53 protein-coding genes and 1 tRNA gene (2 of these 54 cut by a window edge) are annotated in these 56,852 nt (G+C 63.2%); 20 read left to right on the top strand and 34 right to left on the bottom strand.

Features of this window, described 5'->3' with window-relative positions; translation table 11 throughout:
* From ACOJCM_RS11375 to lptF, 6 genes are all read right to left on the bottom strand, one after another.
* A protein-coding gene (locus tag ACOJCM_RS11375) for an ABC transporter substrate-binding protein (RefSeq protein ID WP_445212159.1) crosses the window boundary here: on the bottom strand, positions 1-255 show its 5' portion. 792 nt of this gene lie to the left of the window's left edge; only the first 255 of its 1,047 coding nucleotides appear in the window; its start codon is at positions 253-255; its stop codon lies beyond the left edge, outside the window.
* A gap of 296 nt (positions 256-551) precedes the next feature.
* Positions 552-1,034: a bacterioferritin gene (bfr, locus tag ACOJCM_RS11370; RefSeq protein WP_111413416.1), complete on the bottom strand. Its 483-nt coding sequence runs from the start codon at positions 1,032-1,034 to the stop codon at positions 552-554.
* Between the two features lie 157 nt (positions 1,035-1,191).
* A complete protein-coding gene (locus ACOJCM_RS11365) occupies positions 1,192-1,398 on the bottom strand; it encodes a (2Fe-2S)-binding protein (protein ID WP_445212158.1) in 207 nt (68 codons plus the stop codon).
* A gap of 93 nt (positions 1,399-1,491) precedes the next feature.
* Positions 1,492-1,971 (bottom strand): RDD family protein, encoded by a 480-nt coding sequence (locus ACOJCM_RS11360; RefSeq protein WP_445212157.1) that lies wholly within the window; start codon positions 1,969-1,971, stop codon positions 1,492-1,494.
* A 62-nt stretch (positions 1,972-2,033) separates the two neighbouring features.
* Positions 2,034-3,098, bottom strand: coding sequence for an LPS export ABC transporter permease LptG (gene lptG, locus ACOJCM_RS11355; RefSeq protein ID WP_445212156.1), 1,065 nt, complete (start codon positions 3,096-3,098; stop codon positions 2,034-2,036).
* Entirely contained in the window at positions 3,098-4,177 is a 1,080-nt protein-coding gene (gene lptF, locus ACOJCM_RS11350; RefSeq protein WP_445212155.1) for an LPS export ABC transporter permease LptF, read from the bottom strand. The genes lptG and lptF overlap by 1 nt, the downstream gene beginning before the upstream one ends.
* 117 nt (positions 4,178-4,294) lie before the next feature.
* Between lptF and ACOJCM_RS11345 the strand changes: the two genes are divergently transcribed.
* The 5 genes from ACOJCM_RS11345 (at position 4,295) to ACOJCM_RS11325 (ending at position 11,834) form a co-directional block, all read left to right on the top strand.
* Positions 4,295-5,815: a leucyl aminopeptidase gene (locus tag ACOJCM_RS11345; RefSeq protein WP_445212154.1), complete on the top strand. Its 1,521-nt coding sequence runs from the start codon at positions 4,295-4,297 to the stop codon at positions 5,813-5,815.
* Between the two features lie 153 nt (positions 5,816-5,968).
* Positions 5,969-7,045, top strand: a complete 1,077-nt coding sequence (locus ACOJCM_RS11340) for a branched-chain amino acid aminotransferase (RefSeq protein ID WP_445212459.1) — start codon at positions 5,969-5,971, stop codon at positions 7,043-7,045.
* Positions 7,046-7,286: 241 nt separating this feature from the next.
* Positions 7,287-7,727 (top strand): DNA polymerase III subunit chi, encoded by a 441-nt coding sequence (locus ACOJCM_RS11335; protein WP_445212153.1) that lies wholly within the window; start codon positions 7,287-7,289, stop codon positions 7,725-7,727.
* Between the two features lie 284 nt (positions 7,728-8,011).
* A complete protein-coding gene (locus tag ACOJCM_RS11330; protein ID WP_445212152.1) occupies positions 8,012-10,861 on the top strand; it encodes a valine--tRNA ligase in 2,850 nt (949 codons plus the stop codon).
* Positions 10,862-11,099: 238 nt separating this feature from the next.
* Positions 11,100-11,834, top strand: coding sequence for a phosphatase PAP2 family protein (locus tag ACOJCM_RS11325; RefSeq protein ID WP_445212151.1), 735 nt, complete (start codon positions 11,100-11,102; stop codon positions 11,832-11,834).
* 53 nt (positions 11,835-11,887) lie between these two features.
* Here ACOJCM_RS11325 and ACOJCM_RS11320 read toward each other — a convergent pair whose 3' ends face one another.
* Genes ACOJCM_RS11320 through ACOJCM_RS11310 form a run of 3 tightly spaced genes read right to left on the bottom strand, consistent with a single transcriptional unit; the run spans position 11,888 to position 13,363 of the window.
* Positions 11,888-12,346: an META domain-containing protein gene (locus ACOJCM_RS11320; RefSeq protein WP_445212150.1), complete on the bottom strand. Its 459-nt coding sequence runs from the start codon at positions 12,344-12,346 to the stop codon at positions 11,888-11,890.
* Positions 12,347-12,394: 48 nt separating this feature from the next.
* Positions 12,395-12,835 (bottom strand): lactoylglutathione lyase, encoded by a 441-nt coding sequence (gene gloA / locus ACOJCM_RS11315; protein WP_445212149.1) that lies wholly within the window; start codon positions 12,833-12,835, stop codon positions 12,395-12,397.
* Between the two features lie 33 nt (positions 12,836-12,868).
* The gene (locus tag ACOJCM_RS11310; RefSeq protein WP_445212148.1) at positions 12,869-13,363 is read right to left on the bottom strand and encodes a DUF411 domain-containing protein; all 495 of its coding nucleotides are present in this window, start codon (positions 13,361-13,363) and stop codon (positions 12,869-12,871) included.
* A gap of 86 nt (positions 13,364-13,449) precedes the next feature.
* Between ACOJCM_RS11310 and ACOJCM_RS11305 the strand changes: the two genes are divergently transcribed.
* Positions 13,450-13,986 (top strand): DNA-3-methyladenine glycosylase I, encoded by a 537-nt coding sequence (locus tag ACOJCM_RS11305; protein WP_445212147.1) that lies wholly within the window; start codon positions 13,450-13,452, stop codon positions 13,984-13,986.
* Positions 13,987-14,015: 29 nt separating this feature from the next.
* Positions 14,016-15,083, top strand: a complete 1,068-nt coding sequence (locus tag ACOJCM_RS11300) for a metal-dependent hydrolase (protein WP_445212146.1) — start codon at positions 14,016-14,018, stop codon at positions 15,081-15,083.
* Positions 15,084-15,099: 16 nt separating this feature from the next.
* Here the strand turns inward: ACOJCM_RS11300 and ACOJCM_RS11295 are convergent, their stop codons facing one another.
* Complete coding sequence (locus ACOJCM_RS11295) at positions 15,100-15,708, bottom strand: FMN-dependent NADH-azoreductase (RefSeq protein ID WP_445212145.1); 609 nt, start codon at positions 15,706-15,708, stop codon at positions 15,100-15,102.
* A gap of 154 nt (positions 15,709-15,862) precedes the next feature.
* On the bottom strand, positions 15,863-16,441 hold the full coding sequence (locus tag ACOJCM_RS11290) for a superoxide dismutase (protein WP_445212144.1): 579 nt from the start codon (positions 16,439-16,441) through the stop codon (positions 15,863-15,865).
* A 132-nt stretch (positions 16,442-16,573) separates the two neighbouring features.
* Here ACOJCM_RS11290 and ACOJCM_RS11285 point away from each other — a divergent pair, with 132 nt between their 5' ends.
* Positions 16,574-17,233 (top strand): helix-turn-helix transcriptional regulator, encoded by a 660-nt coding sequence (locus ACOJCM_RS11285; RefSeq protein WP_445212143.1) that lies wholly within the window; start codon positions 16,574-16,576, stop codon positions 17,231-17,233.
* Here ACOJCM_RS11285 and ACOJCM_RS11280 read toward each other — a convergent pair.
* Positions 17,230-17,955 carry an MliC family protein gene (locus ACOJCM_RS11280; protein WP_445212142.1) on the bottom strand — a complete coding sequence of 242 codons (726 nt, stop codon included), beginning with the start codon at positions 17,953-17,955 and terminating at the stop codon, positions 17,230-17,232. The genes ACOJCM_RS11285 and ACOJCM_RS11280 overlap by 4 nt on opposite strands.
* 98 nt (positions 17,956-18,053) lie before the next feature.
* The gene (gene metE, locus ACOJCM_RS11275) at positions 18,054-20,351 is read right to left on the bottom strand and encodes a 5-methyltetrahydropteroyltriglutamate--homocysteine S-methyltransferase (protein ID WP_445212141.1); all 2,298 of its coding nucleotides are present in this window, start codon (positions 20,349-20,351) and stop codon (positions 18,054-18,056) included.
* A 97-nt stretch (positions 20,352-20,448) separates the two neighbouring features.
* On the opposite strand from metE, the gene ACOJCM_RS11270 reads away from it, so the two are divergent.
* On the top strand, positions 20,449-21,363 hold the full coding sequence (locus ACOJCM_RS11270; protein ID WP_445212140.1) for a LysR family transcriptional regulator: 915 nt from the start codon (positions 20,449-20,451) through the stop codon (positions 21,361-21,363).
* Here the strand turns inward: ACOJCM_RS11270 and ACOJCM_RS11265 are convergent.
* Positions 21,350-22,990 carry an ATP-binding protein gene (locus tag ACOJCM_RS11265; RefSeq protein WP_445212139.1) on the bottom strand — a complete coding sequence of 547 codons (1,641 nt, stop codon included), beginning with the start codon at positions 22,988-22,990 and terminating at the stop codon, positions 21,350-21,352. The genes ACOJCM_RS11270 and ACOJCM_RS11265 overlap by 14 nt on opposite strands.
* Before the next feature lie 3 nt (positions 22,991-22,993).
* A complete protein-coding gene (locus ACOJCM_RS11260; protein WP_445212138.1) occupies positions 22,994-23,707 on the bottom strand; it encodes a response regulator in 714 nt (237 codons plus the stop codon).
* A gap of 345 nt (positions 23,708-24,052) precedes the next feature.
* On the opposite strand from ACOJCM_RS11260, the gene ACOJCM_RS11255 reads away from it, so the two are divergent.
* From ACOJCM_RS11255 to ACOJCM_RS11240, 4 genes are all read left to right on the top strand, one after another.
* Entirely contained in the window at positions 24,053-26,953 is a 2,901-nt protein-coding gene (locus ACOJCM_RS11255; protein WP_445212137.1) for a ribonucleoside-diphosphate reductase subunit alpha, read from the top strand.
* Between the two features lie 94 nt (positions 26,954-27,047).
* A complete protein-coding gene (locus ACOJCM_RS11250; protein ID WP_445212136.1) occupies positions 27,048-28,295 on the top strand; it encodes a ribonucleotide-diphosphate reductase subunit beta in 1,248 nt (415 codons plus the stop codon).
* Between the two features lie 166 nt (positions 28,296-28,461).
* Entirely contained in the window at positions 28,462-28,791 is a 330-nt protein-coding gene (locus ACOJCM_RS11245) for a hypothetical protein (RefSeq protein ID WP_445212135.1), read from the top strand.
* A gap of 113 nt (positions 28,792-28,904) precedes the next feature.
* On the top strand, positions 28,905-30,011 hold the full coding sequence (locus ACOJCM_RS11240; protein WP_445212134.1) for a phospholipase D-like domain-containing protein: 1,107 nt from the start codon (positions 28,905-28,907) through the stop codon (positions 30,009-30,011).
* Positions 30,012-30,060: 49 nt separating this feature from the next.
* Here ACOJCM_RS11240 and ACOJCM_RS11235 read toward each other — a convergent pair whose 3' ends face one another.
* On the bottom strand, positions 30,061-31,311 hold the full coding sequence (locus tag ACOJCM_RS11235; RefSeq protein ID WP_445212133.1) for a cation:proton antiporter domain-containing protein: 1,251 nt from the start codon (positions 31,309-31,311) through the stop codon (positions 30,061-30,063).
* Positions 31,312-31,458: 147 nt separating this feature from the next.
* Here ACOJCM_RS11235 and ACOJCM_RS11230 point away from each other — a divergent pair, with 147 nt between their 5' ends.
* Complete coding sequence (locus ACOJCM_RS11230; RefSeq protein ID WP_445212132.1) at positions 31,459-31,584, top strand: hypothetical protein; 126 nt, start codon at positions 31,459-31,461, stop codon at positions 31,582-31,584.
* Positions 31,585-31,798: 214 nt separating this feature from the next.
* On the opposite strand, the gene ACOJCM_RS11225 is transcribed toward ACOJCM_RS11230, so the two are convergent.
* From ACOJCM_RS11225 to rplU, 16 genes are all read right to left on the bottom strand, one after another.
* Positions 31,799-33,001, bottom strand: a complete 1,203-nt coding sequence (locus tag ACOJCM_RS11225) for a pilus assembly PilX family protein (RefSeq protein ID WP_445212131.1) — start codon at positions 32,999-33,001, stop codon at positions 31,799-31,801.
* 15 nt (positions 33,002-33,016) lie between these two features.
* Positions 33,017-33,598, bottom strand: a complete 582-nt coding sequence (locus ACOJCM_RS11220) for a PilW family protein (protein WP_445212130.1) — start codon at positions 33,596-33,598, stop codon at positions 33,017-33,019.
* Positions 33,595-33,957 (bottom strand): type IV pilus modification PilV family protein, encoded by a 363-nt coding sequence (locus ACOJCM_RS11215; RefSeq protein WP_445212458.1) that lies wholly within the window; start codon positions 33,955-33,957, stop codon positions 33,595-33,597. Before ACOJCM_RS11215 ends, ACOJCM_RS11220 begins: the two co-directional genes overlap by 4 nt.
* 40 nt (positions 33,958-33,997) lie before the next feature.
* Positions 33,998-34,423, bottom strand: coding sequence for a GspH/FimT family pseudopilin (locus ACOJCM_RS11210; protein ID WP_445212129.1), 426 nt, complete (start codon positions 34,421-34,423; stop codon positions 33,998-34,000).
* Positions 34,424-34,427: 4 nt separating this feature from the next.
* Positions 34,428-34,841: a type IV pilin protein gene (locus tag ACOJCM_RS11205; RefSeq protein WP_445212128.1), complete on the bottom strand. Its 414-nt coding sequence runs from the start codon at positions 34,839-34,841 to the stop codon at positions 34,428-34,430.
* 165 nt (positions 34,842-35,006) lie between these two features.
* Positions 35,007-35,984, bottom strand: coding sequence for a 4-hydroxy-3-methylbut-2-enyl diphosphate reductase (gene ispH / locus ACOJCM_RS11200; protein ID WP_445212127.1), 978 nt, complete (start codon positions 35,982-35,984; stop codon positions 35,007-35,009).
* 79 nt (positions 35,985-36,063) lie between these two features.
* Positions 36,064-36,510: an FKBP-type peptidyl-prolyl cis-trans isomerase gene (fkpB, locus tag ACOJCM_RS11195; RefSeq protein WP_445212126.1), complete on the bottom strand. Its 447-nt coding sequence runs from the start codon at positions 36,508-36,510 to the stop codon at positions 36,064-36,066.
* Positions 36,511-36,560: 50 nt separating this feature from the next.
* On the bottom strand, positions 36,561-37,088 hold the full coding sequence (lspA, locus tag ACOJCM_RS11190) for a signal peptidase II (RefSeq protein WP_445212457.1): 528 nt from the start codon (positions 37,086-37,088) through the stop codon (positions 36,561-36,563).
* A complete protein-coding gene (ileS, locus tag ACOJCM_RS11185) occupies positions 37,081-39,915 on the bottom strand; it encodes an isoleucine--tRNA ligase (RefSeq protein WP_445212125.1) in 2,835 nt (944 codons plus the stop codon). Before ileS ends, lspA begins: the two co-directional genes overlap by 8 nt.
* Before the next feature lie 10 nt (positions 39,916-39,925).
* Positions 39,926-40,987 carry a bifunctional riboflavin kinase/FAD synthetase gene (gene ribF, locus ACOJCM_RS11180; protein ID WP_445212124.1) on the bottom strand — a complete coding sequence of 354 codons (1,062 nt, stop codon included), beginning with the start codon at positions 40,985-40,987 and terminating at the stop codon, positions 39,926-39,928.
* A gap of 145 nt (positions 40,988-41,132) precedes the next feature.
* Positions 41,133-42,656, bottom strand: a complete 1,524-nt coding sequence (gene murJ, locus ACOJCM_RS11175; RefSeq protein ID WP_445212456.1) for a murein biosynthesis integral membrane protein MurJ — start codon at positions 42,654-42,656, stop codon at positions 41,133-41,135.
* Positions 42,657-42,892: 236 nt separating this feature from the next.
* Positions 42,893-43,159 carry a 30S ribosomal protein S20 gene (gene rpsT / locus ACOJCM_RS11170; protein ID WP_445212123.1) on the bottom strand — a complete coding sequence of 89 codons (267 nt, stop codon included), beginning with the start codon at positions 43,157-43,159 and terminating at the stop codon, positions 42,893-42,895.
* 195 nt (positions 43,160-43,354) lie between these two features.
* Complete coding sequence (gene proB, locus ACOJCM_RS11165) at positions 43,355-44,491, bottom strand: glutamate 5-kinase (protein ID WP_445212122.1); 1,137 nt, start codon at positions 44,489-44,491, stop codon at positions 43,355-43,357.
* Positions 44,492-44,554: 63 nt separating this feature from the next.
* Positions 44,555-45,748, bottom strand: coding sequence for an Obg family GTPase CgtA (gene cgtA, locus ACOJCM_RS11160; RefSeq protein ID WP_445212121.1), 1,194 nt, complete (start codon positions 45,746-45,748; stop codon positions 44,555-44,557).
* 85 nt (positions 45,749-45,833) lie between these two features.
* Positions 45,834-46,091: a 50S ribosomal protein L27 gene (gene rpmA / locus ACOJCM_RS11155; RefSeq protein WP_111413374.1), complete on the bottom strand. Its 258-nt coding sequence runs from the start codon at positions 46,089-46,091 to the stop codon at positions 45,834-45,836.
* Between the two features lie 32 nt (positions 46,092-46,123).
* Positions 46,124-46,435, bottom strand: coding sequence for a 50S ribosomal protein L21 (gene rplU, locus ACOJCM_RS11150; RefSeq protein ID WP_445212120.1), 312 nt, complete (start codon positions 46,433-46,435; stop codon positions 46,124-46,126).
* 289 nt (positions 46,436-46,724) lie between these two features.
* Between rplU and ispB the strand changes: the two genes are divergently transcribed.
* Both ispB and ACOJCM_RS11140 read left to right on the top strand, forming a co-directional pair.
* The gene (gene ispB, locus ACOJCM_RS11145; protein ID WP_445212119.1) at positions 46,725-47,732 is read left to right on the top strand and encodes an octaprenyl diphosphate synthase; all 1,008 of its coding nucleotides are present in this window, start codon (positions 46,725-46,727) and stop codon (positions 47,730-47,732) included.
* 118 nt (positions 47,733-47,850) lie between these two features.
* Positions 47,851-47,927: transfer RNA gene (locus ACOJCM_RS11140), tRNA-Pro, on the top strand.
* A 190-nt stretch (positions 47,928-48,117) separates the two neighbouring features.
* Here the strand turns inward: ACOJCM_RS11140 and ACOJCM_RS11135 are convergent.
* Both ACOJCM_RS11135 and ACOJCM_RS11130 read right to left on the bottom strand, forming a co-directional pair.
* Positions 48,118-50,691, bottom strand: coding sequence for a bifunctional diguanylate cyclase/phosphodiesterase (locus ACOJCM_RS11135; RefSeq protein ID WP_445212118.1), 2,574 nt, complete (start codon positions 50,689-50,691; stop codon positions 48,118-48,120).
* 190 nt (positions 50,692-50,881) lie between these two features.
* The gene (locus tag ACOJCM_RS11130; RefSeq protein ID WP_445212117.1) at positions 50,882-51,397 is read right to left on the bottom strand and encodes a hypothetical protein; all 516 of its coding nucleotides are present in this window, start codon (positions 51,395-51,397) and stop codon (positions 50,882-50,884) included.
* Between the two features lie 266 nt (positions 51,398-51,663).
* Here ACOJCM_RS11130 and ACOJCM_RS11125 point away from each other — a divergent pair, with 266 nt between their 5' ends.
* From ACOJCM_RS11125 to ACOJCM_RS11110, 4 genes are all read left to right on the top strand, one after another.
* Entirely contained in the window at positions 51,664-52,905 is a 1,242-nt protein-coding gene (locus ACOJCM_RS11125; protein WP_445212116.1) for a porin, read from the top strand.
* A 10-nt stretch (positions 52,906-52,915) separates the two neighbouring features.
* A complete protein-coding gene (locus ACOJCM_RS11120; protein WP_445212115.1) occupies positions 52,916-53,341 on the top strand; it encodes a phosphate ABC transporter substrate-binding protein in 426 nt (141 codons plus the stop codon).
* Positions 53,334-55,658, top strand: coding sequence for a putative bifunctional diguanylate cyclase/phosphodiesterase (locus ACOJCM_RS11115; RefSeq protein WP_445212114.1), 2,325 nt, complete (start codon positions 53,334-53,336; stop codon positions 55,656-55,658). Before ACOJCM_RS11120 ends, ACOJCM_RS11115 begins: the two co-directional genes overlap by 8 nt.
* Positions 55,659-55,850: 192 nt before the next feature.
* A protein-coding gene (locus tag ACOJCM_RS11110; protein ID WP_445212113.1) for a diguanylate cyclase crosses the window boundary here: on the top strand, positions 55,851-56,852 show its 5' portion. 330 nt of this gene lie beyond the right edge of the window; 1,002 of the gene's 1,332 nt are visible here — the first part of the coding sequence; its start codon is at positions 55,851-55,853; its stop codon lies beyond the right edge, outside the window.

Here is a 56,852-nt window from a genome sequence, read left to right as displayed (position 1 = left end):
CATCTCGTAGGCCCCCGAGGCGACGCGGTTGATGGCCCCGGCGGAGCCGCTGCCGGAATCGATCTGCACATCCAGCCCTTCTTCGGCAAAATAGCCGCGCTCCACGGCCATGAGGAACGGTGCCGAGGGCCCTTCGAAGCGCCAATCGAGCTGGAAGCGGATAGGGGTATCGTCCGCCTGGGCCAGGGTGGCGCCAAGCAGAGACAGGCCAAGCACGCCGGCCGGGCCGATGGGATAACGGAAGTGACGGCTCATGTCGTTTGTCCTCGCGAACGCTAGGTTGTACTTGTTCTATGCAATCGCCCTGCCAACGGAGCGTATTCGGGTGCTCGGCAGACGATGTGCCATATCAGGGCATGGCGTCATCCAAACCTGCCGCAACCGGGTGCATCTGGGGGGCCTACATGCACCAGCTTAGTTCATCGATAACGACGTTCGCTCGCAGCGGCAACGCTTCGTTAACGTCGCGAGCCGTTGCGCAATACAGCTGACCACAAAGTAAAACGGCACCGACGCGTGTCGGTGCCGTTGAGATAGGCCGAGGCGAAGCGTTACTCGTCGCCGGCTTCCTGCATCTGGCGCAGCATGTAGTTCTCGATGCCGACCTTGTCGATCAGGCCGAGTTCGGTCTCGATATGATCGATGTGCTCCTCCTCGTCGGCAAGGATATGGCGGAACAGGTCGCGAGAGACGTAGTCCTTGACCTGCTCGCAGTAGGCGATGGCCTCGATGTAGTCGTTACGCCCGTCGTGCTCGATCTTGAGGTCGCTCTCGAGCATCTCGCGCACGTTCTCGCCGATGTGCAGCTTGCCGAGATCCTGAAGGTTGGGCACGCCCTCGAGGAAAAGGATGCGCTCGATCAACTTGTCGGCATGCTTCATTTCGTCGATGGATTCGTCGTACTCCCACTTGGCCAGCGCCTTGAGCCCCCAGTCCTTGTACATCTTGGCATGAAGGAAGTACTGGTTGATCGCCACCAGCTCATTGCCGAGGGCCTTGTTGAGATACTCGATGACCTTGGCATCGCCTTTCATGTTGCCGTCTCCCATTTCTTGTCGGCCTAGGGGCCTCATGTGTCGTTCAACACCGTATCATAGACAGTATTAGCCAAACGAACGAAAAATCCAAACGGAACAATCGGTTGGATTAATGTCAACAAGAATGAGTAAGATTGGCAACGCCGTGGCGGGGTTATACGGCGTAGGCGAGATCGTTGGCCGAAGCCATCAGCTCTGACTTGACGGCTTCGCGGGTGATGGTCTTGCCCACACAGGCGCACTTGCCGCACTGGGTACCGCAACCGGTTTCCTGCTGAACCTCACGCCAGCTGCGCGCACCGCCCTCGACGCTTTCGCGGATCTTGCGGTCTGAAACGCCCTTGCAGAGACATACGTACATCGACATCACCTCGCTGTGCCTACGAGGATTAATGTAAATGATTCGCATAGCCTATCGCAAGAGGGAATCGACTCTTTTTTGACCAGGAGCAGTTTAGCGGCGACTCGGCTTGGGCAACACGACCACGCGTGTTCCCGAGAGAATGTCCGGCCAGCTGCGCCGCTCGGCATCGAACAGCACCCAGAAGTAGCCCAGCCCGAAAGCCGCCAGCGACAGCCAGGCCACCAGGTAGCGCACCAGACCCTGGACCAGGGTGATCGTGCAACCGTCGCGGGTCTGCACGCGCAGGCGCCACGCCTGCATGCCCAGGGTCATGCCGCCGCGCATCCAGAAGAAGGCGAAGAAAAGAAACGCGCCGACCAGCAGCAGCAGCTGTAGCGAGAAACGCTGCACGGCACCCGCACCGACCTCCTCGGCACCGAGGCCCAGCACATGGCGCACGAAGGCGACATGCAGGACGGTGATCAGTATCCAGATCGCCACGACCAGGAAGGCATCGTAGAGCATCGCGCCCAGGCGCCGCCCGAGGCCGGCCGGCCAAACGTCGTCGAGCTGGTCAAAACGTCGTTGCATGGTGGGTCTCTTCCTGGCCGGCATAGGCCATGGCCGGTGCCGGGTTTTCATGGGGCCGCCCCTCAGCCGGAGCGGCGCAACAAGTAGAATCCCAGGCCGGCGCTGATAAGCGTCGGCAACAGGACCGCCCACACCGGAGAAAAGCCGAATACTGTCGAGGCCGGCGCCAGCAGATCCTGCATGTACTTGAACGAGAGGCCGACGATGACCCCATAGAAGACCCGGGTCCCCGCCGCCACGGTGCGCAGTGGGCCGAACACGAACGAGGCCGCCACCAGCACCAGCGAAGCCATGGTCAGCGGCATCAACATCTTCTGCCAGAAATAGAGCAGCGGCTGGGTTGCCTGGAGCCCCTGGTGCTGCAGGAAACGTGCGTAGGCCCAGAGTTCGCTGGGCGCCTGGCTATTGATGGGCAGCAGCAAACGGTTGAGCTGAGCGGGCGTCAGATTCGTCTGCCAGGGCAGTTCGTCATGTCGCTCGGCCTCGGTACGGTCATCATGAAAACGCGTTGTGGCCACGTTCTCCAGAAGCCAGCTGCCATCGCGCCACACGGCGCGCTCGGACGTGGTGGCTTCGCGCAACTCACGCCCCTCGAAGCGGTAGCGGGTCAGGTCGAGCACGGTATCGTCCGCGCGTATGGCGCCGAAGCGATAGACGCTGTCGCCCTCACGCTGCCAACCGCCGCTCTGAACGAGTACCGTGCCTTCGCCCTGCAACTGCTCCAGCCGCCAGGCGCTGGCATACTGCTCGGTGCGGGGGCTGACGTACTCCGCCGTCAGCAACACTACGACCACCACCACGATGATCGGCTTCATCACGCCCCACAGGATGCGGGCCAGCGAACGCCCCGCGGCTCGCATCACCGTGAGTTCATTGCTCGACGCCATGCTGCCCAGGCCGATCAGCGCCCCGATCAGCACTGCCACCGGCGCGTACTGGTAGAAGCGCCAGGGCATGCGCATCAGCAGGTAGAGCAGCACCTGGAAGGCGCCGTAGTTGCCCTCGACGTCTTCCAGATCGTTGATATAGGAGATCACCAGATCGAGGCCGAGCAATACCACCTGGACGATGATGATCGCCCCCAGCACGTTGCGCGCAATATAGCGGTCGAGACGATCCGTCAGCATTACAGCATCCCTCGGCGCTGGTTGTGCATCAGCAGGCCCAGACCGAGCGCCAGGAAGATCACGTGAATGGGCCACATGCCGATCGACGCCGGCAACGAGCCGCGACCGATCGCATCCAGTGCCGCCAGCAGCAGGCTGAGATAGCAAATGTGCAGAAAGATGGCCGGCAGCAGCTTGGCGAAGCGCCCTTGGCGCGGGTTGACGCGAGAGAGCGGCATCGCCATCAGCGTCAGGATAAAGACCATCAGCGGCAGCGAGAGCCGCCATTGGAGCTGGGCCTGGGCCTGATCGGCGTCGTCACCCACCAGCGCGGTCGTGGTGGTGTACTCCGCCGAGTCCAGTTCGCGCTGTTCACTGCCGAGCGAAAGCCGTACGGCATAGGTCTCGAATTCCAGCCGCTCGGCCTCGAAGCGACCCGGGTCGACGCTATAGCGCTCGCCATCGGCCAGCACCAGAAAACGGCTGCCGGTTTCGGCATCGACTGTCTGGTAGCCACTGGCGGCCCGTGTCACAGCAGTCTCCGGCGAACCGTCACGGCGCCTCTGGCGCTCGCTGATAAAAACCTCCTGCATGCGCTGTCCATCATCGCTGAACGATTCGGTATAGGCGGTTCGACCGCCGCCGAAATCCTGAAAGCGCCCCGGCGCCAGGGCGCTGAAATCGAGCCGGCTGCGCTGCTCCTCGAGCATCACGGCATTGTGCAGTGCCCCCGCCGGTGTCAGCCACAGGCTGCACAGCCCCACCAGCACCGCTACCAGCGTTGCCGGCAGCAGGCTGACCTGCAACAGCCGGACGGGGCTGATGCCGCATGCCACCAACACGGTGATCTCGCTGTTCAGGTAGAGCTGCCCATAGGCCAGCAGGATGCCGAGAAAGAAGGCCAGCGGCAGAATCAGCTCGAGAAAGCCGGGCAGGTGGTACAGCATCAGGTTGCCGAGAATGGCAGCGGGGATGTCGCCCTCTGCGGCATCGGTAAAATAGCGGATGAACCGGCTGCCCATGATGACCAAAAGCAGCACGCCGGCGACGGCGGCCATGGTGAGCAGGATCTCGCGGGTCAGGTATCGAAAAATGATCATGCAGCGGTCGTCCATGCAATGGCGCCATGCCTTGAGTACACTGGGGTGATTCGGCAATGGCCCGTAGCCGTGCCGGCATTATCCAGAATCCCCCATCGCTTGTCTTGTGGAGTCACCATGGAATTCCCAGTTCAGACGGCCAATCCCGCCAAGGCCGAAGCGGCCTGTCTCGTGGTACCGGTTTTCAAGGATGGCGACCTGCTGCCCGCCGCCGCCAAACTCGACGACGCCAGCGAGCGGCTGATCGGCCAACTGATCGAGCGGGGCGACTTCGACGCCAAGCTGGGCAACGTGCAATTGATTCCCTTCGCTCCCGGCCTCGGCGCCGACCGCCTGATGCTGGTAGGGCTGGGCGAGCGCGAGAAGTGTCAGGAGCGCGCCTTCATCAAGGCCCTGGACGCCGCTTTCACCAGTGTGGCAGCGCTGATGGTCGAGGACGTCGCGTCAGCCTTCACCGACGTGCCGGTGCCGGAACGCAGCGTCGCCTGGAAGAGCCGCATGACCGCCGAGGCCGTGCATCGTGCCGTGTATCGTTTCGATGAATTCAAGTCGGAAAAGGCGCCGCGCCCGCGGCTCGAGAAAGTCACCCTCTTGCTCAGCGACTCCGACACAGCCGACGAGGCGCGCGAGGGCGCGCGAATCGGTGATGCCGTGGGCCAGGGCGTCGCCTACACCCGCACGCTGGGCAACCTGCCCGGCAACGTGTGCACGCCGAGCTACCTCGCCGACCAGGCCGAACAGCTGGGCTGCGAGTCGGGTGGGGCCCTCAGCGTCGAGATTCTCGACGAGGCAGCGCTGGAGGAACTCGGCGCCCACAGCCTGCTCTCGGTGGGTCGCGGCAGCGAACAGCCCTCGCGCTTGATTGTCATGCAGTACCGCGGCGCGGAGAACGCCGACGAGGCACCTCACGTGCTGGTGGGCAAGGGCATTACCTTCGACACGGGCGGCATCTCGCTCAAGCCCGGCGAGGCGATGGACGAGATGAAGTTCGACATGTGCGGTGCGGCCAGCGTGTTCGGCACCGCCAAAGCGGTACTGGGCATTCGGCCCAAGCTCAACCTGGTGTTCATCGTCGCCGCCGCAGAGAACATGCCAGACGGCCGCGCCACCAAGCCCGGCGACATCATCAAGACCTTGAAAGGGCTGACGGTAGAAGTCCTCAACACGGATGCCGAGGGCCGCCTGGTGCTGTGCGACGCACTGACCTACGCCGAGCGTTTCGAGCCCGCCAGCGTGGTCGACATCGCCACCCTCACTGGCGCAGCGATCATCGCCCTGGGCCACCACGCCACCGGCCTGCTCTCCAACGACGACGACCTGGCACTGGACTTGCTCGACGCCGGCGAGGCGGCCTGGGACCGCGCCTGGCACCTGCCGCTGTGGGACGAGTACAAGGAGCAGCTCGACTCCAACTTCGCCGACATGGCCAATATCGGCGGGCGCCCCGCCGGCACCATCACCGCTGCCTGCTTCCTCTCGCGATTCGCCGACAAGTTCCCCTGGGCGCACCTGGACATCGCCGGCACGGCCTGGACCTCGGGCAAGCAGAAAGGCGCCAGCGGCCGTCCGGTGGGCTTGCTGACCCAATACCTGCTCGATCGCGAGGACGAGACGCGCCAGGTCGAAAACGACGCCTGACACCGCCGAGGTTGCCAATGCCGCCGGCAACCGTTACATCTGACGCATTGCGCGCCCCGGTGCAACGACCTCGGGGCGCCTTAGAAGCTCAATAAATCGCCGGAATCCCGGCATAGCGGAGACACTTTTGCCGTGCCCAACGCAACCTTCGAGATGCTGCCAAGCGCCATGCCCACGGCAGCCAACATTCGCGACGACATCCTGGCCAACCCCGGTTTCGGACGCTACTTCAGCGACCACATGGCTCATGTGCGCTGGACGGCCGATGCCGGCTGGCATGGTCACGAGGTGCGCCCCTACGGTCCGCTGACCCTCGATCCGGCGGCTGCCGTGCTGCACTACGGACAGGAGATCTTCGAGGGCATCAAGGCCTACCGCCACGCCGACGGTTCGGTCTGGTCGTTTCGTCCCGAGAAGAACGCCGAGCGTTTCCGTCGCAGCGCCCGCCGCCTGGCACTGCCCGAGCTCAGCGACGAGGATTTCGTCGGTTCGCTCAAAGCCCTGCTCGGCCAGGATCACGCCTGGGTGCCGACACCCAGAAACGAGGCGGATGAATCCAGCCTCTACCTGCGCCCCTTCATGATCGCCAGCGAGAAGTTCCTTGGCGTACGCCCGGCCCAGGAGGTCGATTATTACGTCATCGCCTCCCCCGCCGGCGCCTACTTCAAGGGCGGCATTGCCCCGGTGTCGATCTGGCTCTCCTCGCATTACAAGCGCGCCGCGCCCGGTGGCACCGGCTTTGCCAAGTGCGGCGGCAACTACGCCGCGTCCCTAGCCGCGCAGAAGGAGGCCGAAAAGCACGGCTGCGGCCAGGTCGCCTTCCTCGACGCTGCCGAAAACAAGTGGGTCGAGGAGCTGGGCGGCATGAACCTGTTCTTCGTCTACAAGGACGGTCGCCTGGTCACGCCGCGCCTGACCGACACCATCCTTGAGGGCGTGACCCGTGACTCGGTACTGACGCTTGCCCGCGACGAAGGGTTCAGCGCCGAGGAGCGCGCCATCAGCATCGACGAATGGCGCGACGGCGTGGCCTCCGGCGAGATCACCGAGGTCTTCGCCTGCGGCACCGCCGCAGTGATCACCCCGGTGGGCCAGCTTCTCAGCGAAGACGACACCATTCGCATGCCCGACGAAGGCAACGAGGTGGCCAAGCGCCTGCGCGCCAAGCTGCTCGACCTGCAGTACGGCCGCGCGGAAGACAAGCATGGCTGGCTGACCAAGCTGGTCTGAGGTTTCCCTGCTGCGCCAGGTGCCGGCCAACACCTCGCGAGGCGACCGGGAGCAGGCCGAAGAGGAGGTCCGAGGCCATCCGCTCGCCCGAGCTTGCGCAAGCTCTGAGATACAACGTGGCGAGCGATGGCCAGACAAGGCAAAAATTGGCGAAATAGCGGAGTTTACAAGTCGTAAATGAGCATAGTGAGCCAATTTTTAACGCCGCATGGCCGAGCGCAGCCCATTTAGACAGAGCGTCATGACCCAGGTCGACTTCTACATCCTCCCTGATACCACCCTCGAGGCACGGCTCGACTTCGCCTGCCGGCTGGCCGAGACCATCGCCGGCAAGGGCTTCCGGCTGCACCTGCACGCCGAGGACGAGGCCATGGCCAGCGATCTCGACGAGCGGCTGTGGACCTTTCGCCCCGATGCCTACCTGCCCCACGCTCTGCTCGGCAGCGAGATGGCCGACAGCGTGGCGGTAACCATCGGTTGGGAACAGCCGCCCGAGCCGAGCCCCGAAGCGCCCATGGCGCTGCTCAACCTCGCCCCGGGCATTCCCGAGTGGTTCTCGCGCTTCGAGCGCGTCGCCGAGATCATCAACCAGCATCAGCAGGTGCTGGTCGCCAAGCGCGAGTGCTGGCAGACCTACAAGCAGCGCGGCTATCCGGTCAGGGCGCATCAGCTCAAAGGATGACCCCAACCCGCAGGGTACAGGAGGCTGCTGTACCGGGGCTGATCCGGGGGCAGACCTACGAGGAGGCGCTGTAAACCCATCCCTGGGCGCTACTTTTGCCATCCCTGGCAAAAGACCTCCTCTTCGGCCTGCCTCCCGGCGCCCCTCTGAAGTGTTATCACGCCCGGCTGACGCCAAGCGCCCCATCGCGCTATAATCGAGCCCATTTTTCGAACCGCTTCGACGACTTCCTGCCGCCCGGCACCACGACCCGGTGGCGATCATTTCTGGACCCGGAACGCCCCATGGACAAGACCTACCAACCCGAGCAGATCGAATCCCGCTGGTACGAGCGCTGGGAGGCCGACGGCCGCTTCGCCCCCTCGGGCGAGGGCGAACCCTACTCGATCATGATCCCGCCGCCCAACGTCACCGGCAGCCTGCACATGGGCCACGCGTTCCAGGACACCATCATGGACACCCTGATCCGCTGGCGGCGCATGCAGGGCAACAACACCCTGTGGCAGGTAGGTACCGACCATGCCGGCATCGCCACGCAGATGCTGGTGGAGCGCAAGGTCGCGGCGGAAGAAGGCAAGAGCCGCCACGACCTGGGCCGCGATGCGTTCATCGACAAGGTGTGGGAGTGGAAGCACGAGTCGGGCGGCCACATCACACGCCAGCTGCGTCGCATGGGCGCCAGCGTCGACTGGAGCCGTGAGCGCTTCACCATGGACGACGGTTTCTACAAGGCGGTGCAGGAAGTCTTCGTCCGGCTCTATGAAGAAGGCCTGATCTACCGCGGCAAGCGCCTGGTCAACTGGGACCCGACCCTGCACACCGCCATTTCCGACCTCGAAGTCGAGAACCGCGACCAGCAGGGCCAGTTCTGGCACTTCCGCTATCCGCTGGCCGATGGCGCGAAGACCGATGCCGGCCTCGACTACCTGGTCGTCGCCACCACCCGCCCCGAGACCCTGCTCGGCGACACCGGCGTGGCGGTCAACCCCGAGGACCCGCGCTACGCCTCGCTGGTGGGCAAGTTCGTCGAACTGCCGCTGGTCGGCCGTCGCATCCCCATCGTCGCCGACGAGCACGCCGACATGGAGAAGGGCTCGGGCTGCGTGAAGATCACCCCGGCCCACGACTTCAACGACTACGAAGTGGGCCGCCGCCAGGGCCTGCCGCTGATCAACGTCTTCACCCAGGATGCGGCGATTCTGCCTCGGGCCGAGGCCTTCGACATCCAGGGCAGGGCGTTGCCCGAGATCGATACGACACTGCCCGAGGCCTATGCCGGACTCGACCGCTTCGAGGCTAGAAAGCGCATCGTCGCCGATATGGAGGCCGCCGGCCTGCTCGAGCAGGTCGAGACGGTCAATAACACCCTGCCCTATGGCGACCGCTCCGGCGACGTGATCGAGCCGCTGCTCACCGATCAGTGGTTCGTCGCCGTGGAGAGCCTGGCGGGGCCCGCCATCGCCGCAGTGGAGAACGGCGACATCCAGTTCGTGCCCAAGAACTACGAGAACATGTACTTTTCGTGGATGCGCGACCTGCAGGACTGGTGCATCTCACGCCAACTGTGGTGGGGCCATCGCATACCCGCCTGGTACGACGCCGAGGGCAACGTCTACGTGGCCCGCACCGAAGCCGAGGCGCGGGAGAAGCACGGCCTTGGTGCGGATGTCGCACTGACCCAGGATGAAGACGTGCTCGATACCTGGTTCAGCTCGGGGCTGTGGACCTTCGGTACCCTGGGCTGGCCGGAGAAGACCTCGGAGCTTAGTACCTTCCACCCTTCCAGCGTGCTGGTGACCGGCTTCGACATCATCTTCTTCTGGGTCGCGCGGATGATCATGCTGACGCTGAAGTTCATGGACGAGGTGCCGTTCAAGACCGTCTACGTCCACGGCCTGGTGCGGGACGGCCAGGGCCAGAAGATGTCGAAATCCAAGGGCAACGTACTCGACCCTATCGACCTGATCGACGGCATCACCCTCGACGCACTGCTCGAGAAGCGCACCGGCAACATGATGCAGCCGCAGAAGGCCAAGGCCATCGCCAAGGCCACCCGCGACGAGTTCCCCGAGGGCATCGAGCCCCACGGCACCGACGCGCTGCGCTTCACTTTCCTGTCGCAGGCCACCACCGGGCGCGACATCAAGTTCGACATGGGTCGCCTCGACGGCTACCGCAACTTCTGCAACAAGCTGTGGAACGCCTCACGCTACGTGCTGATGAATGCCGAGGGCGAGGACTGCGGAGCGGAAGGGGGCAGCGTCGAGCTGTCGCTGGCCGACCGCTGGATCGTCTCGCGCCTGCAGCAGACCGAGGCTCAGGTGACCAAGGCGATGGAGGAGTTCCGCTTCGATCACGCGTCGCAAGCGCTCTACGAGTTCGTCTGGAACGAGTACTGCGACTGGTACCTGGAACTCTCCAAGCCGGTGCTGTGGGACGACAACGCCAGCCCCGAGGCCAAGCGCGGCACCCGCCGCACTCTGGTGCGTATACTCGAGGCGATCCTGCGCCTGGCCCACCCTATGATGCCGTTCATCTCCGAGGAGATCTGGCAGCGCGTCGCACCACTGGCAGGCAAGGCAGCCAGTGACGGCCGCGAGTCGATCATGACCCAGCCTTGGCCGCAGCCGGAAGAGGACAAGATCGACGAGGGCGCCACCCGCGACATCGAGTGGCTCAAGGGCGTGATCGTCGCGGTGCGCAACATCCGCGCCGAGATGAACATCGCCCCGGGCAAGCCGCTTGAGGTCCTGCTAACCAAGGGCAGCGCCGCCGATCGCGAGCGCCTCGAGGCCAACCGCCCGTTCCTGGCCAAGCTGGCCAAGCTCGAGAGCGCCCGCTGGCTCGACGACTCGAGCGAAGCACCCCTCTCGGCGACTCAACTGGTCGGTGACATGGAGGTGCTGGTGCCCATGGCCGACCTGATCGACAAGGAGGCCGAACTCGCCCGTCTGGCCAAGGAGATCGACAAGCAGGACAAGCTGATCGGCGGTATCGAGAAGAAGCTCGGCAACGAGAGCTTCGTCGCCAAGGCGCCGGAGGCGGTGGTCGAGAAGGAGCGCGGCAAGCTCAAGGAGTACCAGGCGGCCCGCAGCGTGCTGGTCGAACAGCGCGCCAAGATCGCCGCGCTGTAACTCGCGACCATCACGATCGGCGGCCAGTCGCCGTATTTCACAAAAGCGAGGGCGATCCGGTTAGGCGAGGCGAGTCGCCTCGTCTGGAGCACCGGCTACTGCCGGCGGCTCGGCCTCGACGGCATGGCTGATACAGGCCAAAGCGAGAGCGTAAACGAAGTTATTAAGGAACACTGTTCTGCAACATGACTTTCACATAAAATGCAGGCATCGTTTCCTGATACGTATCGCTGCCCTCATGCCTCACATCGCCCCGACCTTCGCCCCAGGCCGCATCCTGCTTTTCAACCTGCTGGGCCTCCTGCTGGTATGGACCTGGCTATCACCGAGCGTGATGGTCTGGACCGAGCTGGACGACGCCGTCTTCCTCACCGCCAATGCCTGGCTCAGCGAGGACAACGAAACCTGGGTGCTATTCGTGGCCGCCATCAACAACCGTCTGTTCGACGTGACCAGCCTGTTGATATTGCTGGCCATCTTCCTGTGGGCCATGAGTCGTGACGCCCAGCGGCAGAATCGCCTGCTGCGCTGGGGAGGGGTCGGGATCACCATGCTGCTGGCGGCCGTCTTCATCGCTCAGAGCGTACGCTTGGTAATTCCGTATACTCACCCTAGCCCCACCCTGGTCTACGAGAACGCCAATCTGGTGACGCAAATGGTCGACTTCCCCACCAAGGACAGATCGGCCAGCAGTTTCCCGGGCGACCATGGCATCAATCTATTCCTGTTCGCTGCCTTCATGTGGCGCTTCGCCGGCCTGCGTATCGCCGTGGTCAGCGCAGCGTTCGCGGTGCTGCTCAGCGCTCCCCGCATTCTCAGCGGCGCCCACTGGTTCAGCGATATCTACTTTGCCGCACTGGCGATCAATCTCATCGTCACGCCCTGGATTCTTCTCACCCCCGTGGGGCCCGGGCTGGCACGCGTGACGACCGCCGGGCTGGCAAGGCTGCGTGATGCCCTGCCCGGTCGCTGAGCGCTACGTCAGGGGGGCGGGTCCCACCGCGCCCCCGACGTCAACTTTCCCTCTCAGTTCGCCTTCTTCCAGCCGCCCAGCACCCGCTGATCCGCGCCGAAGAACACCAGCCGGTCATGATCGATGAGGAAGCGGTAGGCATCCTCCATCATCCCCGTGACGCGACGGGCCTCGTCGAGCTGCGGGCAGCCCCGTCGGGTGGTGGCCAGTTCGCTGAATTCGATGCGGTTGCCTTCGTCGAGGCGCACCCTTCCGTTGAGCTGATTGCAACCGTCGCTGCCGCTCACGCTTCCGTCGGGCGAGACGACGAAATGCGGTGTGTCGGGCATGGAGAGCCGCTCATCGGTACCCACCAGTAGCAAGTTCCAGCGCGACCCCACCACCGGATGATCGCTGTCGACACTCGCCTCGTCGACGTGGCGTGTCGACTCGGAGGGCTGGCTGCCGCATGCCGCCAGCAAGGTCGCGGCCGCCACTATCAGGCCCAAGCGGGCCACAAACGTCATTTTCATGTACGTGCTTCTTCTCCCAGAAGGCAAGGGCAATTCGAGAATGGCCTACTACCAGGTTCCCGTGTTTTCCATGGAGGCCCAAGGCTCCTGGGCCGGCAGCGGATCGCCCTTCTGCAACAGCTCGACGGAGATGCCGTCGGGGCTGCGGACGAAGGCCATGTGGCCGTCCCGCGGTGGCCGGTTGATGGTCACGCCTGCCGCCTGCAGACGCTCGCAAAGCGCATAGATATCGTCGACCCGATAAGCCAGGTGGCCGAAGTTGCGTCCACCGGTGTACTCCTCCGGATCCCAGTTGTAGGTCAGCTCGAGTTCCGGCGCCTTGAGCCGTTCGGAGCGCGCCGCGTCCTCGGGCGCCGCCAGAAAGACCAGGGTGAAGCGCCCTTTCTCGTTCTCCTTGCGCCGCACCTCCTCGAGCCCCAGCAGGTCGCAGTAGAAGCGCAGCGATGCGTCCAGGTCACTGACACGCACCATGGTGTGTAGATACTGCATGAACCCTCCTTGTCGTCTCGGTTAAACGCGAAATCAATCGTGAGTATATTCGCTGAATATGGCCGGCGTCCGGTCGTCGCGACGCCAGGCCAGCACGGCGTAATCGTCGTGGCGACCGGTCTCCATGCCCGGTGAACCGTGAGGCATGCCAGGCACCGCCAGTCCCGACACGTCAGGCTTCTCCTCGAGCAATCGCTTGATGTCGGGGGCCGGCACGTGGCCCTCGATCACGTAGCCCTCGACCCGTGCCGTATGGCAGGAAGCGAGCTTCGGCGAGACGCCATTCTCGCTCTTCACCTCGCGCATATCGGTTGTCTTGTGCTGCCGGACCTCGAAGCCTTCTGCCTCGAGATGCTCGACCCAGGCCGAGCAACAGCCGCAATTAGGGTCCTGATGGACCTCTACCACCGGCCCGGCCACGGACTCGCCTCCGGGCGCCAAGGCGAGGTAGGCAGCCAGTATCCCTCCGCCCAAGGCGGAAAACAGCGCAAGCTTCCGGGTCTTGCGGTTTGCGGGTAGGATCTTCATGAGCGGCTCCTAAACGTTGCGCCTGAGTGTGGATCGTGACAAGCCACTACGGACTTGCCAATACCTGCGGAAGGAAAGAGGCGGAAATGCCGCACTATTGCGACCTGGCCCCGGGCCACCCCTGGCATGGCCCGTATCATGAGGCGGAGTACGGATTCCCGGTCGAGGACGATACGGCACTGTTCGAGCGTCTCGTGCTGGAGATCAACCAGGCCGGGTTGTCGTGGCTGACCGTGCTGAAGAAGCGCGAGGCGTTTCGTCTTGCCTACGACAACTTCGATATCGATCGCGTGGCAGCCTACGGCGAGGCGGACCTGATGCGCCTGCTTGGCGATGCCGGCATCATCCGCAACCGACTCAAGGTGGAGGCTGCCATTCACAACGCCGGCGTGATCCAGGCGCTGCGCGAGGAATACGGCAGCTTTGCCGGCTGGCTCGACCTGCATCATCCCCTGCCGCTGCCCGAGTGGGTCAAGCTGTTCCGCCGCACCTTGCGCTTCACCGGGCCGGAGATCGTCGGCGAGTTTCTGATGAGCACGGGCTACCTGCCCGGCGCTCACCGCGAGGATTGCCCCGTCTATCATCGCATTCTCTCTACCGGCCCCGCCTGGCGCAACGCCTAGCGCCCGGTTCTGGCAAGGAGTTCAAGCGGATGGATACCCTGACGCAGGCCGCCTTGGGCGCGGCGGTAGGCGGTACCGTACTGGGCCGCCGGCTGGGGCGCAAGGCGGTGCTGATCGGCGCAACCCTGGGGACCCTGCCCGATCTCGACGTCTTCCTCGACTACGGCGATGCGGTGGCCAACGTCACCGAGCATCGCGGCTTCAGCCATTCGCTCTTCCTGCTGACCGGCCTCGGCACGCTGGTGGCCATTCTCGCCAGACGCTTCTCCCCCGCCCGCGACCTATCCCTCTGGCGCTGGTGGGTCTACTTCACCCTGTGCCTGGTCACCCACCCCCTGCTCGATGTGCTGACCACCTATGGGACCCAGATCTGGTGGCCGCTCGATGTCCGTCCCAGTGCCTGGCCGGTGGTGTTCATCATCGACCCTCTCTACACCTTGCCGCTGCTGGTGGGCATCGGCTTCGCCTTGGCGACCGGCAACGGCTCGCGCGGCCCTGCCTGGGGCCTGACGCTATCCTGCGCCTATCTGCTGTTCGCCATGCTCGGCAAGGGGCTGGTAGAGCATCGTCTCGCGCCGGTGCTGGCGGAACGCGGCCTGGAGGATGCGCCGCGGCTGGTGCAGCCGACACCGTTCAATACGCTGTTGTGGCGGGCGACGGTCATCGAAGGCGACCGTTACCATGAAATCCTGGTGGGCTGGCTCGATGGCGATACGCCGCCACTGGTCGAAACCTACCGCCGCGGCGCCGAGCACGAGCCGCTGGCGCTGTCGTGGGAGAAGGGTCGGCGCCTGGACTGGTTCGCCGGGCCGTTTCTGCGCTACGAGAGTCGCGAGCTCGACGGCCGGGAAACCCTGGTCGCCACCGATCTGCGCCTGGGCTTCCCGGGTTTCTTCGCCTTCCGCTATGCCCTCGCGGTCCGTGACGAGCAGGATTGGCAACCGCTGCAGATCACCGAAATGGTTGCTTCCGATGCCCGCCCGGACCTTAACGTTCTGGGTCAGCTGGGGGCCAGAATGCTCTCCCCCGAGGCGACGCTATGCACCAGCGACTTCGTCGAGGAACGCTGGGTCGAAGCGATTCCACCCGCCTGCTGAAGGCGCGCCCCAGCTGTCAAAGTTCGGCGACCAGGCCATCGATGGCCTGCCGGGCCTCCTTGAGCGCGGCATCGCGCCGCCCTTCGCCCATGGCGAGCCCCTCGGCAAACACCACCGACACGTCAACGATGCCGATCATGCCCAGCATGGCCTTGAGGTGCGGCGTCTGGGTGTCGAGCTCGGTGCCGGCGTACTGACCGCCGCGGGCGGCCAGGATCACTGCTCGCTTGCCCTTCACCAGCCCTTCGGGCCCCTGTTCGGTGTAGCGAAAGGTCGTGCCGGCGCGCATCACCCGGTCGAACCAGGCCTTGAGCTGTGATGGAATGCCGAAGTTGTACATCGGTACTGCCAGCACCAGCACATCATGGTTCTGCAGCTCCTCGATCAGGCTATCGGAGCGCTGTGCCAGCTCGTGCTGCGAGGAACTGCGCTCGGCCGGGGCAACCTGCCAGCTGGAAAGCTCCTCGAGTGCCAGGTGCGGTAGCGCCTCGGCAGCCAGGTCGCGGTGAGTCACGACGAGGTCGTCGCGTGTCCCGGCGCGCTCACGGAAGTGGCTGGCCAGGGCGTTGGACTGACCGTGCTCGCCGAGAATGGAGGAGGTAACAAGAAGCATGCGGGTAGCCATGACGATCTCCCTAGGTGGTGGTTGATTGCCATGCTACGTGAATTTTTTACAAGAAAAAGCGCATAGTTTCGCGCTTATCATTCGGTTATTTCGAAAGTCAGCCAAAGCGAAAAGCCCCGCCCTTGGACGGGGCCACCAAGCTGCAAAGTGGTGATCAGCTGAAGTTTTGGGCCACGAAATCCCAGTTCAGGACGCTCCACACGTTCTCGAGATATTTAGGACGCGCGTTACGGTAGTCGATGTAATAGGCATGCTCCCATACGTCGATGGTCAGCAGCGGGGTTTGGCCGTGGGCGATGGGGGTGTCGGCATTGCTGGTGTTGACGATGTCCACGCCGCCATCGGCGGTCTTGATCAGCCAGGTCCAGCCGGAGCCGAAGTTGGCCACGGCATTGGCATTGAAGGTCTCCTTGAACTTGGTGAAGGAGCCGAACTTGGCAGTGATCGCCTCGGCCAGTGCACCCGACGGCTCGCCACCGCCGTTGGGCGCGAGGCAGTGCCAGTAGAACGTGTGGTTCCACACCTGGGCCGCCTGGTTGAACAGGGCTCCAGAGGAGGACTTGATGATCTCCTCGAGAGACTTGCCCGCATCATCGGTGCCTTCGGTCAGCTCGTTGAGCTTGTTGACGTAGGCCTGGTGGTGCTTGCCGTAGTGATAATCGAGTGTCTCGGCGGAGATGTACGGCTCGAGGGCGTTTTTTTCGTAGGGCAGTGCCGGCAATTCGAATGCCATTATTGTGTCTCCAAGCTACTCACGGTGGAATGACGGGGCGCGTGCAAGGCATGCCCGTTGGCTCCCGACTTGCCTCGCGAGGATCCCGCCGCTATTTTCCAAGGATTCACTAGGTTAATTCCAGTCGTCCTTATGTCAAGCAAATGCGATGGAAAAGCCACCGGCAGCCTGGCGGATACCGGCGAAAGGCTGCTTCAGCTGTTGAAGATTCACGGCCCCCACTCGGCCGCGGCATTGGGGGAACTGCTCGGCACCAGTGGCGAAAACGCACGGCAGCAACTCACCAAGCTGGCGCGGCAGGGGCTGGTGACGCAGCGCCCGCTGCCGGGCGGCGTCGGCCGACCGGTGATCGAGTGGCGGCTCAGCGAAGCGGGCCATGCCCGCTTTCCCGATGGCCATGCCGACCTGGCATCCCGGCTGATCCTCAGCGTCCGCGATACCTTGGGCGATGACGCGCTGAGCCGGTTGATCGAGACACGCCAGGACGAGACCCTGAGGCTCTACCGGGAGGCGCTAGGTGACGCCGCGACCCTTGAGACTCGCGTCGAGCGCCTGGCCGAGCTCCGCACTCGCGAGGGCTACATGGCGGCGTGGCGGCGCGAGGAGGACGGCAGCCTGCTGCTGATCGAGAATCACTGTCCGATCTGTCAGGCCGCCAGCACCTGCCCGGATCTCTGCCGCGCCGAACTCGATGTCTTCCGCGCCGTGCTGGGGGAAGACGTCCGCGTCGAACGCACCGACCATGTGCTGGCCGGTGCACGGCGTTGCGTCTATCGCATCCGGGACGTTTAAGGTGCTATTCCCTGACCGCAGCCTCGATACGTCTCCCCTTCGATGGTGAGGATGACGCGAGCCGGAAACGGCTCGCCGCTCATGTCGTCGAAGCAGGCGCGCGCCTCCAGGCGAAGCTCGAAGGACTGGTCGGTCGTGCCACTGGTCAGGGCTACCTTGCCTCCGGCGTTGTCCATGGCCGCAACCCGATAGGGTAGCCTCATCTCACGCGAACCGTAGTCGAGCGTCAGGATCAGCTCGGGCACATCGTGGGCCAGGTTGACGTTCCAGCCCGGCTCATTGCCACGCCCATGGAACATCACGCCGGGACGCTGCTGGCGAGTCAGTGCCGTGCGCGCCATGTCGGCGCTGCAGTCGAGCCGCCCGTTGGCACTCTCCACCACAGCCTCCCCACCCTTGTTCCAGAAGCTGAGATCGCCCTGCTGATAGCGTGCGCCGCTGGCCACGACCGCGGGTGAGAGACGGTAGGCCCCGTGCGCCGACCAAAGACGCAGCTCACGTTCGCCGAAGGCGGTCACCAGGTGCTGCTCGGGCGTACAGCGCCAGGCCTCGAAGCGTTCGGCACCGCCGGCAAACAGCATCGAAGGAAGCAGCGGTGCCGTGCTGGCGACCTTGCCGGCGGGTCGCGGCCCATCGACGGTAGCCGTGGCGCAGCCGCCCAGCAGCAGTGAGCCGGCGACAAGCAGCGCGGGGCGGAGGGACATGCGGAAACGAAACGACATGGGGGTTCCTTGGAGAGATCGAACGGCCACAGCATAACAGGCACCGGCGCCGCCCGGCCCGATACCCGTTTCACGTACCGCGAACGCTGCGCTCGGCGTCAACCGTAGCGACGGCGCAGTTCACGTGCCGCCTCGACCATGTTGGCCAGTGCCGGCTCCACTTCGGCCCAGCCGCGGGTTTTCAAGCCGCAATCGGGATTGACCCACAGCCGTTCGACCGCAATGCGCTCGGCCGCCTTCTCCATCAGCCCCACCATCCATGCCACCTCGGGCACGTTGGGCGAGTGGATGTCGTAGACGCCGGGCCCGATTTCGTTGGGGTAGTCAAAGTCCTGGAAGGCATCGAGCAGCGCCATGTTCGAGCGCGACGTCTCGATGGTGATGACGTCGGCATCCAGCGCGGCGATGGCGGCGATGATGTCGTTGAACTCCGAATAGCACATGTGGGTGTGGATCTGGGTGGCGTCGCGCACCACCGAGGCGGTCAGGCGGAAGCACTCCACGGCCCAGTCAAGATAGGCTTGCCACTCGCCCTGGCGCAGTGGCAACCCCTCGCGCAGCGCGGGTTCGTCGATCTGGATCGCCGGGATGCCGGCAGCCTCGAGATCGGCCACCTCGTCGCGCAGCGCCAGGGCGATCTGCCGACAGGTGGTCTCGCGCGGCTGGTCGTCGCGCACGAAGGACCACTGCAGCATGGTGACGGGCCCGGTGAGCATGCCCTTCATCGGCCGCTCGGTCAGCGACTGGGCATAGCGGCTCCATGCCACCGTCATCGGTGCCGGCCGGGTCACGTCGCCGACGATGATGGGCGGTTTTACGCAGCGCGAGCCATAGCTCTGTACCCAACCATTGCGGGTGAAAACGTAGCCGTCGAGCTGTTCGCCGAAGTACTCGACCATATCGTTACGCTCGGCCTCGCCATGAACCAGCATGTCGATGCCGAGCGCTTCCTGGCGACGCACGGCGTCGGCGATCTCGTCACGCATGCGCGCTTCGTAAGCCTCGCGCCCCAGTTCACCCTGCTTGTGGGCGCGACGCGCGGCGCGAATCTCCGTCGTCTGCGGGAATGAGCCGATGGTGGTGGTGGGGAACAGGGGCAAGTCCAGTGCGCGGCGCTGGGCCCGGGCCCTGGTCGGGTAGGGATTGTCGCGGGAGCGCTCGGCGTCGCCGACCCGAGCCAGCCGCTCGGCGACTTCGGGCCGGTGCAGCCGCAGCGAGGTACGGCGCTTGTCCAATGCCGCCGTTGCGGCAGCCACGCGCTGCCGATCCTCGGCGCCGGCACGGTTGCCCAGCAGCCGCGCCAGGGTGACGGTTTCGTCGAGTTTCTGGCGTGCGAAGGCGAGCCAGCTCTTGAGCTCCGCGTCGAGTGCTGTCTCGCTGGCGAGATCCACCGGCACGTGCAACAGCGAGCAGGAGGGTGCAAGCCACAGCCGCTCACCGAGACGCATGCGGGCATTGGCCAGGCGCTCTTGCAGGGCCCCCAGGTCGGCACGCCAGACGTTGCGGCCGTCGATGGCGCCAACCGACAGCACCTTGTAGCCAGGCAGGTTGTCGAGCACGGCGGTCAATTGCTCGGGGGCACGCACCGTGTCGATATGCAAGCCGTCAACCGGCAGGCTCACGGCCAGCCTCAGGTTGTCACCCAGCCCGCCGAAGTAGGTTGCCACCAGCAGCTTGACCGGCGCGGCACGCAGGCTGTTGTAGGCGAATTCATAGGCGCTGCGCCACGCTGCCGGCAGGTCCTGCACCAGCGCCGGCTCGTCGAGCTGCACCCATTCGACGCCCAGTGCGGCCAGACGAGCAAGGACTTCGCCGTAGACCGGCAGCAGCGCCTCGAGCAGGCTCAGGCGATCGAAACCGGCCTCGCCTCCCTTGCCCAGCCACAGCCAGGTCAGCGGTCCGGTGAGCGCCACCTTGACCGCATGCCCTGCCGAGCGCGCCTCGGCCACCTCGTCGAACAACCGCGAGCTGGCCAGCTTGAACGTCTGCCCCTCGTGCAGCTCCGGGACCAGGTAGTGGTAGTTGGTATCGAAATACTTGGTCATCTCGCAGGCCGCGGCCGGCGCCCCGCTGGGTGCCCTTCCGCGTGCCATGCGGAACTGGGTGTCGAGATCGACTTCGCCGCGGGCGACCTCTTCCTGGGCAGCGAAGCGGGCCGGCACCGCCCCCACCAGCGTGCTGACATTGAGGACCTGATCGTAGAAGGCGAAGTCTCCCACGGTGACCAGGTCGAGGCCGGCGTCTCGCTGCACCTGCCAGTGCAGCGAGCGCAGCGCGCGGCCGGTGGCCTCGAGGCTTTCGCGGTCGATCTCGCCGAGCCAGTAGGCCTCCACGGCCCGCTTGAGCTCGCGGTCGGCGCCAATTCGCGGATAGCCAAGTACATGAGCTGATGTCATGATAAATCCCTCTACGCATGAATGATGCCGCAGAGTCTCGCCGCCGCGTCTTACTGAATCAAACTAAATATATTAACCATGAACTTGAACGATACTCATGATTGAGCTTCGCCACCTGCGTACCCTGATCGCGCTGCGCGATGCCGGCTCGCTGGTAGAGGCCGCCGAGCGGGTTCACCTGACCCAGTCGGCCCTATCCCATCAGATCAAGGATCTCGAGGAGCGAGTGGGCACGGCCCTGTTCGTGCGCAAGACGCGTCCGGTGGAGTTCACCCGAGCCGGACAGCGCCTGCTGGCCCTGGCAGAGCAGGTGCTGCCGCAGGTGCGCATGGCCGAACGCGACGTCGCGCGGCTGATCGGTCATGAGCCGGGGCGGCTTCACATGGCCATCGAATGCCATAGCTGTTTCCAGTGGCTGATGCCAACCATCGATCACTTCAGGGACCACTGGCCGGAAGTGGAGATCGATATTCCCGGGGGGCATCATTTCGACCCGCTGCCGGCGCTGGCCCGTGAGCAGCTCGACCTGGTCATCACTGCCGACCCGCAGCCGCTCCCGGGGGTCTACTACGAGCCGCTGTTCCGCTATGAGGGGCTGCTCGCCGTCGCCCGTCAGCATCGCCTGGCCGAGCGCGCCTTCGTGGTGCCCGAGGATCTCATCGAGGAAACGCTGATTACCTATCCCGTCGAGCATACCCGCCTGGACGTGTTCACTCAGTTCCTCGACCCTGCCGGCGTAAGACCGCGCGAGATCCGCACCGCCGAACTCACGGTGATGATGATGCAACTGGTCGCCAGCGGTCGCGGTGTCAGTGCGCTGCCCAACTGGGCGCTGACGGAGTACCTCGAGCGCGAGTACGTCAAGGCAGTGGGTCTCGGCGAGACGGGCATGTGGAGCACGCTTTACGCCGCCATTCGCGACGAGAGCCGCAGCCAGGCCTGGATGGAGGACTTCCTGCGCACGGCTCGCGAAACGTCATTCGCCGTGCTGGAGGGCATCAGGCCGGCTTGACCGGGGGCAACTTGGGCTTGGCGGCCGGCACCAGCGGCAGTAGCAGGGAGAAGCGTGCGCCACCCAGCTCCTGGCTGTCGTCGACCACCACGCTGCCACCATGCCAGGCCATGATCTTTTGAACGATGGAGAGTCCCAATCCGTAACCTCCGCTGCGCCGGGTACGGCTGTCGTCGAGCCGTGCGAATGGCTTGAAGATGGTCTGGCGCTCGGTGACCGGCACACCGGGACCATCGTCCTCGATATCCAGACGTACCAGCCGCGACTCCAGTGAAAGCCGCACCTGAACCCGCGATTGGGCATGCCGGCAGGCGTTGGCCACCAAGTTCTGCAGCGCCCGCTGCAGATAGCGCGGGTCGGCCTGAACCTCGATTTCCGGCCCCGGCGCCAGCTCCAGACGCAGATGGGCATGCAGCGGAGCCAGGGTTTCGATCACCCGCTCGGCAATGTCGCGGCAATCGACCCGCGTGCGCTCCAGCTCGGCGCCGTTGACCATGCCGCTGTCGAGCCGCGCATAAGTGAGGATCTCGTCGATAAGTTGGTCGAGCTCCTCGATGTCGCGATCAATGCCGTGCAGCTGGCGATGGACGGCAGGATCGTCGCTCATGTCCTCGACCATCTGCATGGCGAAGCGGATGCGAGCCACGGGCGTGCGCAGCTCGTGGGAGACGGCACGGATCATCTCCTGCTGGGAGCGCAGCAACGACTGCACCTGCGCCGCCATGGCATTGAATGCCATCCCCACCCGGCCGATGAAACCGCCACCGTCGACCTTGACGCGGGTATCGAGGCGCCCGCTGGCGATGCGTCCGGCGGCCAGCTCGAGCCGGGCCAGGCGCGCCTCCACGCCGCGCACGATCAGGTAAATGATCGCGGCGAGTACGCCAAGCATGATCACCAGTACCAGCAGCAGCAGCGAGATGGGCGTGGGCTCCAGCGCCGACACCGGGCCGATCGACAGCCATTGGCGGGAGCCGTCGGCGGCGGGAACGGCAAGATGAACCGTCAGCGCCCAGTGGCCCGGGAGCAGGCGGATGACCAGCTCGCCTTCGCGCAGGCGGGAAAGCTGGTTGCTGTCCAGCCCCTCGGGTGCCAGGTCCCTCAGCTGTACCGGCAGGGCATCGCTGGTCACGCCCTGGAGGCGGCGCTGGCGGGCCTCGCCGTCCACCTCTGCCAGCCAATCGCCGAGCATCTGGGCCAGGCCGCGCAGTTGACTCTCGTTGAGTCCCGAGAGACGCGCTTCCAGGATGCGCTCCTCACGCGGCAGGCGCCGGTAGAGCCGCCAGCTGTCCTCGTCCTGCACTTTCACCAGCACACGCCCACGCTCCAGCCGCCTGCGCTCGAACCAGGTCAGATCGGCATCTGCCGGCTCGCGCAGGGACAGCCGCATGTTGAGCGTGTCGGACTGCTGCGTGAGCCAGCTGCCACGCTCATGGGCAGGCAGGGCCGCCACGCGCCAGGTGAGAAGCTGCAGCGGAGCCTCGGCCAACTGTTCGCGATACTGCTCCACGCGCACACGATCGACCAGCGCCAGCCCCATCAGGGCCAGGCCGAAGGTCAACAGCAGCGCCAAGGCCAAGGCCAGATAGACACGTAGGAAGGAGCCATCGGCCAGGAACCGCTGCATCGATCAAGCGTCCTTGACGAACAGATAGCCCTTGCTGCGTACCGTCTTGATCCGGTGCGGGTGGTTGGGGTCGTCGCCTATCTTGGGCCGTATTCGCGATACCCGAACGTCGATGGAACGATCCTGGCCGTCGTACTTGATGCCTCGCAGGTCGCTGAAGATCTCCTCGCGGGTGAGGACGCGACCGGCATTGCTGGCCAACAGCCAGAGCAGGTCGAACTCGGCGCTGGTCAGGTCGATGCGCTCGCCTTCCAGCCACGCTTCGCGGGTCGCACTGTCGATTTCGAGGTTGCCGAAAGTGAGGCGGGCCTCGCCGGAATGCTCGGCATTCTCGGCGCGGCGCAACAGCGCGCGCATGCGTGCCAGCAATACCCTCGGCTGGACCGGCTTGGGCACGTAGTCGTCGGCCCCCATTTCAAGCCCCAGCACCTGATCCATGTCGTCGGTGCGGGCGGTCAACATCAGGATCGGCCCGGCGTATTCGGGCCTGGCCCGGCGACAGATCGACAATCCGTCCTCTCCGGGCAGCATCAGATCGAGAATCACCAGATCCGGCTGCAGTGCCTGGATCTGTTCGACGCCACGCGAGCCCTCGGCCTCCACCGTCACCTTGAAGCCATTGGACTCCAGGTAATCCCGGGTGAGCTCGGCCAGGCGTACGTCATCCTCGATAATCAGCACGTGTTCCATGTCGCTGCTTTCCAGGTTGTCATCCATCCTAGTCATCCCCGTGCTGGGCTTCGTTGTCATCGGGACACCCTGTCCCGCCATTTACTCATCAAGGATACCCGAAAAAGGGTTTTTCGCATTCCTTTCATGGCATTTCGCGTCCTTGCAGCTTGCCAGCGAAGCATAGACCGGACTGGTGCAACAACCCAAAAGATGCCCCCCGACGAGTCACAGCTCACCCACAGGTTATCCACTTGAAGATGACCGCAAAGCACACTATCTTGTGCTTTCAATGACGATTACCACTAGATGATGTGCATTCCCTAGGAAAACTTCGGTTCACAATGCCTTCGTCAACCTGACTCATCCCCACTAAGAAGGGATCACCGGACCATGGAACTGCAGACCCCCGACCCCACCGACCTGTCGCTCACGGCGCCACAGACGCTCCGCGTCATCAAGCGCAATGGCGACGTGGTGCCCTTCGATGCCGGCAAGATTGCCGTGGCCATGCGCAAGGCGTTCATCGCCGTGGAAGGCGACAACGTCAGCGCCTCCTCACGGGTACGCGACTTCGTCGACCAGGCCAGCCAGAGCATTGCCGCTGCCTTCCTGCGTCGCATGCCCGATGGCGGCACCGTACACATCGAGGACATCCAGGACCAGGTGGAGCTGGCGCTGATGCGTGCCGGCGAGCAGAAGGTCGCTCGCGCCTATGTGCTCTACCGCGAGGAGCATGCCCGCGCCCGCGCCGCGGCAGGCGCCGATATCGAGAAGCCGCATCCCACGCTCAACGTCACCCTGGCTGACGGCAGCCGTCGTCCGCTCGACCTCGGCCGCATCGAGACGCTGGTGTTCGACGCCTGTAACGGGCTCGACAACGTCGACCCCAACCGCATTGTCGAGGAATCGCTGAAGAACCTCTACGACGGCGTCTCGGTGGACGGTGTGTCACAGGCGCTGATGATGACCGCGCGCACCCTGGTGGAGAAGGAGCCCAACTACACCTACGTCACCGCTCGCCTGCTGCAGGACAACCTGCGCCGCGAGGCGTTGACGTTCCTGGGAATCGCCGAGGAGGCCACCTTCGGCGAGATGGCCGACTTCTACAAGCCGGCCTTCCAGGCCTATGTGGCGCGCGGCATCGAATACGAGCAACTCGATCCCGCGCTCGCCGAGTTCGACCTCGAGCGCCTCGGCGACGCGCTCGACCACACGCGTGACAACGCCTTCACCTACCTGGGCCTGCAGACCCTCTACGACCGCTATTTCATCCACAAGGACGACGTGCGTTACGAACTGCCTCAAGTGATGTTCATGCGCGTGGCCATGGGCCTGGCGCTGAACGAGGACGACCGCGAGGCGCGTGCCATCGAGTTCTACGAGCTGCTCTCCAGCTTCGACTACATGGCTTCGACGCCGACGCTGTTCAATTCGGGCACCGTGCGCAGCCAGCTATCCAGCTGTTATCTCACCACCGTGCCTGACGAGCTCGACGGCATCTACAGCGCCATCCGTGACAACGCCCTACTGTCCAAGTGGGCCGGCGGCCTGGGCAACGATTGGACGCCGGTGCGTGCATTGGGCTCTTACATCAAGGGCACCAACGGCAAGAGCCAGGGCGTGGTGCCATTCCTGAAGGTCGTCAACGACACCGCAGTGGCGGTGAACCAGGGCGGCAAGCGCAAGGGCGCGGTATGCGCCTATCTCGAGACCTGGCACCTCGACGTCGAGGAGTTTCTCGAGCTGCGCAAGAATACCGGCGACGACCGCCGCCGTACCCACGACATGAACACCGCCAACTGGGTGCCCGACCTGTTCATGAAGCGCGTGTTCGACGACAAGGAGTGGACGCTGTTCTCGCCCTCCACCTGTCCGGACCTGCATGACCTCTACGGTGCCGCCTTCGAGAAGCGCTACGAGGAGTACGAGGCGATGACCCGCTCGGGCCAGCTCAAGCTGTTCAAGCGCGTCAAGGCCAAGGACCTGTGGCGCAAGATGCTCTCGATGCTGTTCGAGACCGGCCACCCGTGGATCACCTTCAAGGATCCCTGCAACCTGCGCAGCCCGCAGCAGCACGCGGGCGTGGTGCACTCCTCCAACCTGTGCACCGAGATCACGCTGAACACCAGCGTTGACGAGATCGCGGTATGCAACCTGGGCTCGGTCAACCTGGCCCGTCACGTGGTGGACGGCAAGCTCGACGACGACAAGCTGAAGAAGACCGTGCGTACCGCCGTGCGCATGCTCGACAACGTCATCGACATCAACTACTACGCGGTGCCCCAGGCGCGAAACTCCAATTTCAAGCATCGTCCGGTGGGGCTCGGCATCATGGGCTTCCAGGATGCGCTCTACACCCAGGACATCGCCTACGCCTCCGAGGAAGCGGTGGCGTTCGCCGACCGCTCCATGGAGCTGGTGAGCTACCATGCCATTGAAGCTTCCTCGGACCTTGCCGCCGAACGCGGTCGCTACGAGAGCTTCGAGGGCTCGCTGTGGAGCCAGGGCGTGCTGCCCATCGACTCCATCGAGAAGCTCAAGACCGAGCGCGGCGAGAAATACATCGAAGTGGACACTAGCGCCACCCAGGACTGGCAGCGCATCCGCCACAAGATCGCCGACCAGGGCATGCGCAACTCCAACGTGATGGCCATCGCCCCCACCGCGACGATCTCCAACATCTGCGGCGTGTCGCAGTCGATCGAGCCGACGTACCAGAACCTCTACGTGAAGTCGAACCTCTCCGGCGAATTCACCGTGGTCAATGCCTACCTGGTCCATGACCTCAAGGCCCGCGGCCTGTGGGACGAGGTGATGATCAACGACCTCAAGTACTACGACGGCAGCGTGCAGCCCATCGAGCGGGTGCCGGAAGACCTTAAAGCCAAGTACGCCACCGCCTTCGAGGTGGAGCCGAAGTGGCTGGTGGAGGCCGCCGCCCGCCGCCAGAAGTGGATCGACCAGGCCCAGTCGCTGAACCTCTACATCAAGGGCGTCTCGGGCAAGAAGCTCGACGTGACCTACCGCATGGCCTGGTTCCGTGGGCTCAAGACCACCTACTACCTTCGCGCGCTGGGCGCCACCTCGGTGGAGAAGTCCACCGTGGACCGCGGCAATCTCAATGCAGTGAGCAACCGATCACCCGCCGAACCCGCCCCGCAGGCACCGCCGGCGCCGACGGCACGCGAGCCCCGCGGCGTGGAGGACTTCCTCACCGGCAAGGCGGGCAGCGGTTCCCGGGCGCCCAGTGCCAGTGATATCGACGACCTGGGCTGCGAAGCCTGTCAGTAAATTAGCAAGCTGGCTGCACTCGGCCAGCTTTTCACGCGACGAGAATGTTACTGATCCGACGATAGCTCGGATCCAGCAAAGATAAGGTGAAGCCATGCTGAACTGGGACGAATTCCACGAGGACGATACCAGCGTCGACGAGCCGCCGGCCAAGGCCGCGCCGGCACCTGCCGCCAAGCCGCAGCCCACGGCTGCCCCAGGCGGTGAAGTGAAGGAGAGCAGCGGCAACTATCAGGTGGTCGACAGCGACCGCCTGACGCGGGCGCGCAAGTCGCTGGAAGAACTCGACGTGGCCGCCGGCCTCGAGGAACTCGAGATGGGTGCGGCGCGTATCGAGGTCGACGACAAGCAGATGATCAACGCTCGCGCCGACCTCAACCAGCTGGTGCCGTTCAAGTACGAATGGGCCTGGCAGAAATACCTGGACGGCAGCGCCAACCACTGGATGCCCCAGGAAGTGAACATGAATGCCGACATCGCCCTGTGGAAGAGCCAGGACGGCCTGACGCCGGACGAGCGGCGCATCGTCGAGCGCAGCCTGGGTTACTTCTCCACTGCCGATTCGCTGGTGGCCAACAACCTGGTGCTGGCGCTCTACCGCCTGATCACCAACCCCGAATGCCGACAGTACCTGCTGCGCCAGGCCTTCGAGGAGGCGATTCACACCCACGCCTACCAGTATTGCGTGGAGTCGCTGGGCATGGATGAAGGCGAGGTCTTCAACATGTACCGCGAGGTGCCCTCGGTGGCCGCGAAGTCAGCCTGGAGTCTCAAGCACACCCAGTCGCTGGCTCGCCCGGACTTCAATACCGGTACCCCCGAGACCGACCAGGAGTTGCTACGCAACCTGATCGCCTTCTACTGCGTGACCGAAGGCATCTTCTTCTACTGTGGTTTCAGCCAGATCCTCTCCATGGGCCGGCGCAACAAGATGACCGGCGTGGCCGAGCAGTTCCAGTACATCCTGCGCGACGAGTCGATGCACCTCAATTTCGGCGTCGACATGATCAATCAGATCAAGATCGAGAACCCGCACCTGTGGACGCCCGCGTTCCAGGACGAGGTCACCCAGATGATCCTGGAGGGCACCGAGCTCGAAATCGCCTATGCCCGGGACACCATGCCTCGCGGCGTGCTGGGCATGAACGCGGCGATCATGGAGGAGTACCTGCACTTCATCTGCAACCGCCGTCTGGCCCAGATCGGCCTCAAGGAACAGTTCCCTGGCGCACAGAACCCGTTCCCGTGGATGAGCGAAATCATCGACCTGCGCAAGGAGAAGAACTTCTTCGAGACCCGCGTCACCGAGTACCAGGTCGGCGGCGCACTGAGCTGGGATTGACCGGCTCGTCCTGCGGGCCCCACCTCACCGGGTGGGGCGATTCTCAACCGGAAAAGGAGCCAGTCGCCTGACAGTAGTTTCCCATCGCCAGCCTGTGGTGCGTCGTCGCTGATATCGCAACATGACGGGCTGGAACCTTCAACGCTTTCGTAGTGAGGTAAACGATATGGGCAGTTACTCCGCAAGCCTCGAGACACTACCCGGTGGAGCGCACAGCCCTCGGGACTCCCAAGCCTGGCAGCACGCCCTGGCTCTGGCCCTGGCCGCCCATCACAGCGAGGATGCCCTGGCCCACTATCCGCATGTAGCCTTTGCCTTCCCGTCGCCATCTCCCCACCCCTATACCCGCGCGTACCCCTTGCTCGACTACCGCGAACTCAAGGAGTGGGCGAGCACCCGGGGCTGGCGGGTCCGCCCCGCTCCCGAGCGCGCCCAGGCCGACGAGAAGTACAGCCCGCCGGTACGCTTCACGCGCCTGCCGAGCCGCTATCACTGAGCGTGGGCCCTCGCATCGCCCATTGCCGGGCACTGAGACCATGACGTTGCCATGGCAAACGTCTGCTCCTACGCTCGGGGTAACGTAAACCGGACGCGGCAAGGAGGCCCGTCATGGAAACCGACTGGAAGGAAGGCAATCGGATCACCCTGCTGCCCGACAGCCGATGCTTCGTACCCGCTCTGCTCGACGCCATCGACGAGGCGCGGGAATCGATCTGGCTCGAACAGTATCTGGTCGAATCCGGGCGCATGACGCGCCGCTTCTTCGAGGCCCTGACACGCGCCGCTCAACGCGGCGTCGAAGTGCGTGTCCTGCTCGACAGCTTCGGTGCCGTCGGCCTGGGCCAGCAGGAACGCGCTCGCCTTTCGGCCGCCGGTGTGGCGCTGCGGCACTACAACCCTTTCATGATGAGGCGACTGCGCCGAAATTTGGTACGCAACCACCGGAAGCTGCTTCTGGTCGACCGTCGCGTGGCCTATACCGGCGGCTACTGTCTGACCGACGATTATATGGGCGACTGGTTCGACCTCGTGGTGCAGGCGGAGGGGCCGGTGGTAGCAGACTGGATCACCCTGTTTGCCGATCTCTGGGAATCGCCTCGTAGCCGCGGCGACAAGGCCGGGATAACGCGCCAGCCAGCGACGCTGGCCACGCCCGGAAGCATGTCGGCTCGGCTGGTCCACAACGAGGGCCATCGCAGCCTGAACATCCGCCACTCGTTGCATTGCCAGATTGCCGCCGCCACGCGCCGCGTATGGCTCTATACCCCTTATTTCCTGCCCTCACGCCAACTCCGACGGCTAATTTCGGAGGCCTCGGCGCGGGGTGTCGACGTCCGGCTGCTGGTGGCGGGCGCGGGACACGATCACCCCAGCGTGCGCGTGGCCGGCCAGCGCCACTATGGCCAACTGCTCGATGCCGGCATCGACATCTACGAATATCAGCCCCGCTTCACCCATGCCAAGTTCTGTATCGTCGATGACTGGGCCACCGTGGGCTCATGCAACTTCGATCACTGGAGCCTCCACTGGAACCTGGAAGCGAACCTGGAAGTGAGCAGTGCCGACTTCATGGAGGATCTCGCCGGGCTATTCGAAAGCCATCGCAAGGAAAGCAGGGCGATTCTCGCCCAGACATGGGCCAAGCGCTCTCGAACCCAGCGCATTCAGGAACGCCTGGCAGCGCTGGTCGGCGCTTGGCTCTCCGGGTTGCGTTGAACCCAGGAGCCAGGGAGGCCGCCGAGCGACGTGGCCCGCGACAAGGGCGCTAATCCTTCTCCGGCCGGCTTTCCCCTCGCCCGTTGCGCCAGCGCCCGTAGCGGTAGGCGAACGGTGTCGCGGTGAACCCATGGGCAACCATCGAGGCCATCACGATCAGCGTGCCGGCCGTCCAGGCCAGGTCGTAGCCGGTACGGCTCGACACTAGCGTGGCGTAATAGAGTGCCGACACACCGATGGGGCCGAACCAGCCCATGATCAGGGTAATCGGCCAGTCTCGCAGCGCCGGTAGCCAGGGGCGCAGCAATAGAATGGCAGGAAGCCGGCGGAGCAACAGCACGAGCAAGGCGAGCAGCCCTCCTTGCAGACCCAGCGCCTGCCACTCGGCCCAGGGCGCAAGCAGGCCGAACAGCACGAAGATTGGCATCGTCAACAGGATGTTGACCGCTTCCTGGACGTTATCCTCCTCACCGCGCTCCTTGCCGCCCACTTCCTGGTCGAAGGCCAGGCCGGCGGCAAAGACACCCAGGATGCTGTTGGTGCCAAGCAGCTCACCCAGCCCCAGCACCAGGATCGTCAATGCCAGGCTGATGGAGAGAAACGAAGGTTGGTCGAGAAAGCCGCGGGCCTCGGACCATTGCAGCGCGCGCCCCGACATCCAGCCGAGCGCAATACCAACCAGCACGCCACCGCCCACCTCCCATAGCCAGACCCGGGTGAACCAGTCGAGCCAGGCATCGCCGGAAGGCAGGGAAAGCAGCAGGATCGGCAGCAGGACAAAGGGATAAGCCAGGCCGTCATTGGCACCGGATTCGCTGGAAAGAAGATGCCGGTAACCTTCGGGAAGATTCTCCTTGGCCACCCCCCCGGTTACGATGGAAGACGCCACCACCGGGTCGGTAGCGCAGATGGTCCCACCTACCAACAGCGCCATCAGCAGAGGCAAGCCCAGGAGCCAGTGGGTCAATAGCGAACTGACCAGGAACATGGCCGGCATGGCGATACCCAGCAGTACCAGCAGCGATCGCCAGTGGGCAAAGGGATAGCGGGGTGGCAACCGCAGCGCAATGCCCATCAGGCTGATGCCGAGCGTCAGCCGCGCCGTCTCCTCCAGGATCCGCTTGCCATCGCCCCACTCCATCGGGTCGAGGACAGCCAGGCCCTGGGGCCCCAACGCTACGCCAATCACAAAGGCAAACAGCGGAGTGGAAAGCCAAGAACGATCCAGTGGGCTCGATAGCAGGCCGACGACCAGCACCAGGCCACCCACGACCGTGAGCGCAATGTTCAACTGCTCCATCCCGGCTCCTTCCGCTCCGTGATCCCTTCCCTACACTAGGCAAACCGCCGCGAAACGTAAAATCGTGCAACCACCGAGCGGGCGGGATTGCGCAGTGCATCATGCCTGAACTAGAGTAGTTTCATGTTCAACCAATAGGGAATCGACATGGAGAGCAGCAAAGCCCCCAAGAGCGTCATCAAGCGTATCTATGTTCCCACCTACGTGCGCCAGCTTCCCAGCGGCGAGCGGGTCACCGTGCCGGGGCACTATCGCAAGCCGACCGAATCCTGAGTCAGGAGGGCTCCGACAGGAGTAGCGCATCACATTGTAAGTGAGGCAGAACGCAGCTCTGCCTCACGGAGTAATGTAAATACACAACGGCACGAATCCCTATAAAGGGTCGTGCTTTAATTCGGTATGGTTTTTTAGGGACTGGCGGGACAACACTTACAAAGTTTACCTCAAAATTTCCTTGCTATCTCTTTAACACAATTATACAAGCCTATTAATTGAAGGAACTTTCACCCCATGCGAGAATTTGTTTTTCTGAAGTTATTCCTTGCGCATCATTAAACCAATCGCATGCACTCCCCATAATCAAGCATGCATTATCGAGAGCCTTAAAGTCGTAGTTATACTGGGCATTGCCGCCTCCAGAAAAAGAAATGTCAGCACCTGGATATTCAAAGGAGTAATCTCCTCCGCTTTCACCAAACGCACCAGAAATACCGGTTATATTTTCATACTCATCTACACCCGAAGATGAAACAAGTTTCGAGTAAGGCGAAATAAGTATAGAGCCATTGAAGGCACCTTGACCTCCCCCACCCCCACCAACTGTGTAATCTCCAAGAACAATAATCAGCCCATCAAATGAAGGAGTCCCATCGAACTCAACGTCTCCATTTACCACAAGAACTCCACTTCCTGAAAAATTACCTGACGCAGAAAAATCGCCATCAATAAAAGTAAGCCTAGCATCCTCGACGTTACCTGTCTTTGAACCGAAATCTATCGAATCGCTTGGAGAAAATATTCGCCCCTCTTGTGACGCCAGCCCCCATAGAGAACTCATAAAATTATGAAAGCCGCCAGCATCATTGAGAAGCTCGACCGCGATTTCGTCTGAGATACCACCCTTATAATTGCCCAATCTATTTTGGCTTATATTACTTTCCACAAAACTTTTATAGCCAGCCGTTGATATTGCAGGATTCGTAACTCCTAATATTGTTTCTCCTTCCACACCAAATGAATTTGAATTAGGAGAATCAAAAGCATTTATATGACCCGGCAGGGTAATAGGAGACATGCTGAGCAAGCCGCCTAGCTTATGGTAATACACCTCAATCTCTCTTTGAGCGACTTCAACTCCACCAGAAAGAACATAGCCTACACTAGATAGATAAAAAAGGTTCCCAGCACCTAATTGACAAAGCGAGTATTTGTAACGAACATCGGGCTCGCTGCTTAACACACCATGAATTTCGGATTCACCACCGCATGCAGAAACATTAAAAATATCCTCATCATCCAATGCGATCGAAGCGCCATATTCTGCTGCCATCATTGCCATAGCGCTTGAACGATAATTACCAGCCAGACGCTCATCGATCTGCGATGACTGCATACCCGAAAGCCCCAGCATGAGTGACATTGCCAGCATTGATAACACTACTGCGAGTGCTGCACCGCGCTGCGCCTGCATTGCTGTCATCCTATTCTAGTTAATCGCATCATTGCGATTAACTGCGTAAAACTCAAACTTATCAGAAGCACTACCCTCCTGATTTGAAACCAACCGGAAGGTAAATTTCCAGACACCATCGCCTTCCTCCGCAGGCATTGGAAAACCATCTGAAGAAAAGCCTTCTGCAAGAGGTTCTTCAATAGTAACACCGGAACAGTTCATCCACAGGTACAAAGAATACCCGCCCTCACTACTCCCAACCCAGTAGCGTTTAGTGACATCATCCCCGTCATCACATGACGCTGAGCTTATTTCTCCATTATTAGGCACAACAACTTCAAACTTATCACCAGAAACATTGACTACATTCAAAGATGAAGCCCTTCTCACGTCCCGAATCAGCATTTCCGTGGCAAAGGTCAGCGCCGCCTGCTTGTTGCCCAGCAGCTCGGTCTGGCGAAAGGTCTGGAACCCCATGAGAAACAGCTGCCCGGCCCCCAGGATGATGATCAGACCGATCACCAGCGCCACCATCAGCTCGATCAGGGTAAAGCCTGCCTGACGCGAAACGCCTTTGACGGCAAAAGTCGAAACCAAGGCGGGAGCGTCTCTCATAGCTCGGGCAACCGGAACCGATAGACGAAGGCGTCCCCGGTCTCGTCAGTAACGTAGCGATCCTCCTCCCATTCGATGGAGACGGTGTAATCGCAGCCAGTATTGGAGAGGCTGCTGCCATCGTCAAATAGGATGGAGCCGAACCACTGAGATTCCCAGGCATTGTCGAAGGCACTGGTCGCTGGACAGGTACCAGTACTTGCCAGTCCCGCCCACGCTCGCTCCTGGGCATCAATCGCAGCCAAGCTTACTACGGCCCGCTGGAACCCCATATGAGCACTCTGCAAGGATCTGAGCTGCATGGCCGCTACACCCAGGAGGCCAATGGAAAGCACTAGGACAGCAATCAATGCTTCCACTAATGTAAAACCACTTTGGCTTTGTCCTGTGCTCACTGCCTTAACCTCTTTTTATCCGACCCAAGGAGTTAATCGTTATAGTTCGGGTTTCTCCTGCGTACGTTACTGTGAGATCACAGCCTCCGTAGCACCCGGGCGACTTACCTAAGCTGTTGAAAGTCACAGCTGTACCGCTAGCGAACGACAGGCTTGCCCCCGATCCGCTTCGAGCGCGAATAGTGCTGCCTCCGGCTCTGATCTCGTATGCCCAGGGAGAGGCTTCCATCACTTCGAATTCAACATCACGTCTTCGCTTGACAGCCTCGCTTCTAGCAAGGTTGAGCGCGGAAAGAATTTCATTGTGATAACTAGCAAGACGGTTACTGACCATCATCCCCTGAAAGCCCGGCACGGCAATGGTGGCGATGATCGTCATCACGGCAATCGTCACCAGCAGCTCGATTAGTGTGAAGCCGCTATAACGCATAGCGTTACCAACACCCAGAAGTGGGTGTGGTACGCCCCGCCTGGTCTATGGTCATCGTCTTACACCCCGCCTTAACTTGATTGCCCGAGTGCGTGGCCGTCAAAGTGTAAGAAGCTGCTGAAGGCGTGCCAGTAATCTCAAAAAAGCCATCCTCCGAGTCTTCAGGTAAACTCAGGCAACCGCTATAGGACGAATTAGTGGTATAGCAGCGCTCCAATTGCCCAGCGAGCTCCATGAGCTTGGCTTGCCCATCCGTAACCCGAGCATTCCTGACATAATTCTGATAGCTCGGTATAGCGATCGAGGCCAGAATCGCGATCACGGCCACGGCGATCATCAGCTCGATCAGGGTAAAGCCGCGCTCTACCCGGCGCGTCGCCGTGGGTTGCTGTCGAGCCGGACGGGCATGGGTCGTCACACGGCGCTCCTCCGCTTTCTGTTACACTTGGTTTCAGTATGTCTCATGACATCCTGCCCTGCCAGAGACGTCATAAAAAAAGCCGGGGCAGGCCCGGCACTTGATCTCATTGAAGCATGATTTTCGTCCCTACCACAGCGTTATCCCTACCCTCTTCGCTTCTCCTCAGGTGAGGGAATCGCTGGCGATCACGCGCTCACGCAGCTCGCGAGGCATGGAGAAGGTAATGGTCTCCTCGCGCCCGGCCAGCTCTTCCGGCACCTGGGCACCCAGGCCCTGCAGCCGCTCGATCACGCCTTTGACCAGCACTTCCGGCGCGCTCGCTCCGGCGGTGATGCCTACCGCGCCAACCCCATCGAGCCATGCCGGATCGATCTGGCTCGCATCGTCGATCAGATAGGCCGGCGTGCCGACCCGCTCGGCCAGTTCACGCAGTCGATTGGAGTTGGAGCTGTTGGGGCTGCCCACCACCAGCAGCAGGTCACAACCGGCGGCGAGCTCGCGCACCGCATCCTGGCGGTTCTGGGTGGCGTAGCAGATGTCGTCCTTGCGCGGCCCTTGGATCTGGGGGAACTTCTCGCGCAGCGCGTCGATTACCCGAGCGGTGTCGTCCATCGAGAGGGTCGTCTGGGTAACGAACGCAAGCCGCGTCGGATCCTTGACCTCCAGACGCTCGACATCGGCCTCGTCCTCCACCAGATAAATGGCGCCGCCATGGGACACATCGTAGCGTCCCATGGTGCCCTCGACTTCCGGGTGGCCTGCGTGGCCGATCAGGATGCACTCCTGGCCGCGCCTGGCGTAACGCAGCACTTCCATATGCACCTTGGTGACCAAGGGGCAGGTGGCGTCGAAGACCTTCAAGCCACGCCGCTCGGCATCCTCCTGCACCGCCCGCGAGACGCCGTGGGCGGAGAAGATCACGATAACGTCATCGGGCACCTCGTCGAGCTCTTCGACGAAGATGGCCCCGCGCTCGCGCAGGGTATCGACCACGAAGCGGTTGTGGACGACCTCGTGACGAACGTAGATGGGCGGCCCAAAGACGTCCAGCGCGCGGTTGACGATCTCGATGGCACGATCGACACCGGCACAGAAGCCGCGGGGATTGGCCAGCCTGATTCGCACGGAGTTACTTTGCATGGTTACGTCGCCTTGATGCCTGGGCATCGGGTGAGGATATTTCAGAGGACTTGCCCCCGACACTTCTGGAGCTAACCGTTCAATGCGTTTCCGCGGGCCTTATGTCCAACACCTCGACCTCGAAGGTCAGGGTACGTCCAGCAAGCGGATGGTTGAAATCCACTTCCACGTTTCGCTCGTCGACTGCCGTGACGACGCCGGGCAGCTCGCCGCCGGCGGGGTCGGCGAACGACATCACCGTGCCCACCTCGGGCTCGATCTCCTCGAAGTCGTCGCGGCTGAGCATCTGTACGTTCTGCGGGTTGCGCTGACCGAAGCCATGCTCCGGGGTGATCTCGAAACTGCCGCGCTCGCCGCCGGCCAAACCCTGCAAGGGTCGCTCGAACCCCGGCGGCAGGTTGCCGTCGCCCACCTGGAAGGTCGCGGGCTCCTTTTCTCGCGTGGAGTCGACCACGGTGCCGTCCTCCAGCTTGAGGGTGAAGTGCAGTGTCACTTCCATACCCTCCTCGATGCGATAGTCGCTCATCGTTGCTCTCGCTTGTTCGGTCGGTTCATGCCAGCAGGATAGCAGGCGACTCAGCCACGCCGCCTGGCCTGCTTGCGACCTTCGAAAAGGGATTCCCAGATCAGGCCGATGGCCCCCAGCGTGATGCCGATATCGGCCACGTTGAAGGCGGGGTAGTACCAGCCGGCGACATGGAACGAAAGAAAGTCGACCACGTAGCCATGCACCAGGCGATCGTAGAGATTGCCGAGCGCACCGCCGATGACCAGCGCCAGTGAAGCCCCGAGCAATTTTTCGTCGGCCTTGAGACGGCTCATCCAGATCGTCAGGCCGATGCAGGCACCGATGCCGACCAGGGCGAAAAACCAGCGCTGCCAGCCGGGATGGTCGGCAAGGAAGCTGAAGGCCGCACCGGTGTTGTGCAGCAGCGTCAGGTTGAAGAACGGCAACACCTCCACCGGCTGGCCGTAGCTCAACAGGCTCGACATCAGCGCCTTGGTGGCAAGATCCAGCACCACGACTACCGCTGCCAGCCACAACCAGCGCAAGGGCCGGCGCATCGGAGGCACATCGATGCCGCCCGGCTCCCTGTCACGCATAGTGGCGAGTCTCACCGGGCCCCTCCGGCAGGTTGCTGATGCAGCGACCGCAAAGGTCCGAGTGATCGGCATGGCTGTCGACATCCTCGCGGTGGTGCCAGCAGCGTTCGCACTTGTGGTGCGGGCTGGCCGCCACCGCCACCTTCAGGCCGTCGAGCTCGGTGGCCTCGGCCTCCTGCCCCTCGGCCAGGGGCGCCAGGCGCACTTCGCTGGTCAACATCACGAAGCGCAGCTCCTCGCCCAGCTTGGCCAAGGTGGCGTAAAGCGCTTCGTCAACGAAAAGGGTCACCTCGGCCGCCAGGCTGCCCTTGATCACCTTGGCATTGCGAGCATCTTCCAGGCACTTGTTGACGGCCTGCTTGACCTCGAGCACCTGCTCCCAGAAATCGCGCCCCATTTCGGCATCGGACGCCAGCATGGCCAGTCGCTCGTAGTAGCTTTCGAGCAGCACGCTGTCGCGGCGTTCACCGGGAATGTGTTCGTAGATCTCCTCGGCGGTGAAGGAGAGGATGGGGGCGACCCAACGGGCCAGCGCCTCGACGACGTGGAAGAGCGCGGTCTGGCAGCTGCGTCGGGCCAGTGAGTCGGCCTGGGTGGTGTACTGGCGATCCTTGATCACGTCGAGGTAGAAGCCACCGAGCTCCCGCGAACAGAAGGTATGCACCTGCTGGTAGACGTCGAGGAAGCGGTACTCCTCATAGGCTTTCTCGATACGCGACTGGAGCTGGGCAGCACGATCCACCACCCACTGGTCCAGCGCCAGCATGTCGCCGAACGCCACGCTGTCGCGGGCCGGATCGAAGCCATTAAGGTTGGCCAACAGGAAGCGTGCGGTATTGCGGATACGTCGGTAGACGTCGGCCGTGCGCTTGAGTATCTCGTCGGAAACCGCCATCTCACCGGAGTAGTCGGTGGAGGAAACCCAAAGACGCAGGATATCGGCGCCGAGCTTGTCCATCACCTCCTGGGGCGCGACCACATTACCCAGCGATTTGGACTGCTTGCGCCCCTGAGCATCGACGGTAAAGCCATGGGTCAGCAGTTGGCGATACGGCGGGTGCCCATCAATGGCCGAACCCGTCAGGAGCGACGAGTGGAACCAGCCGCGGTGCTGATCGGAACCTTCCAGATAGAGGTCGGCACGCGGCCCCTGCTCGTGGCCGTGCGGATGGGAGCCGCGCAGCACGTGGCGATGGGTGGTGCCGGAGTCGAACCACACGTCCAGCGTGTCGGTGACCTTGTCGTAGTCCGCCGCCTCGTCGCCCAGCAGCTCCGCCGGATCGAGGCGGAACCAGGCGTCGATGCCCTCTTTCTCCACGCGCTTGGCGGCCTCCTCCATCAACTCGACCGTGCGCGGATGCAGCTCGCCGGTGCCCTTGTGCAGGAAGAACGGAATGGGCACTCCCCAGTTGCGCTGCCGCGAGATGCACCAGTCGGGGCGGTTGGCGATCATGGAATGCAGCCGTGCCTGCCCCCAGGCCGGGGTGAAGCGGGTCGCCTCGATGCCTTCCAGCGCCTTCTCGCGCAAGGTGCGGCCGTCGTTGCCCTTCACGTCCATGCCCACGAACCACTGCGCCGTGGCACGGTAGATCACCGGCGTCTTGTGGCGCCAGCAGTGCATGTAGCTGTGGGTGATGACCTTATGGGCCAGCAGCGCGTCGACCTCACGCAGTTTCTCGACGATCTGCGGGTTGGCCTTCCAGATCATCTGGCCACCGAAGAACGGCAGGTCGTCGGCGTAGACACCGTTGCCCTGCACCGGGCTCTTGATCTCGCTGAAGTCCATGCCGTGGGCGCGACAGGTGACGAAGTCGTCGACGCCGTAGGCCGGGGCCGAGTGCACGATGCCGGTGCTGCCCACCTCGGATTCGACGTAGTCGGCCAGGTAGACCGGCGAGAGGCGATCATAAAACGGATGGCGGAACTCGATCAGGTCGAGCGCCTCGCCCTTGGCGGTGGCGATCACCTCGCCGGAAAGCTCGTAGCGCTCCAGGCAGCTCTCGACCAGCTCCTCGGCCAGCACCAGTAGGCGCTCGCCGGTATCGACCAGGGCGTAGGTGAACGCGGGGTGGACGTTGAGCGCCTGGTTGGCCGGTACGGTCCAGGGCGTGGTGGTCCAGATCACGATGGCGGCGGGCTTGGGCAGCTCGGCCAGGCCGAATGCCGCGGCCAGCTTCGCCTCATCGGCGGCCGGGAAGGCCACGTCGATGGCGTCGGATTTCTTGTCCTGATATTCCACCTCGGCCTCGGCCAGCGCCGAGCCGCAGTCGAAGCACCAGTTGACCGGCTTGAGCCCCTTGAACACGTAGCCCGCCGCAACCATGTCGGCCAGGGCGCGGATTTCACCGGCCTCGTTGGCGTAGTCCATGGAGCGGTAGGGATTGTCCCAGTCGCCGATCACGCCCAGGCGTACGAAGTCGGCCCGTTGGGTCTCGATCTGGGCGGTGGCGTACTCGCGGCACAGCCCGCGGGCCTGCTCGGGCTCGAGATGCTTGCCGTGGGTGGTCTCCACCTTGTGCTCGATGGGCAGACCGTGGCAGTCCCAGCCCGGCACGTAGGGCGCATCGAAGCCGGCCAGGTTCTTCGACTTGACGATGATGTCCTTGAGGATCTTGTTGAGAGCGTGACCGATGTGGATGCTGCCGTTGGCGTAGGGAGGGCCGTCGTGCAGCACGAAGGTTTCCCGTCCGCGACGCTCTTCGCGCAGGCGCTGGTAGAGCTTCATGTCCTGCCACTGCGCCACCCGGCCGGGCTCGCGCTGGGGCAGGTTGCCGCGCATGGGAAAGTCGGTTTCGGGCAGGTTCAGTGTGTGCTTGTAGTCGCTCATATCCTGGGAATCAGCCGTCGTCGTGGTCGGCGGAGCGGCCCGCCGAGGATTCGAAAGTCGCGGTCTCGCGCGCCAGCGGCGCCGAAGCCAGTGGAAGTGAGTCGTCTGTCAGGCCAAGCTCCCTGGCCATGTGGCACTCCTCGGCAAAATAGCGCCGGGCGCGCGCCTGGTCGGCCGCGATCTGCTGCGTGAGTGCAGTGAAGTCGTCGAACTTGACCTCGCCACGCAGCCTGGCGCAGGGAAACACCGTGAGGCGCTGTCCGTAGAGGTCACCGTCGAAATCGAACAGGTGGACTTCCAGCACCGGCCGGTCGCTGCCCACCGTAGGTCGCCAGCCAATGTTGGCCACTCCGGTAAAGCGCTGGCCGTCAGGCAGTTCCGTCACCACCGCATAGACCCCACGGAGCGCCAGGGGAAGGCGCGGCAGCGGCAGGTTCGCGGTAGGCACACCGATGGTACGCCCCAGCTTCTGGTCGGCCACCACCCGTCCATTCAGTCGATAAGGGCGGCCCAGCATACGTGCCGCCTGGGCAAAGTTGCCGCTGGCCAGCAGGGTGCGCACCCGGGTGCTGGAGACCCGCTCGTCGTCGAGAGAGAACGTGCGCGTATGCTCGACGCTGAACCCTTCGCGGCCACGTTGCTCGCCCTCTCGCGCCAGCAGGTTGAAGTCGCCGCTGCGATCGCAGCCGAAGCGGAAGTCGTCACCCACTACCAGGTGGCGGACGCCCAGCCCTTCGACCAGTACAAGATCGATGAATTCCACCGCGGTTAGGCTACGCAGCCGGTCGTTGAACGGCAGGCAAAGCACGTAGTCCACACCGCTCTCGCCCAACAGGCGCACTTTCTCGCGTAGGCGGGTCAGCCGCGGTGGCGCCTGGTCCCCGGCAAAGAACTCCCGTGGCTGGGGCTCGAACACCACGACCGTCACCGGCAAGCGCAGCTTCGAGGCCTGCTCGCGGCACTGGTCGAGAATCGCCTGGTGGCCGCGGTGCACGCCATCGAAATTGCCGATGGTGGCCACGCAGCCGCGATGCTCGTCGCGCAGATTGTGCAGTCCTCGAATGACTTCCATTAAGCCTTCACTAAACCTTGGGTTGAAAAACGTGTAAAGGGGGAGATTATAGCGAACCCCTGCCCCCTTGACAGCCGGTAGCCCGCCTCGAGGGGCTTTCCTCCAATCCCGAGGGGCGCGGGAGCAGGTCGCGACAGAACCGCCTTCAGCCGCGCATGCGGAAGTGCCGCGGCCTGACACCCCACGCCGCCAGCCAGGCGAAGTAGACCGCCGCGCCGACCAACACCAGCAATGCCAGCCACTGTACCCGCGTCCAGACACCCCACTCGAGCCATTGCTGCCAGTCCGGCGCCAGCCAGGCGAGCCCCCCGCTCATCACCGCACAGCCGCCTACCAGCTGCACGGCGTAGCGGCTCCAGCCGGACTGGAATACCAGCACGCCCTGCTTGTAGAGCAGCCAGCCCAATAGCCCCGCATTGAGGAAGGCCGACAGCGCCGTGGCCAGGGCCAGGCCGGCATGGGCCAACGGCCAGATCAGAATCAGGTTGAACACCATGTTGGCAACCATCGCGATGATGCCGACCTTGACCGGGGTCTTGGTGTTCTGGCGAGCGAAGAAGCCCGGCGCCAGCACCTTGATCAGCATGAAGGCGACCAGGCCGAAGGCGTAGGCACGCAGGCTCATGGCGGCCATGGCGATATCGTGCTCGGTCATGGCGCCATAGTGGAACAGCGAGATCAGCAGCGGTTCAGCCAGGATCGCCAAGGCCAGCGCCGCCGGCAACCCCAGCAGCAGCACGGCACGCACCGCCCAGTCGAGCATGGCGGCGAAGTGCTGTCCCGCCTGCTCGGCGTGGCGCTTGGAGAGCGCCGGAAGGATCACCGTGCCGATGGCGATGCCGAACACCCCCAGCGGCAGCTCGACGAGGCGGTCGGAGTAGTAGAGCCACGAGACGCTGCCGGGCGCGAGCAGCGAGGCCAGCACAGTATCCAGCAGCAGATTGATCTGTGACACCGAGACCCCGAACAGCGCCGGCGCCATCAATACCAGGATGCGCTTGACGCCATGATGGGCGAAGTTGGGCCAAGGCCGTGGCATCAGTCCCAGGCGCGTCAGAAACGGGACCTGGAAGGCGAGTTGGGCGACACCTGCGATCAGCACGCCCCAGGCCAGCGCCATGGCCGGCTCGCTCATCAGGGGCGTGAGCAGTACGGCCGCACCGATCAAGGAGAGGTTGAGCAGCACCGGCGTGAAGGCGGGGACGGCGAAGCGATTCCAGGTGTTGAGCACGCTGCCGGCGAATGCCGTCAGCGACACCAGCAGCAGATAGGGGAAGGTCAGCCGCAGCATGTCGGCAGTGAGCGCCAGCTTGGCCGGATCGCGTCCGAAACCCGGTGCAAACACCCACACCAGCCAAGGCGCGGCGAGCATCGCCACGGCGGTGATCAGCGCCAGCACCGCGGTGAGACTACCGGCCACGGCGTCGAGCAGCTCACGCACCTCGCGCTTGCTCCCCCGCGTGGCGTACTCGGAAAGCACCGGCACAAAAGCCTGGTTGAAGGCGCCCTCCGCAAACAGCCGACGCATGAAGTTGGGAATCTTGAAAGCGACGAAGAAGGCGTCGGCCCCCGTACCGGCACCGAACAGGCTCGCTACCACTACGTCACGCACCAGGCCCATGACCCGCGATAGCATGGTCATCACACCCACCACCAGGCCCGAGCGCATCAGCCCGCCGGCCTTGGGCGCCACGGCCCGGTCGTCATCGGCGACCTTCGCCGGCGCCGACTCTCCAGGCTCGGGCAACTGCTCGCGTTCCGTCACCGTCTGCTTCCTCGTCAGGCTCGTTCGATTCGCTATCCCGCTGGCGGGCACAAAAAAACCGGCCTCAGCCGGTTTTTTCGAGTTCACGAAGCGCGGGCATCGTACAGATGTGCGCTCGCAACGTCTCCAGGCGACCGGCTTTACGCAGCCAGCGCCTTAATTCGCGTGTTCAGGCGGCTCTTCAGGCGCGCGGCCTTCTTCTTGGAGAGCACGTCCTTGTCGGCAATGCGGTCGATGACCGGCTGCGCCTTCTGGAATTCGGCCATGGCGGTGGCATGGTCGCCGCCGTTGATGGCCTTGATGACGCGCTTCACATAGGTACGCACCATGGCGCGCTGGCTCGCCTTCAGAACACGACGGCCTTCCGCCTGACGGGCACGCTTGCGGGCTTGCTTGCTGTTTGCCACTGACTATCTCCTGGAAAACTTTAACGCCGCCCGGTCGGGGGCGGCATCGATAACGATTTGTCCGGCCTGAAGAATTTCGCCTTCCTGCCGGGCTGGCCATTGCGTCAACGCCAAGGTTGCCGACGGGCCGTGTCTGAGAGGATGGCGCATGCTACCACAGGTACGCGGCGACATGCTACATAACGACTCCCTGCGTCACAGCACGACGAGATTGTCGCGGTGAATCAGCTCGGGCGCTTCCATGTAGCCCAGGATCGCCTCGATCTGGTGGCTGGGCTGGCCGAGGATGCGACGTGCCTCGTCGGCCCCGTAGTTCACCAGCCCCTTGGCGATCCGCTCGCCCTGCTCGTTCAGGCACAGCACCATGTCGCCGCGCACGAAATCGCCCGATAGCGACTTGACCCCCACCGCCAGCAGGCTCGAGCCACTCCCGCGCAGCACCTTCACCGCGCCGGCATCCAGCGTCAAGCTGCCGCGCACCTGCAACTGGCCAGCCAGCCAGCGCTTGCGCGCCGCTATGGGCGCCTCCTCCGGGCACAACAGCGTACCCAGGCGCTCCCCCTGAACCAGTCGGGTCAGCACTTCGGGCTGGCGACCGCTGGCAATTACCGTGACGGCACCGGAACGTGCCGCCAGGCGAGCCGCCTGCACCTTGGTCGTCATGCCGCCGCGGCCCAGCGCACCACCGCCGCCGGCCATCGCTGCAAGCGCGGGATCGTCGGCGCGCCCTTCACGGATCAAGCTGGCCGCCGGGTTGTGCCGCGGATCGGCATCGAACAACCCCTCCTGGTCGGTGAGGATCACCAGCGCTTCGGCCTCGAGCAGGTTGGCCACCAGCGCGCCCAGGGTGTCGTTGTCGCCAAAGCGAATCTCGTCGGTGACCACGGTATCGTTCTCGTTGACCACCGGCACCACGCGCAGGTCGACCAGGGTGCGCAACGCCGAGCGGGCATTGAGGTAGCGCTTGCGGTTGGAGAGATCATCGTGGGTCAGCAACACCTGGGCGGTAAGTAAGCCATGGCGGGCGAAATGGTGCTCGTAGCATTGGGTCAGACCGTTCTGGCCCACCGCCGCGGCAGCCTGTAGCTCGTGCACCGCCGAAGGGCGGACCTGCCAGCCCAGCCGCACCATGCCGGCTGCCACGGCGCCGGAGGACACCAGCACCACCTCGACCCCCTGGCGATGCAGCACCGCGATCTGGTCCACCCAGCCGCCGACCGCCGCCTCGTCGAGCCCGCGGCCGTCATTGGTCAGCAGCGCACTGCCGATCTTCACCACCACCCGACGAGCGCCACGCAGCGCATCGCGACCCGGTACCCGCTCGTTGCCCACCGATTCACTCCCCCACAAGGCTGAACCCACACCAAGAGAAACTAAGCGAGCGAAGGCCTCCCCTCACTCCACGTATTCGACCTCGACATCGTAATCATCATCATCGAAATCGTCGTCATCATCGTCCTGGTCGCTGCGCCTGCGCTTGCGCCCCAGGCGCGCCTCGGTGCGAGCGACCGCCTCGGCCTCCATGCGGCTGCGCATCTCGCGCTCGCGCTCGGCGGCCTCTTCGTCCTCGTTCTCCAGCCGGCGCTGCTCGGTGAGCCAACGATGGGCTGCCTGCACCAGGGCATCGGTACCTTCGCCGCTGATCGCCGAGATGCGGTAGACCGGCCCCTCCCAGGCCAGGCCTTCGACGATGAGCTGCACACGGGCTTCTTGCTCGTCTTCCGGCACCAGGTCGAGCTTGTTGATCACCAGCCAGCGAGGCCGCTCGGCCAGGGTCGGCGAGAACTGCTCGAGCTCGTGGGCGATGGCCTTTGCCGCCTCGACCGGATCGGACTCGTCGAAAGGTGCCACGTCGACGACGTGGAACAGCAGCCGGGTACGGGTCAGGTGCTTGAGGAAACGCAGCCCCAGGCCGGCACCATCCGAGGCCCCTTCGATCAGCCCCGGCACGTCAGCCATCACGAAGTGTTCGTGCATGCCCAGCTTCACCACGCCGAGGTTGGGCACCAGCGTGGTGAAGGGGTAGTCGGCCACCTTGGGCTTGGCCGCGGAGACCGAACGAATCAATGTCGACTTGCCGGCATTGGGCATGCCCAGCAGGCCGACGTCGGCCATCACCTTCATCTCCAGGCGCAGGTTGCGCCGCTCGCCGTCAGTGCCCGGCGTGGTCCTGCGCGGCGCCCGGTTGGTCGACGACTTGAAGTGAATGTTGCCGAGCCCCCGGCGGCCGCCCTGGGCCACCAGCACCTGCTGGCCGATCTCGGTGACGTCGGCGATCACCTCGAGGGTGTCCTCGTCGATCACCGTGGTACCCACCGGCACCTTGACCACCAGATCGCTGCCGGCCCGGCCGCTCATCTGGCGCCCCTGGCCGGGGCGGCCGCTCTCGGCCTGGTAGAAGCGCTGGTACTTGAAATCGATCAGGGTGTTGAGGGCGTCATCGCCTAGCAGATAGACGCTGCCGCCATGCCCGCCGTCGCCACCATCGGGACCGCCCTTGGGAACGTACTTCTCGCGGCGAAAGCTCAGGCAGCCGTTACCGCCCCTGCCGGCTTCCACGATGATCGAGGCTTCGTCGACGAACTGCATTGTGACTCTCCCGACGGACGCTGCCGTCATGATACAAGAAGGCCCCGCCTGAGCGGGGCCTTCCTTCATACCGCTTCGAGCGTTCTCAGGCAGAGACGACGCTGACGAACTTGCGGTTCTTCGGACCCTTGGTCTCGAACTTGATCACACCGTCGCTCAGGGCGAACAGGGTGTGGTCGCGACCGACGCCAACGCCGGTACCGGCATGGAAGCGAGTGCCGCGCTGACGCACGATGATGTTGCCGGCGGTGACGGCCTGGCCGCCATACAGCTTGACACCAAGGCGTTTGGATTCTGAATCGCGGCCGTTACGGGTAGAACCGGCTGCCTTCTTATGAGCCATTGCAAAGTCCTCGCTCGTTAAGGGGAAGCCGCTTAGGCGGAAATCCCGGTGATCTTGACTTCAGTGAACCACTGACGGTGGCCCTGACGCTTCATGTGATGCTTGCGACGACGGAACTTGATGATGCGAACCTTCTCGCCACGGCCGTGGGAGACGATCTCGGCAGCCACCTTGGCACCGTCGACCAGCGGCGCACCAACGGTGACGTCGTCGCCATCGGCAACCAGCAGTACCTGATCGAACTCGACGGTCTCGCCGGTCGGGATTTCCAGCTTCTCGAGCTTGAGTGTCTGGCCTTCCTGAACGCGGTACTGCTTGCCACCGCTCTTGATTACTGCGTACATGTGCGTATCTCTCCAGTACTCATCGGGGTTGGCTCTTCATCGGCCTGCTTCGAGTGGCGCCCCTTCCGGCAACCATCTGACAGGGAGCATGATGAGTGGGCCGCGCATTATAACCGCGGCCGATGGGGCGTTCAAGCTGCCCTGCACTTTTCCCGCCACGCACATGACCGTCCTCGCCGACGTCTCGCTGCACGGCTTGACGCCCCCATGGGGGGCCCATAGCATGAGCCGCAACCCAAGGCCGCTGCCAATGCCCGGCATGCCGGCCCACAGCCCGATGACGATGCCCATGCCATCCAACGCTCCTTCCCGCCCTGCCGCCAACAACACCGACGCCTCGTCGGCCCACGCCGCCGTCGCCGACGACTTCGCCGCGGTCAACCGCACCATCACGGAGCAACTGGCTTCGCGCGTGCCGCTGGTGGAAACCATCGGCCAATACATCATTGCCAGCGGTGGCAAGCGCTTGCGCCCACTGCTCGTGCTGCTGGCCGCTCGCGCTCTGGACTATCGCGGCGACCGGCACATCTCGCTGGCCGCGTTGATCGAATTCATGCACACCTCGACGCTGCTGCACGACGACGTGGTGGACGAATCTCACATGCGCCGCGGCAAGGCCACCGCCAACAACGCCTGGGGCAACGCGCCGTCGGTGCTGGTGGGCGACTACCTCTACTCGCGCTCCTTCCAGATGATGGTGGAAATCGGCTCGCTCAGGATCATGAACGTGCTTTCCAGCGCCACCTGCATCATCGCCGAAGGCGAAGTGCAGCAGCTGACCAATGTCGGCAACCCCGACATCGACGAGGCGACCTACTTCGACACCATCCAGGGCAAGACCGCCATGCTGTTCGAGGCGGCAACTCATAGCGGCGCGATTCTCGCCGAGGCCACTCCGCAGCAGGAGGCCGCCCTGCAATTATACGGCCGCTACCTGGGATTGGCCTTCCAACTGGTCGACGATCTGCTCGATTACCAGGGCGACGCCCAAGCCATGGGCAAGAACGTGGGAGACGACCTGGCCGAAGGCAAGCCGACCCTGCCCTTGATCCAGGCCATGGCGGCCGGCACTCCGGACCAAGCCAGAACGATCCGCCAGGCCATACGCCAGGGCGGGCTTGAGCGGCTAGGCGAAGTGCTCGCCATCGTGCGCGACACCGGTGCGCTGGACTACACGCGCGCCCGTGCCGAAGAGATGTCGGCCAAGGCGCTGGAGCAACTCGACCTGCTGCCCCCCAGCCGCTACCGCGACGGCATGGCCGATCTGGCCCGACTCGCCGTCGAACGACAGACCTGAGCCTCTCGCCGCCCCGCCTCAAGGCTTGCAAGGTAGGGGGTTTTGCGTATAATGCCCATCCGTCGGCTCCAGCAGAGTCGGGGTCGGGCAGCCTGAAAGGCGGCTCGAAGCAAAGCATCGGAGTATAGCTCAGCTTGGTAGAGCGCTGCCTTCGGGAGGCAGAGGTCGTAGGTTCGAATCCTGCTACTCCGACCAAAGAACATAGAAAATACCGCCACTTACGGATCATGCCGGGTGGCGGTTTTTCGTTGCCCGCCACTCAGGAAGACATGGGGTCGCAAGCGACGAGCCTGCCTGCCCTCGCCACGAAACCCATGCGTCACGACCGGGCCCGGTCATTCGTGGGTTTGTGGGAAACCCGCAGCGCCTCGGTCTCACGGGGCACTCACCGCCTGACCTCGGGAAGTCGGTCGGGCAGCAATACGAGCGCACTGAGCGGCATGGGCCTGGCAAAGAAGTAACCTTGCAGCAGGTCGCACTCGCGACGGACCAGGTCCTGTTGCTGTCCAAACTCCTCGACACCCTCTGCAACGACCGTCAGCCCCATGTGATGGGCCATGGCGATGATACCCTGGACGATGGCCGCGTCACTGCTGTTCGTCAGGATGTCGCGGATAAAGGCTCGGTCCAGCTTGACCTTCTGAATAGGCAGGTCGCGCAGGTAGCTGAGGCTGGAGAAACCGGTCCCGAAGTCATCAAGGGCGACCGAGATGCTCATCCCTCGTAGCGCGCGGATCATCTCGATGGCCTGCTCGGCACCCCCCAGAAGGATGCTCTCGGTCATCTCCAGTTCGAGAAGCTCAGGTGGAAGGCCCGTCTCCCTCAGGATGCGCTGCACATCGTCGAGGAAACCCTCCCGGCGAAACTGTAGCGACGAAATGTTGACCGCTACCGGAAAGACACGCTCTCCTGTGGCATGTAGGTCGGCCAGGTTCTGACAGGCCTGCCGCAACACCCAGCGGCCCAGCGGTATGATCTGGCCGGTTTTCTCGGCGATGGGGATAAAAAGCCCGGGAGACACCATCCCGAGCCTTGGGTGGCGCCAACGGACCAAGGCCTCGACGCTGCGAATCTGACCACTGACCGCATCGACGATGGGCTGGTAATAGAGTTCGAACTGTTCCTCACGCAGTGCCGTATGCAGGTCTTGACGTATGAGAACGTCATCACTGCTATTTAGCCTGTCTTCTCCCTGGTACCACTGCCAGGTGTTACGCCCCTGCAGCTTTGCCGCTTCCACAGCCAGATCAGCATGCTGGAGTAATTCGTGGGCATCTTGAATGTCTTCTTCGCTGCAGGCGACTCCGATACTGGCACTGATGTGCAATGCGCGACCGTCGATCTCGAACGGTTGCTCAAGGATTTTGAGGATACGCTCGGCAGCGCACCCCACCTCGGCCCGATTGGCAAACCCGGGCATGAGGAAGGCAAACTCGTCTCCCGTAATGCGGGCCAGTGTGCCGGCGCGATCGAGTTGGCGACGAAGGCGGTCGGCAACAGCCATCAGCAACTGGTTACCGACGGCATGTCCCAGGCCATCGTTGATTGCCTTGAAACCATCGAGATCCAGGTACATCACGGCCAGCAGCTCCTGGTGCCGCTGGCTCAACCGGAACTCATGCTCAAGACGCGCCTCAAGCGCCGAGCGATTCGGCAGGTCAGTCAGCATGTCGTGGGTGGCCTGGTAAGCGATTCGAGCTTCCTGGCTTCGTTGCTGGGTAATGTCCTCCTGAATGCCGATGAAGTGCGTACAGCAGCCCTCCGCATCGAAAACCGGACTGATCGTCAACCGATTCCAGAACGGCTCGCCATCGCTACGGTAATTGGTCAGCGTGACTTGCACATCGGTACGGGCCGAGATGGCCTTCTGGATTGCCGCGACGTCCTCGGCGTGGGTTTGGTCGCCTTGCAGGAAACGACAATTCCTGCCAAGCACTTCGTTCAGCGCATACCCCGATAATTGGCAGAACGCTTCATTGGCATAGACGAGCGGCAAGTCAGGCTGGGAGGCATCCGCCATGACAATTCCATTGGGGCTGGCCTCGATACCTCGCTTCAGTAGCTTGAGTTCGGCTTCCTGACGTTTTCGCTGGGTGATGTCCTGGCAAATACCATAGACACCCACGATTTCGCCATCGACCACCACGGGCAGATTGGTCACCTCCAGATAGCAAGTGTGCCCGTCTACGTGAACCCCAATGGTTTCGTACTGCCGCGATGCACCGGCCTTTGCCGCATCGAAGGCCGCCTGGGTCAGCTCGCGATATCCTGGCGCGACAAACTCGCTGAAGTGACGTCCCGTCAACTCCTCTTCCGTGCATCCGGTTATCGATTCCTGGGCAATGTTGCCACGCTTGAACCTGCCTTCCAGATCGAACTCGTAAACCGCATGGGGATGGAAAGCGAACAAGGAACGATGCCACTCGGCCAAGGTTCGATGATGACGATTGTCTCGATCCCTGACGATGGCCAGGGCAACCATGGCCGCAGCTTGGCGAAGGCGTCTCCTGCTAAGCTCACTGGGGGCCCGGGCCTCATGGAAGAACGTGCTGAAGGTCCCCAGCAATTCGCCCTGCGTGGTCATGACCGGGCACGACCAACAAGAACGGAGCCCTTCGGCAAGAGCCACGCGGCGGTAGGATTCCCAGCACGCTTCACTTTGGATGTCTTCGGTAATGCTCTGTCGGCGATGTAGAGCGGCTTCGCCGAAGGATGCGGCATCGGGACCGACGGGCACATTCTGGAGCCGGTCGGAAAAGGTGCGTGAGAAGCCTTGACGGGATATTAGGCTGAGCGTGCAGCGTACTGGGTCGAAGCGCATGAAGGCCACCACAGCGCCCGGCAACTGGAAGCCGACCCAGTCTGCCAGTGCTTCCAGAGTCTGCTCCAGCGGAGCCTTCTGGGCAATAAGTTCGTGGATGCTCTGCTGCGCTTCCAGCACAGCGAAGTCGTCGATCACCTCAGTGCCTCCATGACACCCCCATCATGTGTTAGGAGGCTAAGAACCGTTAGGTTCATTCTGCAGGCAGTTGACAAGCAAGGCAAACCGCTACCAAGGATCACAAGCGGCCAGTCCCACGATCCACGCAAAGACAAGAGGGCACGAACGACCGCTTGCCGTTCCGCACGAAACCCGCTGGTGACGTCTCCTATGGCTCCGTCTCGAACGATGAAGGAGGCGCATCGGATAATCGACTGCGGCGGCTGCGCTGTTGGTTCGCCAGGCGTTCCCCGATCCATACGGTGCCGGCACCCCATACCAGATGCGCGGCGATCATCAAGTGGCGGCGATTGGCGGGGTGCCGGTGAGGTGGCGCCAGGATATGCAGAGCGGGTATCCATCCGAAGTAACTCGCCGCCCACACCGCCACGCCATAACCGCTGCCATACACCAGCGGGTGCGCGACATCACGGCGGATGACAGGATAGAACGCTCCGCTGAGAGCGCCGTAACCGAAGTGGCTGACAAGACTCAGCTCGGCATAGCGATCGTCATCGAGCGTCACGTCTGGCGCCACCTTGTGCATGATGTCCTGCGTGATTTCGCGGGGCGGCAAGGGGTAACGCTCCTCCCGAGGCAAGCGCCGATACAGCGCCTCCATGACCAGGGTCATGGGTACGGTAGCCAGCAGCCCGCCGATGGCACCCGCCAGGTAACGATTCATGGCTTCCTCCTTGAGGCCAGGGTATGTGCACTCACCTTAGTCGAGTCGGCCCGTAAGGCTCCAGCTCTGACATCCTTCCATTCGCCTAACGCAGCCCGCTTGGAAGGAAACCTGTCCTCAAGCTTTCCTTCGCCCTGCCGATAGCAGACTTAGGCATCGACGCGCCACGCCTGCTGTCTCGCGAAGCCATGGGTCGGCAGACCTGTTCGCCTGTCGAGAGGCAGATTTCCTATGCCCTACGGGCATCGCCAACATCGTACAGTCCTATGTCGAAAAAGCAGAGTTTCATCCTCATTGCCTCGCTAGTCCTGATCTGGGGCTACTCAACGGCGGTGCATGCAGGCACACCTTCGCTGTCGCTGAACGGCTTCGGTACCCTTGGTGTCGTGCATTCCGATGAAGACCAGGCAGCCTTCGTTTCCAACATCTTCGCTCCGCGGGGGGCCGGTCATAGCAGCAACTGGAGCGCTGAAGTCGATACCCGGCTCGGCCTGCAGCTTACCGCCGATTTCACTCCCCGTCTTTCCAGCGTCGTTCAGCTCGTTTCCGAGCAGCGGTATGACGGGTCTTACGAGCCGACAGTCGAATGGGCCAACGTCAAGTTCGATGCCACGCCGGATCTCAGCTTGCGCGCCGGGCGGGTAATGCTGCCGATCTTCATGAATGCGGAGTATCGCAAGGTCGGCTATGCCATTCCCTGGGTGCGCCCGCCTCAGGAGGTCTACAACGCGATCCCGGTGTCCAACGTCGATGGAATCGACGTCAGCTATCGGTTCCGTTTCGGAGAAGCCGTCAAGACGCTGCGCGCCACGTACGGGCAGACCCATGCCCAGTTTCCGTACAGGGACTTGAACGGCGACCTGACCTCAGGCGATTCTGAATCCCGTGAAGGGCTCACGATCGGCAGCAATCTGGAGTGGGGCGGCCTCCGACTGTTTGCCGCTTACAGCCAGTTCCGCCTGACCATCGAGGAGTTCAACCCCTTTTTCGATATCTATCGCCAATACGGCCCTCGAGGCGAAGCCATTGCCGATCGCTACGATGTGGACGACAAGCGTTTCGAGGTCGTGAGCCTTGGCACCAGCTTCGACAGGGGCAACTGGTTCGTGATGGGCGAATGGACACAGACCGAGAGCCGCACTTTCATGGCAGATAGCCGTGGCTGGCATGTGACCGGCGGGTATCGGGTGGGAGCTTTTACGCCGTACGTCACCTATGCGAGACATCGCATTCATGGCAGCACCTCATCTCCCGGCCTGGGCCTGTCGCAGCCGAACACAGAAGCACTGGACGCTCTCCTCAATGCCTTCCTAAGCAACCAACCTCAGCAGACAGGCTTGTCTCTGGGTATGCGCTGGGAGGTTGCTCGCAACATGACCATGAAGGCACAGGTTGACCATATAGACTTGGCGCCGGGATCGCCCGGCTACCTGGTCAACCCGCAGCCAGGCTACGAGCCCGGCGGCTCGGTCAACCTGTTCAGCCTCGCGCTCGACTTCGTGTTCTGAGGAGACAAGGATGCCTTCACGTCTCAAGCGGATCGGTTGCAGCCTGCTCCTCTGCCTGGTCTCGAGCACCGCCCTGGCCGAGGTCGTGGTGGTGGTTTCCGCGCAGAATCCGGTCGCCGCACTCAGCCGCAGCGAACTGGCCGATATCTACCTGGGCCGAGCCAGTCGCTTCCCCAACGGGCGGCCTGCCACACCGGTGGACCACAGGGAAAATTCGCCCGCCTATCTCGCCTTCTATCGTGAGTACCTCGGGCAGACGCCCGCCCAGATCAAGATGCACTGGTCGCGCCTGATCTTTACCGGCCGCGGCCAGCCGCCACGCAGCCTGGCGGACAGCATGGCCGTAGCCGATTTCATTGCCGGAAATGCCACGGCCATCGGCTATCTCGACAACGCCCACCTCGACCAGCGCCTGCGGGTGGTGACCGTTGACTGATCGAAGCGCTGATGCCGACGCCGCGGCGGACCGCACCGCCTCCAAGCGGGGCTGGTCGCATCACCTCGTCGAGCCGATCGCCCTGTTTACGGGCCTTGCCTTGCTGGCCGTGGCAGCTATCTGGCTAGTTACCCTGAATCTGGCCGAACGGGAACGGGAGGCTGCCGACCGTCGCGCGGCCCTGCTGGCGGTTGACCTGGCCGAGACCTACGAGGCCCAGATCGTGCGGGCGCTTCGCGAGATCGATACCACCCTGAAGCTGGTGCGCTACAGCCTCGACGATCGGTCACCGCAAGACACCCTGGAAGATTTGCGTCGACGGGACATGCTGCCCCCCGCCCTGCTGTTCGAGGTCCGTATCAGCGATGCCTCCGGCAACATTCTGGCCAGCACGCACGACTTGTTGCCCGAGCAGGACGCTCTCCCAGCCTTCGAGCAAGCGGGCATGGCCATTGGCCTCGCCCGCCGGGAAGCGTCGGGGGAGGACGACAGACTCGCTTTCAGTCGTCAGCTGTCTGACGACGAGCAGGCCGAATCGGGGCGGGTGACCCTGCTGGTCAGTGCCACCTATTTCGTCAGCGGCTACGAGCCGGAAACGCTGGGGGAGCATGGCGTTCTGGCCCTGCTGGGGGCCAGCGGCAATTTTCTCGTTCGTCGCAGCGGCGACACCATACGCCTGGGGGAAAGGGTCGACCGCGATGCCCTGCTGGACGGCAACAGCGCTCACGACGAACCTGCCCGGGTGAGGGTGAGCGATTGGGATGGCGTGCGCCGCTATACAGTCGCCAGGCCGCTGTTCGAGTTCCCGGTCGCCATCGTGCTGGGACTCTCCCAAGCCGAACAGATGACCGCGGTCGAAGCGCTGGAACGGACCTATTTCTGGCGAGCCGCGCTGATCAGCCTTATCGCGCTCTCCGTACTGGCACTGCTTGGCCGGCTGAGCTGGAAGCTGCGCAGGACCCAGGCCAGAATCCTCGATGAGCGCTTGAACCACGCACGCCGCGCCGAATACCTGGCCTTCCACGACAACCTGACCGGGCTGCCCAACCGAGCCTTCTTTAGTCACCTCCTGACCAAGCACATGCAGCAGGCACGCCGCTACGACAAACCGCTGGCACTGCTCTTTCTCGACCTGGATCGATTCAAGGCGATCAACGATTCGCTGGGCCACGATGCGGGCGACGAACTGCTCCAGGAGGTCAGTCGGCGTCTTGGCCAGGCCGTACGCGAAAGCGACACGGTCGCCCGCCTCGGGGGCGATGAATTCGTCATTCTACTCCCCGAAACCTCGAGGCCGAGCCAGATCACCCAGGTCGCCAACAAGATACTGGCCGCCGTCGGCACCCCCTTCACTCTGGTGGGCCAGGAGTTTCGGATCACGGTCAGTATCGGTATTGCCCGCTACCCCGCCGATGGCGAGGATGAGCAGACCCTGATGAAGCATGCCGACGTGGCGATGTACCACGCCAAGGAGGAGGGCAAGAACAACGCGCAGTTCTACTCGGAACAGCTGAAATCGGATTCCCTCGAGCGCCTGGCTCTCGAGTCGAGCCTGCGCAAGGCCTTGGAACGACAGGAATTCATGCTTTACTACCAGTCCAAGCTGGACATGGAGACTGGCCGTATCATCGGCATGGAAGCGCTGCTCCGCTGGCAACATCCCGAGCTCGGTTTAGTCCTGCCCAAGCAATTCATATCGCTGGCGGAAGAAAACGGCCTGATCGTGCCGATCGGCCGCTGGGTGCTCTACACCGCCTGTCGCCAGAACGTCGCCTGGCAGAAGGCCGGCTTTCCGGCGCTGAGCATGGCGGTGAACCTCTCGGCTCGCCAGTTTCTGGAGGATGGCTTGCTGCGGGATATCGAAGGCGCCCTCCAGGCGACCGGCATGGCACCCGAGCTGCTGGAGTTGGAGATCACCGAGAGCATGATGATGCTGGACATGCCAAGAGCCGTCGGCATTCTGCATGAGCTGCGTCGCTTGGGCGTACGCATTGCGATCGACGATTTCGGCACCGGCTACTCTTCGCTCTCCAAGCTCAAGGCCTTTCCTCTCGACACCATCAAGATAGACGGCTCGTTCATCACCGATCTCGTCGATAGCGCCAGCGACAGGAGCCTGACGGAAGCCATCATCGACCTGGGCAGAAACTTGGGCCTGACCGTTGTTGCCGAAGGCGTCGAGTCGGCGGCACAGGTGGACTATCTGCGTCGGAAGGCATGCGACCAGATCCAGGGGTTCTACATGCACGAACCCCAGCCGGCAGACGAGGCCGCGCTTTCGATGAGGCGTCGAATGGACGGCGCCTTCCCCTCCTGATGACCTCATCACTTCAGCCCCCTCCTTTAGCCTGACGCAGCCAACTTGGGCGTGAACGTGCCGCGAAAAGGCGATATGCTGCGCGACCGGAGTCGCCAGACATCCGTTGGATAATGGTTTCAAGCCAAGGAATTCAAGCAGCGCCATAAGAGGCTTGCCTAAGATCAAGCCCTACTCGTACGGAGGGTGCTCGTGAGCGACAGCGAGCATGACACAGCGCATGGCAACGCCGGTACCGGCCGTGCCCTGCTCGGCCCCCACTGGCCCAGCCTCGATCTCGACACGCTGCGAGCGAAGTTCTATCAGCTCTACATCGCCGTGGAACAGAGCCCAGCCGCCACCGCCATTACCGACACCGAAGGGCGCATCGAATACGTCAACAAGCGCTTTCTCGAAGTGACAGGCTATTCCCGCGAAGAGCTGATCGGCAAGACGCCGGCGATGATCCAGTCCGGCATGACGCCCGACGGCATCTATCGCGACCTGTGGCAAACGCTGCGCAGCGGCCAGGTCTGGCGCGGCGAGCTGCAGAACCGCAAGAAGAGCGGTGAACTCTACTGGGAAGCCGAAACCATAACGCCGGTGCGCAACGACGCCGGCGAAATCGTGCGTTTCGTGGCGGTGAAGGAGGATATCACCGAGCGCAAGCGCCAGGAGGAGGAACTGCGGCTGCTCGCCAGCGTCTTCCAGACCGGCCAGGCGACCCTGATCACCGACGCGGAAATGCGCATCGAGCGGGTCAATCAGGCCTTTACCGACATAACAGGCTATTTGCCCGAAGAGGTGATCGGCCATACCCCGCGCCTGTTCAAGTCGGGCCGCCACGATAAGCGATTCTATGGCCAACTGTGGGAGTCGGTAAGGGAAACCGGCCACTGGCAGGGCGAAATCTGGAATCGAAACAAGTACGGCGAGATCTATCCGCTGTGGCAATCGATCACAGCCGTGCACGACACGGCCGGCAGAATTCGACATTTCATCGCGGTGTTTCACAACATCTCCGAGCGCAAGCGGCTCGAAGAGGAGCTGGAGCAACAGGCCACACGCGACCACCTGACCGGGGCCTACAACCGCCGTGCCTTCGATACCGCCATGCGCAAGGCGATCCGCCAGGCCGAGCGCAGTGACAACACCTTTTCGTTGCTGCTCTTCGACGTCGACCACTTCAAGTCGGTCAACGACCGGCACGGCCAC

The sequence above is a fragment of the Billgrantia hypersalina genome, from assembly GCF_052584175.1.
The sequence above is the reverse complement of the archived record's forward strand: the minus strand, read 5'-3'. Positions and strand labels throughout refer to the sequence as shown.

Bases quoted from the DNA above. Each gene is read 5' to 3' on its own strand.
- bfr (WP_111413416.1), bottom strand. From the start codon at position 1,034: ATGAAAGGCGATGCCAAGGTCATCGAGTATCTCAACAAGGCCCTCGGC.
- ACOJCM_RS11365 (WP_445212158.1), bottom strand. From the start codon at position 1,398: ATGTACGTATGTCTCTGCAAGGGCGTTTCAGACCGCAAGATCCGCGAA.
- ACOJCM_RS11360 (WP_445212157.1), bottom strand. From the start codon at position 1,971: ATGCAACGACGTTTTGACCAGCTCGACGACGTTTGGCCGGCCGGCCTC.
- lptG (WP_445212156.1), bottom strand. From the start codon at position 3,098: ATGCTGACGGATCGTCTCGACCGCTATATTGCGCGCAACGTGCTGGGG.
- lptF (WP_445212155.1), bottom strand. From the start codon at position 4,177: ATGATCATTTTTCGATACCTGACCCGCGAGATCCTGCTCACCATGGCC.
- ACOJCM_RS11345 (WP_445212154.1), top strand. From the start codon at position 4,295: ATGGAATTCCCAGTTCAGACGGCCAATCCCGCCAAGGCCGAAGCGGCC.
- ACOJCM_RS11340 (WP_445212459.1), top strand. From the start codon at position 5,969: ATGCTGCCAAGCGCCATGCCCACGGCAGCCAACATTCGCGACGACATC.
- ACOJCM_RS11335 (WP_445212153.1), top strand. From the start codon at position 7,287: ATGACCCAGGTCGACTTCTACATCCTCCCTGATACCACCCTCGAGGCA.
- ACOJCM_RS11330 (WP_445212152.1), top strand. From the start codon at position 8,012: ATGGACAAGACCTACCAACCCGAGCAGATCGAATCCCGCTGGTACGAG.
- ACOJCM_RS11325 (WP_445212151.1), top strand. From the start codon at position 11,100: ATGCCTCACATCGCCCCGACCTTCGCCCCAGGCCGCATCCTGCTTTTC.
- ACOJCM_RS11320 (WP_445212150.1), bottom strand. From the start codon at position 12,346: ATGAAAATGACGTTTGTGGCCCGCTTGGGCCTGATAGTGGCGGCCGCG.
- gloA (WP_445212149.1), bottom strand. From the start codon at position 12,835: ATGCAGTATCTACACACCATGGTGCGTGTCAGTGACCTGGACGCATCG.
- ACOJCM_RS11310 (WP_445212148.1), bottom strand. From the start codon at position 13,363: ATGAAGATCCTACCCGCAAACCGCAAGACCCGGAAGCTTGCGCTGTTT.
- ACOJCM_RS11305 (WP_445212147.1), top strand. From the start codon at position 13,450: ATGCCGCACTATTGCGACCTGGCCCCGGGCCACCCCTGGCATGGCCCG.
- ACOJCM_RS11300 (WP_445212146.1), top strand. From the start codon at position 14,016: ATGGATACCCTGACGCAGGCCGCCTTGGGCGCGGCGGTAGGCGGTACC.
- ACOJCM_RS11295 (WP_445212145.1), bottom strand. From the start codon at position 15,708: ATGGCTACCCGCATGCTTCTTGTTACCTCCTCCATTCTCGGCGAGCAC.
- ACOJCM_RS11290 (WP_445212144.1), bottom strand. From the start codon at position 16,441: ATGGCATTCGAATTGCCGGCACTGCCCTACGAAAAAAACGCCCTCGAG.
- ACOJCM_RS11285 (WP_445212143.1), top strand. From the start codon at position 16,574: ATGTCAAGCAAATGCGATGGAAAAGCCACCGGCAGCCTGGCGGATACC.
- ACOJCM_RS11280 (WP_445212142.1), bottom strand. From the start codon at position 17,955: ATGTCGTTTCGTTTCCGCATGTCCCTCCGCCCCGCGCTGCTTGTCGCC.
- metE (WP_445212141.1), bottom strand. From the start codon at position 20,351: ATGACATCAGCTCATGTACTTGGCTATCCGCGAATTGGCGCCGACCGC.
- ACOJCM_RS11270 (WP_445212140.1), top strand. From the start codon at position 20,449: ATGATTGAGCTTCGCCACCTGCGTACCCTGATCGCGCTGCGCGATGCC.
- ACOJCM_RS11265 (WP_445212139.1), bottom strand. From the start codon at position 22,990: ATGCAGCGGTTCCTGGCCGATGGCTCCTTCCTACGTGTCTATCTGGCC.
- ACOJCM_RS11260 (WP_445212138.1), bottom strand. From the start codon at position 23,707: ATGGATGACAACCTGGAAAGCAGCGACATGGAACACGTGCTGATTATC.
- ACOJCM_RS11255 (WP_445212137.1), top strand. From the start codon at position 24,053: ATGGAACTGCAGACCCCCGACCCCACCGACCTGTCGCTCACGGCGCCA.
- ACOJCM_RS11250 (WP_445212136.1), top strand. From the start codon at position 27,048: ATGCTGAACTGGGACGAATTCCACGAGGACGATACCAGCGTCGACGAG.
- ACOJCM_RS11245 (WP_445212135.1), top strand. From the start codon at position 28,462: ATGGGCAGTTACTCCGCAAGCCTCGAGACACTACCCGGTGGAGCGCAC.
- ACOJCM_RS11240 (WP_445212134.1), top strand. From the start codon at position 28,905: ATGGAAACCGACTGGAAGGAAGGCAATCGGATCACCCTGCTGCCCGAC.
- ACOJCM_RS11235 (WP_445212133.1), bottom strand. From the start codon at position 31,311: ATGGAGCAGTTGAACATTGCGCTCACGGTCGTGGGTGGCCTGGTGCTG.
- ACOJCM_RS11230 (WP_445212132.1), top strand. From the start codon at position 31,459: ATGGAGAGCAGCAAAGCCCCCAAGAGCGTCATCAAGCGTATCTATGTT.
- ACOJCM_RS11225 (WP_445212131.1), bottom strand. From the start codon at position 33,001: ATGCAGGCGCAGCGCGGTGCAGCACTCGCAGTAGTGTTATCAATGCTG.
- ACOJCM_RS11220 (WP_445212130.1), bottom strand. From the start codon at position 33,598: ATGAGAGACGCTCCCGCCTTGGTTTCGACTTTTGCCGTCAAAGGCGTT.
- ACOJCM_RS11210 (WP_445212129.1), bottom strand. From the start codon at position 34,423: ATGCGTTATAGCGGCTTCACACTAATCGAGCTGCTGGTGACGATTGCC.
- ispH (WP_445212127.1), bottom strand. From the start codon at position 35,984: ATGCAAAGTAACTCCGTGCGAATCAGGCTGGCCAATCCCCGCGGCTTC.
- fkpB (WP_445212126.1), bottom strand. From the start codon at position 36,510: ATGAGCGACTATCGCATCGAGGAGGGTATGGAAGTGACACTGCACTTC.
- lspA (WP_445212457.1), bottom strand. From the start codon at position 37,088: ATGCGTGACAGGGAGCCGGGCGGCATCGATGTGCCTCCGATGCGCCGG.
- ileS (WP_445212125.1), bottom strand. From the start codon at position 39,915: ATGAGCGACTACAAGCACACACTGAACCTGCCCGAAACCGACTTTCCC.
- ribF (WP_445212124.1), bottom strand. From the start codon at position 40,987: ATGGAAGTCATTCGAGGACTGCACAATCTGCGCGACGAGCATCGCGGC.
- murJ (WP_445212456.1), bottom strand. From the start codon at position 42,656: ATGCGCTCGGGCCTGGTGGTGGGTGTGATGACCATGCTATCGCGGGTC.
- cgtA (WP_445212121.1), bottom strand. From the start codon at position 45,748: ATGCAGTTCGTCGACGAAGCCTCGATCATCGTGGAAGCCGGCAGGGGC.
- rpmA (WP_111413374.1), bottom strand. From the start codon at position 46,091: ATGGCTCATAAGAAGGCAGCCGGTTCTACCCGTAACGGCCGCGATTCA.
- rplU (WP_445212120.1), bottom strand. From the start codon at position 46,435: ATGTACGCAGTAATCAAGAGCGGTGGCAAGCAGTACCGCGTTCAGGAA.
- ispB (WP_445212119.1), top strand. From the start codon at position 46,725: ATGCCATCCAACGCTCCTTCCCGCCCTGCCGCCAACAACACCGACGCC.
- ACOJCM_RS11130 (WP_445212117.1), bottom strand. From the start codon at position 51,397: ATGAATCGTTACCTGGCGGGTGCCATCGGCGGGCTGCTGGCTACCGTA.
- ACOJCM_RS11125 (WP_445212116.1), top strand. From the start codon at position 51,664: ATGTCGAAAAAGCAGAGTTTCATCCTCATTGCCTCGCTAGTCCTGATC.
- ACOJCM_RS11120 (WP_445212115.1), top strand. From the start codon at position 52,916: ATGCCTTCACGTCTCAAGCGGATCGGTTGCAGCCTGCTCCTCTGCCTG.